Origin of the sequence: Protofrankia coriariae (assembly GCF_001017755.1) — a bacterium.
Taxonomy (GTDB): domain Bacteria; phylum Actinomycetota; class Actinomycetes; order Frankiales; family Frankiaceae; genus Protofrankia; species Protofrankia coriariae.
In genome coordinates, this window is record NZ_JWIO01000014.1 from 65,830 (window position 1) to 117,729 (window position 51,900).

42 protein-coding genes, 3 pseudogenes and 2 CRISPR repeat arrays are annotated in these 51,900 nt (G+C 69.3%); of the genes and pseudogenes, 26 read left to right on the forward strand and 19 right to left on the reverse strand.

What is annotated here, in order from left to right; genetic code table 11:
- Nucleotides 1-79: 79 nt before the first annotated feature.
- Nucleotides 80-610 (reverse strand): DUF3145 domain-containing protein, encoded by a 531-nt coding sequence (locus FrCorBMG51_RS10350; protein ID WP_047222859.1) that lies wholly within the window; start codon nt 608-610, stop codon nt 80-82.
- A gap of 710 nt (nt 611-1,320) precedes the next feature.
- Between FrCorBMG51_RS10350 and glgX the strand changes: the two genes are divergently transcribed.
- The 10 genes from glgX (at nt 1,321) to cas2 (ending at nt 15,154) form a co-directional block, all read left to right on the forward strand.
- Nucleotides 1,321-3,615: a glycogen debranching protein GlgX gene (gene glgX / locus FrCorBMG51_RS10355; protein WP_047222982.1), complete on the forward strand. Its 2,295-nt coding sequence runs from the start codon at nt 1,321-1,323 to the stop codon at nt 3,613-3,615.
- A gap of 142 nt (nt 3,616-3,757) precedes the next feature.
- Nucleotides 3,758-6,160, forward strand: coding sequence for a malto-oligosyltrehalose synthase (gene treY / locus FrCorBMG51_RS10360; protein WP_047222983.1), 2,403 nt, complete (start codon nt 3,758-3,760; stop codon nt 6,158-6,160).
- A 710-nt stretch (nt 6,161-6,870) separates the two neighbouring features.
- Nucleotides 6,871-7,500: a CRISPR-associated endoribonuclease Cas6 gene (gene cas6 / locus FrCorBMG51_RS10365; protein ID WP_235433471.1), complete on the forward strand. Its 630-nt coding sequence runs from the start codon at nt 6,871-6,873 to the stop codon at nt 7,498-7,500.
- Nucleotides 7,497-9,005 carry a hypothetical protein gene (locus FrCorBMG51_RS10370; protein ID WP_157180450.1) on the forward strand — a complete coding sequence of 503 codons (1,509 nt, stop codon included), beginning with the start codon at nt 7,497-7,499 and terminating at the stop codon, nt 9,003-9,005. Before cas6 ends, FrCorBMG51_RS10370 begins: the two co-directional genes overlap by 4 nt.
- On the forward strand, nt 9,002-10,030 hold the full coding sequence (cas7i, locus tag FrCorBMG51_RS10375; RefSeq protein WP_047222861.1) for a type I-B CRISPR-associated protein Cas7/Cst2/DevR: 1,029 nt from the start codon (nt 9,002-9,004) through the stop codon (nt 10,028-10,030). Before FrCorBMG51_RS10370 ends, cas7i begins: the two co-directional genes overlap by 4 nt.
- A complete protein-coding gene (cas5, locus tag FrCorBMG51_RS10380) occupies nt 10,027-10,803 on the forward strand; it encodes a CRISPR-associated protein Cas5 (protein WP_086055369.1) in 777 nt (258 codons plus the stop codon). The genes cas7i and cas5 overlap by 4 nt, the downstream gene beginning before the upstream one ends.
- Entirely contained in the window at nt 10,800-13,409 is a 2,610-nt protein-coding gene (locus FrCorBMG51_RS10385; protein ID WP_047222863.1) for a CRISPR-associated helicase/endonuclease Cas3, read from the forward strand. Before cas5 ends, FrCorBMG51_RS10385 begins: the two co-directional genes overlap by 4 nt.
- Entirely contained in the window at nt 13,409-13,903 is a 495-nt protein-coding gene (locus FrCorBMG51_RS10390; protein ID WP_047222864.1) for a CRISPR-associated protein Cas4, read from the forward strand. Before FrCorBMG51_RS10385 ends, FrCorBMG51_RS10390 begins: the two co-directional genes overlap by 1 nt.
- Before the next feature lie 3 nt (nt 13,904-13,906).
- Nucleotides 13,907-14,887 (forward strand): type I-B CRISPR-associated endonuclease Cas1b, encoded by a 981-nt coding sequence (cas1b, locus tag FrCorBMG51_RS10395; protein ID WP_047222865.1) that lies wholly within the window; start codon nt 13,907-13,909, stop codon nt 14,885-14,887.
- A 3-nt stretch (nt 14,888-14,890) separates the two neighbouring features.
- Entirely contained in the window at nt 14,891-15,154 is a 264-nt protein-coding gene (gene cas2, locus FrCorBMG51_RS10400; protein WP_047222866.1) for a CRISPR-associated endonuclease Cas2, read from the forward strand.
- A 112-nt stretch (nt 15,155-15,266) separates the two neighbouring features.
- Nucleotides 15,267-15,560: direct repeats of the CRISPR family, unit length 30 nt; unit sequence GTCCTCATCGCCCCTACGAGGGATTGAAAC.
- Nucleotides 15,561-15,650: 90 nt separating this feature from the next.
- Nucleotides 15,651-17,127: direct repeats of the CRISPR family, unit length 30 nt; unit sequence GTCCTCATCGCCCCTACGAGGGATTGAAAC.
- 140 nt (nt 17,128-17,267) lie between these two features.
- Here the strand turns inward: cas2 and FrCorBMG51_RS10405 are convergent.
- The 6 genes and pseudogenes from FrCorBMG51_RS10405 to FrCorBMG51_RS34595 form a co-directional block, all read right to left on the reverse strand.
- Nucleotides 17,268-17,573, reverse strand: a pseudogene (locus FrCorBMG51_RS10405) (integrase core domain-containing protein); the annotation flags it as partial.
- A gap of 154 nt (nt 17,574-17,727) precedes the next feature.
- Complete coding sequence (locus tag FrCorBMG51_RS10410; RefSeq protein ID WP_235433472.1) at nt 17,728-19,059, reverse strand: IS4 family transposase; 1,332 nt, start codon at nt 19,057-19,059, stop codon at nt 17,728-17,730.
- 668 nt (nt 19,060-19,727) lie between these two features.
- Nucleotides 19,728-22,103: an arylsulfatase gene (locus FrCorBMG51_RS10415; RefSeq protein ID WP_200902402.1), complete on the reverse strand. Its 2,376-nt coding sequence runs from the start codon at nt 22,101-22,103 to the stop codon at nt 19,728-19,730.
- A gap of 85 nt (nt 22,104-22,188) precedes the next feature.
- Entirely contained in the window at nt 22,189-22,554 is a 366-nt protein-coding gene (locus FrCorBMG51_RS10420) for a 4Fe-4S dicluster domain-containing protein (protein WP_047222867.1), read from the reverse strand.
- Nucleotides 22,551-22,961 (reverse strand): hypothetical protein, encoded by a 411-nt coding sequence (locus FrCorBMG51_RS34590; RefSeq protein WP_235433473.1) that lies wholly within the window; start codon nt 22,959-22,961, stop codon nt 22,551-22,553. The genes FrCorBMG51_RS10420 and FrCorBMG51_RS34590 overlap by 4 nt, the downstream gene beginning before the upstream one ends.
- Before the next feature lie 671 nt (nt 22,962-23,632).
- Nucleotides 23,633-24,283: pseudogene (locus FrCorBMG51_RS34595) on the reverse strand (FAD-dependent oxidoreductase); the annotation flags it as partial.
- Nucleotides 24,284-25,391: 1,108 nt separating this feature from the next.
- Between FrCorBMG51_RS34595 and FrCorBMG51_RS10430 the strand changes: the two are divergent.
- Nucleotides 25,392-26,300, forward strand: a complete 909-nt coding sequence (locus FrCorBMG51_RS10430) for a TauD/TfdA dioxygenase family protein (RefSeq protein WP_047222868.1) — start codon at nt 25,392-25,394, stop codon at nt 26,298-26,300.
- Nucleotides 26,301-26,322: 22 nt separating this feature from the next.
- On the opposite strand, the gene FrCorBMG51_RS10435 is transcribed toward FrCorBMG51_RS10430, so the two are convergent.
- On the reverse strand, nt 26,323-27,132 hold the full coding sequence (locus FrCorBMG51_RS10435; protein ID WP_047222869.1) for an SDR family NAD(P)-dependent oxidoreductase: 810 nt from the start codon (nt 27,130-27,132) through the stop codon (nt 26,323-26,325).
- 655 nt (nt 27,133-27,787) lie between these two features.
- Between FrCorBMG51_RS10435 and FrCorBMG51_RS10440 the strand changes: the two genes are divergently transcribed.
- From FrCorBMG51_RS10440 to FrCorBMG51_RS10475, 8 genes are all read left to right on the forward strand, one after another.
- Nucleotides 27,788-29,311 (forward strand): ABC transporter substrate-binding protein, encoded by a 1,524-nt coding sequence (locus FrCorBMG51_RS10440; protein ID WP_047222870.1) that lies wholly within the window; start codon nt 27,788-27,790, stop codon nt 29,309-29,311.
- 138 nt (nt 29,312-29,449) lie between these two features.
- Entirely contained in the window at nt 29,450-30,016 is a 567-nt protein-coding gene (locus FrCorBMG51_RS34600; protein ID WP_235433474.1) for an ABC transporter permease, read from the forward strand.
- Nucleotides 30,004-30,450: an ABC transporter permease gene (locus tag FrCorBMG51_RS34605; protein WP_235433475.1), complete on the forward strand. Its 447-nt coding sequence runs from the start codon at nt 30,004-30,006 to the stop codon at nt 30,448-30,450. Before FrCorBMG51_RS34600 ends, FrCorBMG51_RS34605 begins: the two co-directional genes overlap by 13 nt.
- On the forward strand, nt 30,447-31,442 hold the full coding sequence (locus FrCorBMG51_RS10450) for an ABC transporter permease (RefSeq protein ID WP_076843885.1): 996 nt from the start codon (nt 30,447-30,449) through the stop codon (nt 31,440-31,442). The genes FrCorBMG51_RS34605 and FrCorBMG51_RS10450 overlap by 4 nt, the downstream gene beginning before the upstream one ends.
- Nucleotides 31,439-32,491, forward strand: a complete 1,053-nt coding sequence (locus tag FrCorBMG51_RS10455; RefSeq protein WP_200902403.1) for an ATP-binding cassette domain-containing protein — start codon at nt 31,439-31,441, stop codon at nt 32,489-32,491. Before FrCorBMG51_RS10450 ends, FrCorBMG51_RS10455 begins: the two co-directional genes overlap by 4 nt.
- A complete protein-coding gene (locus FrCorBMG51_RS10460) occupies nt 32,488-33,399 on the forward strand; it encodes an ATP-binding cassette domain-containing protein (RefSeq protein WP_052914538.1) in 912 nt (303 codons plus the stop codon). Before FrCorBMG51_RS10455 ends, FrCorBMG51_RS10460 begins: the two co-directional genes overlap by 4 nt.
- Nucleotides 33,400-33,613: 214 nt before the next feature.
- Nucleotides 33,614-34,888: an LLM class flavin-dependent oxidoreductase gene (locus FrCorBMG51_RS34610; protein ID WP_083731146.1), complete on the forward strand. Its 1,275-nt coding sequence runs from the start codon at nt 33,614-33,616 to the stop codon at nt 34,886-34,888.
- Between the two features lie 484 nt (nt 34,889-35,372).
- Nucleotides 35,373-36,317: an NADP-dependent oxidoreductase gene (locus FrCorBMG51_RS10475; protein ID WP_235433476.1), complete on the forward strand. Its 945-nt coding sequence runs from the start codon at nt 35,373-35,375 to the stop codon at nt 36,315-36,317.
- Nucleotides 36,318-36,549: 232 nt separating this feature from the next.
- Here FrCorBMG51_RS10475 and FrCorBMG51_RS10480 read toward each other — a convergent pair whose 3' ends face one another.
- A complete protein-coding gene (locus FrCorBMG51_RS10480; RefSeq protein WP_086055371.1) occupies nt 36,550-37,047 on the reverse strand; it encodes a hypothetical protein in 498 nt (165 codons plus the stop codon).
- Between FrCorBMG51_RS10480 and FrCorBMG51_RS10485 the strand changes: the two genes are divergently transcribed.
- Complete coding sequence (locus FrCorBMG51_RS10485; RefSeq protein ID WP_047222871.1) at nt 37,046-37,231, forward strand: hypothetical protein; 186 nt, start codon at nt 37,046-37,048, stop codon at nt 37,229-37,231. The two genes, FrCorBMG51_RS10480 and FrCorBMG51_RS10485, sit on opposite strands and share 2 nt — an antisense overlap.
- Nucleotides 37,232-37,437: 206 nt before the next feature.
- A complete protein-coding gene (locus FrCorBMG51_RS10490; protein ID WP_200902404.1) occupies nt 37,438-37,746 on the forward strand; it encodes an AbrB/MazE/SpoVT family DNA-binding domain-containing protein in 309 nt (102 codons plus the stop codon).
- An 85-nt stretch (nt 37,747-37,831) separates the two neighbouring features.
- On the opposite strand, the gene FrCorBMG51_RS10495 is transcribed toward FrCorBMG51_RS10490, so the two are convergent.
- From FrCorBMG51_RS10495 to FrCorBMG51_RS10510, 4 genes are all read right to left on the reverse strand, one after another.
- Complete coding sequence (locus FrCorBMG51_RS10495) at nt 37,832-38,275, reverse strand: VOC family protein (RefSeq protein ID WP_047222995.1); 444 nt, start codon at nt 38,273-38,275, stop codon at nt 37,832-37,834.
- 156 nt (nt 38,276-38,431) lie between these two features.
- Nucleotides 38,432-39,136 carry a TetR/AcrR family transcriptional regulator gene (locus FrCorBMG51_RS10500; RefSeq protein ID WP_235433477.1) on the reverse strand — a complete coding sequence of 235 codons (705 nt, stop codon included), beginning with the start codon at nt 39,134-39,136 and terminating at the stop codon, nt 38,432-38,434.
- 96 nt (nt 39,137-39,232) lie between these two features.
- Entirely contained in the window at nt 39,233-39,397 is a 165-nt protein-coding gene (locus FrCorBMG51_RS10505) for a hypothetical protein (protein ID WP_235433478.1), read from the reverse strand.
- A 69-nt stretch (nt 39,398-39,466) separates the two neighbouring features.
- On the reverse strand, nt 39,467-39,754 hold the full coding sequence (locus tag FrCorBMG51_RS10510; RefSeq protein ID WP_052914540.1) for a hydrogenase/urease maturation nickel metallochaperone HypA: 288 nt from the start codon (nt 39,752-39,754) through the stop codon (nt 39,467-39,469).
- Between the two features lie 2 nt (nt 39,755-39,756).
- On the opposite strand from FrCorBMG51_RS10510, the gene FrCorBMG51_RS31035 reads away from it, so the two are divergent.
- Nucleotides 39,757-40,338: a hypothetical protein gene (locus FrCorBMG51_RS31035; RefSeq protein ID WP_052914541.1), complete on the forward strand. Its 582-nt coding sequence runs from the start codon at nt 39,757-39,759 to the stop codon at nt 40,336-40,338.
- A 446-nt stretch (nt 40,339-40,784) separates the two neighbouring features.
- Here the strand turns inward: FrCorBMG51_RS31035 and FrCorBMG51_RS31040 are convergent.
- Nucleotides 40,785-40,913 (reverse strand): annotated as a pseudogene (locus FrCorBMG51_RS31040) (hypothetical protein); the annotation flags it as partial.
- Between the two features lie 77 nt (nt 40,914-40,990).
- Nucleotides 40,991-41,680 carry a DUF433 domain-containing protein gene (locus FrCorBMG51_RS10520; RefSeq protein WP_235433479.1) on the reverse strand — a complete coding sequence of 230 codons (690 nt, stop codon included), beginning with the start codon at nt 41,678-41,680 and terminating at the stop codon, nt 40,991-40,993.
- Between the two features lie 273 nt (nt 41,681-41,953).
- On the opposite strand from FrCorBMG51_RS10520, the gene FrCorBMG51_RS33720 reads away from it, so the two are divergent.
- Nucleotides 41,954-42,181, forward strand: coding sequence for a type II toxin-antitoxin system prevent-host-death family antitoxin (locus FrCorBMG51_RS33720; protein WP_086055373.1), 228 nt, complete (start codon nt 41,954-41,956; stop codon nt 42,179-42,181).
- On the opposite strand, the gene FrCorBMG51_RS10525 is transcribed toward FrCorBMG51_RS33720, so the two are convergent.
- From FrCorBMG51_RS10525 to FrCorBMG51_RS10540, 4 genes are all read right to left on the reverse strand, one after another.
- Nucleotides 42,171-43,073, reverse strand: a complete 903-nt coding sequence (locus tag FrCorBMG51_RS10525; RefSeq protein WP_052914542.1) for a septum formation family protein — start codon at nt 43,071-43,073, stop codon at nt 42,171-42,173. The genes FrCorBMG51_RS33720 and FrCorBMG51_RS10525 overlap by 11 nt on opposite strands.
- Nucleotides 43,074-43,608: 535 nt before the next feature.
- Nucleotides 43,609-45,600 (reverse strand): glycosyltransferase family 2 protein, encoded by a 1,992-nt coding sequence (locus FrCorBMG51_RS10530; RefSeq protein ID WP_476742142.1) that lies wholly within the window; start codon nt 45,598-45,600, stop codon nt 43,609-43,611.
- Between the two features lie 445 nt (nt 45,601-46,045).
- Nucleotides 46,046-46,606, reverse strand: coding sequence for a hypothetical protein (locus FrCorBMG51_RS10535; protein ID WP_052914543.1), 561 nt, complete (start codon nt 46,604-46,606; stop codon nt 46,046-46,048).
- Nucleotides 46,607-46,916: 310 nt separating this feature from the next.
- Nucleotides 46,917-48,176: a glutamate-5-semialdehyde dehydrogenase gene (locus FrCorBMG51_RS10540; RefSeq protein ID WP_047223001.1), complete on the reverse strand. Its 1,260-nt coding sequence runs from the start codon at nt 48,174-48,176 to the stop codon at nt 46,917-46,919.
- 464 nt (nt 48,177-48,640) lie between these two features.
- Here FrCorBMG51_RS10540 and FrCorBMG51_RS33115 point away from each other — a divergent pair, with 464 nt between their 5' ends.
- From FrCorBMG51_RS33115 to FrCorBMG51_RS26645, 3 genes are read left to right on the forward strand one after another with little or no spacing between them, the layout of a single operon-like run.
- The gene (locus FrCorBMG51_RS33115) at nt 48,641-49,144 is read left to right on the forward strand and encodes a metallophosphoesterase family protein (protein WP_338052732.1); all 504 of its coding nucleotides are present in this window, start codon (nt 48,641-48,643) and stop codon (nt 49,142-49,144) included.
- 49 nt (nt 49,145-49,193) lie between these two features.
- Nucleotides 49,194-49,949 (forward strand): exonuclease SbcCD subunit D C-terminal domain-containing protein, encoded by a 756-nt coding sequence (locus FrCorBMG51_RS33120; RefSeq protein WP_052914544.1) that lies wholly within the window; start codon nt 49,194-49,196, stop codon nt 49,947-49,949.
- Nucleotides 49,949-50,806, forward strand: coding sequence for an AAA family ATPase (locus tag FrCorBMG51_RS26645; protein WP_086055374.1), 858 nt, complete (start codon nt 49,949-49,951; stop codon nt 50,804-50,806). Before FrCorBMG51_RS33120 ends, FrCorBMG51_RS26645 begins: the two co-directional genes overlap by 1 nt.
- Nucleotides 50,807-51,900: the final 1,094 nt, after the last annotated feature.

Consider the following 51,900-nt stretch of genomic DNA (forward strand, 5'->3'; position numbering starts at 1 on the left):
GCGGCCCGGGCGCGGGAGCGGCAGAGCCCGAGCCGGTCAGGCAGCCGACCCCTCACGCGCCCGGACCCGGAGGCGGGGCCTAGCCGGTCCGGCGCAGCCAGGTCACGGGCGCTCCGTGGGCGCCCTGGCGCAACGGTTCCAGGACGTCGTCCCAGGCGGTGCCGAGCAGACGGTGCAGGCCCCTGGCCAGCGTCTCGCGGCCCTCGCCCCGGTCGATGAGCGCGCGCAGGGCCGCCTCACCGACGACCACGTCCCCGTTCGCGGCGATCGACGCGCGGTGCAGGCCGAGTTCGGGGGTGTGGGAGTAGCGCTCCGAGTCGCACCCCGGTGAGGGCCCCTCGACCACGTCGAAGGAGACCGGGGCGAGACGACGCAGCTGCCCCGCCAGCCGGCCGGCCGTCCCACAGGGGGCGCGCCACTGGAGGGCCGCGTAGAACGACCCCGGGGAGTTGGGCTGCCCGGTCCAGGTCAGGGACACCGGCGAGGAGAGCACGGCGGACACGGCAAACTCCAGGTGCGGACACAGCGGCGGCGGGCAGGCCAGCACGGCGAGCATGCCGGGGACGCCGACGGACACCGAACCCGAAACAAGATCACGTGTTGATGACATTGCAACCACGCAGGACCTCCGTCAACGAGTTACGCCTTCCCCTGCGACCTCGTCTCACGATCGGCCGTGCCGTGCGGTAACGATGGTGCCATGAGCCGCCTGTGGCTGCCATACCTACCCCCGTCTGACAGATCCGATTCATCATTTGATACCTGGACGATTCATGACAGGCAGCAACTGTCCCGCCCGCCACACAGCAGGGCCCGGCGCGGCAGCCACGCCAGAGCGTTCGGAAGGCGTCCGGAGTGCGTCTGGACGGCTCCCGGAGGAGTCTCCAGCCGGGGGCCCGTCGTACCGGGCCCGCACGGGCCCGTGCCGAACTCCGCGCCGGGACGGGTCGGCAGGGCTGTCGGGCCGTGGGGCTGTCGGGCCCGTGGCCGTATCGGGCACGCCGAGCCGGGCCGGCCCGCCTCGGGCCGGCCGACGGGGTTCCGTCGCGGGGGGGACGGAGCGTGCGCGGCCACCCCGCGAACCTCGTCCACGGCGGATACCGTGATCAACGGTTTGTGATCGACAACGCGGGTGACGAGTTGCGCACAGCGCGGCCCGAAGGTGTACTCAAACCGGCCCGGCCGCGCCCGCCACCCCGCCGGCCGAACCGGAATCCACCGGCCCGGAATCCACCGGCCGGGAAGTCGCCCGAGCCGTCGGTGCCCATCCACGCCAGCACCAGTCGTCGGCGGTTCCCCAACCCCGTAGGCTCCGTGCGTATGTTGCAAGTCTGGCCGGGCAGCCCCTATCCGCTCGGTGCCACCTACGATGGCACCGGCACCAATTTCGCGATCTTCTCCGAGGTTGCCGAGAAGGTCGAGCTGTGCCTGTTCGACGAGGACAACACCGAGACCCGGGTCGAACTGAAGGAAGCCGATGCCTTCGTCTACCACGGTTTCCTGCCGAGCATCGGCCCCGGCCAGCGATACGGGTATCGGATCCACGGCCCCCACGAACCCGCCAAGGGGCTGCGGTGTAATCCGTCCAAGCTTCTTCTGGACCCGTACGCGAAGGCGGTCGACGGCGAGATCGACTGGGACCAGTCGGTCTTCGGCTACAACTTCGGCGACCCCGACAGCATGAACACCGAGGATTCCGCGCTCCGGGTGATGAAGTCGGTGGTCATCAGCCCGTTCTTCGACTGGAACGGGGACCGCCCGCCGCGCACCCCGTACAACGAGACGGTCATCTACGAGGCGCACGTACGCGGCCTGACGATCGCCCATCCCGGGCTCCCACCGGAGTACCGCGGCACCTACGCCGGCGTGGCACATCCGACGATGATCGACCATTATCACAAACTCGGTGTGACCGCTGTGGAACTCATGCCCGTCCACCAGTTCGTGCAGGACGAACACCTGGTCCGCCGGGGGCTGCGCAACTACTGGGGGTACAACTCGCTGGCCTTCCTGGCCCCGCACAACGCCTATGCGGCCGACGCCCGCGCGGGCCAGCAGGTCCAGGAGTTCAAACTCATGGTGAAGAACCTTCACGACGCCGGCATCGAGGTGATCCTCGACGTCGTGTACAACCACACGGCCGAGGGCAACCACATGGGCCCGGTGCTGTGTTTCCGCGGCATCGACAACGCCGCCTACTACCGGCTCATCGAGGACGACCCGCGCTACTACATGGACTACACCGGCACCGGCAACAGCATGCGGGTGCGTCACCCACACGTCCTGCAGCTCATCATGGACTCGCTGCGCTACTGGGTGACCGAGATGCACGTCGACGGGTTCCGGTTCGACCTGGCCGCGACCCTGGCCCGGGAGTTCTACGAGGTCGACCGGCTGTCGTCCTTCTTCGACCTCGTCCAGCAGGATCCGGTGGTCTCGCAGGTCAAGCTGATCGCCGAACCGTGGGACCTCGGCGCCGGCGGCTACCAGGTCGGCAACTTCCCCCCGCTGTGGACCGAGTGGAACGGCAAGTACCGTGACACCGTGCGGGATTTCTGGCGCGGCCAGGACCAGGGCATCGCCGAGTTCACCTCCCGGCTGACCGGCTCGAGCGACCTTTACGAGTCCGACGGACGCCGGCCCTCGGCGTCCATCAACTTCGTCACCGCCCACGACGGGTTCACCCTCGACGACCTGGTCTCCTACAACAACAAGCACAACGAGGACAACGGCGAGGACAACCGGGACGGATCCGACGACAACCGGTCGTGGAACTGCGGCGCGGAAGGGCCGACGGACGACCCCGCGGTGCTCGCGCTGCGCGGCAGCCAGGTCAGGAACTTCCTCACCACGCTCTTCCTGTCCCAGGGCGTCCCCATGCTCCTGGCCGGCGACGAGATGGGGCGCACCCAACAGGGCAACAACAACGGGTACTGCCAGGACAACGAGATCTCCTGGCTGGACTGGTCCCTGGCGGAACGCAACGCGGACCTGGTCGAGTTCACCGCGACCGTCTGCGCCCTGCGCCGGGAGCATCCGGTGTTCCGCCGCCGCCGGTTCTTCCGGGGCGACCCGATCCACCGCCTGGACGCCGGGACGGGCAGCGGCCCGGACGGCGCACCCGTCAGCGGCCACGACGGCGGGGAAGCCCTCAAGGACATCGTCTGGCTGCGGCCGGACGGCACCGAGATGTCGGACGCCGACTGGGGGTTCACCCCGGCCCGCTCCTTCGGGGTGTTCCTCAACGGGCACGGCATCCCCGACCCCGACCAGCGCGGTGAGAAGGTCGTCGACCAGTCCTTCCTGCTGTTCTTCAACGCCCACTTCGAGCCGCTGGGCTTCCGCATCCCGCCGGAGAACTTCGGCACCAGCTGGGAGGTCGTCGTCGACACCCGCCCGCCCGCCCCGGCCCAGCCGGCGATCGTCGACGCCACGACGGCCGGAGCCGGCGACGCGTCCGGCACCGGCGCGGCGGCCGGAGCCGGCGCGGTGAGCGGGGGCGGCGGCGGGAGCGCCGCCTCGCTCGGCCCACGCCTGACCGGTCGGGTCGTGAAGGCCGACGACCCGATCGAGGCCGAGGCCCGTTCGACGCTTGTGCTGCGCTGTGCCGACTGATCCGCGGGGCGGTTCCGGCGTCGGCGCCGCCCCTGCCGGTGGTCCGGGTGGGCTCGGTGGGCCTGGTGGGCTCGCTGGGCCTGGTGCCGGCGGCGAGCCCGGCCGGGCCGTCCCCACCGCGACCTACCGGCTGCAGCTGAGCATGGAGTTCTCCTTCACCGACGCGGCCGTCGTCGTGCCGTACCTGGCCACGCTCGGTGTCACCCATCTGTACTGCTCGCCCGTCCTGGAGGCGGTCGACGGCTCGACCCACGGCTACGACGTGGTCGACCACGGCCAGATCAGCCCGGAGCTCGGCGGGCAGGCCGGGTTCCGGCGGCTGGTGACCGCGTGCCGCAAGGCAGGCCTCGGCCTGGTGGTGGACCTGGTGCCCAACCACATGGCGGTGGCCGCGCCCGAGTCGGCCAACACGGCCTGGTGGTCGGTGCTGCGCGAGGGCGCCGAGTCGCCGTACGCGTCCTGGTTCGACATCGACTGGAACTCCCCGGAGAACCCCGGGAAGATCGTGATCCCGGTTCTCGGGGACGCGCTGGGCACCTGCCTCGCCCGCGGCGAGATCCGGCTGGCCACCGACGAGGACGGCGCCTGGGTGGTCGTCTACCACGATCACGTGCTACCCGTCGCGGACGGGACCGTCGACCCTGACGACGTCACCGCCACCCTCGAGCGTCAGCACTACCGGCTGTGCTTCTGGCGGGTCGCCGGCACCGAGCTGAACTACCGGCGCTTCTTCGACATCACCACCCTCGCCGGCCTGCGCCAGGAGGACCCGGACGTCTTCGCCGCCACCCACCGCCTGATCCTCGACCAGATCCGGGCCGGCGCGATCGACGGCCTGCGGATCGACCACCCCGACGGCCTCGCCGACCCCGAGGAGTACCTGCGCCGGCTGTCCGAGGCCACCGGCGGCGCGTGGACGGTCGTCGAGAAGATCCTGGAGCCCGGTGAGGCGCTGCCCGACACCTGGGCGTGCGCCGGCACCACCGGCTACGACGCGCTGAACCGGCTCACCCGGCTGTTCATCGACCCGGCCTCGGCCAGGGCGTTCAGCACCCTCTACACCGAGGTCGCCGACGTCAGGTCCGACTTCGCCACGATCAGCCGCCAGGCCAAGATCGACGTACTCGCGGGCGCCCTGCGCCCCGAACTGGACAGGCTCACCGCCCTCGCGCTGACCGAGGCCCGGCGGCGGCGCGCGGACCTCACCCGCGTCGGCCTGCACGAGGCGCTGGCCGAGGTGCTGGCCGCCTTCCCCGTCTACCGCGCCTACGTCCGCCCGGGCGCGGCGGCGACCCTGGAGGCCCGCGGGCACATCGTGCGGGCCTGCACGCAAGCCCGGGAGTCGCTGCCCCTGCGCGCGGACGAGATCGACCTCGTCGAGGAGCTGGCCCTGGCCGGCCCGCCGGAGTTCGTCGTCCGCTTCCAGCAGACCGCCGGGCCGGTCATGGCCAAGGGCGTCGAGGACACCGCCTTCTACCGGTACGGCCGGATGATCGCGCTGAACGAGGTCGGCGGCTCCCCCGGCGACTTCCCCGGCTTCCCCGCCGGGCACCCGCACAGCGCGGTGCACGAGTTCCACGAGGCCAACACCACCACGCAGCGGGCTTGGCCGCTGACGATGACCACCCTGTCCACGCACGACACCAAACGCTCCGAGGACGTCCGCGCCAGGCTCGCCGTGCTGACCGAGGACCCCGACGGCTGGGGCGAGGTCGTCCGCCGCCTGCTCACCCTCGGTGAACGGCACACCGACATCGAACACGGCTGGCCGGACCGTCCGACGAGCTATCTGCTCGCCCAGACCCTCGTCGGAGCCTGGCCGCTGCCAGCCGACCGGGTCCGGCAGTACATGTTCAAGGCCGTCCGCGAGGCAAAGACCCACACGTCGTGGACCGACCCGAACCCCGGATACGAGTCGGCGCTGACGAACTACGTCGACGCGGTCCTCGACGACCGGGACTACCTCGCGACACTGGAAACCTACGTCGCGTCCCTGGTGGAGCTCGGACGCCAGAACTCCCTGACCCAGAAGCTGCTCCAGCTCGTCTCCCCCGGCGTGCCCGACGTCTACCAGGGCCAGGAGCTGTGGGACGCCTCCCTGGTCGACCCGGACAACCGGCGCCCGGTCGCCTTCGGCGAACGCGCGAAGCTGCTGACCGAGCTCGGCCCCGAATCCGGCAGCCGCAAGCCACCGCCGCTCGACGACACCGGGGCGGCGAAGCTACTCGTCGTCGCCCGCGCGTTACGGCTGCGCCGGGAACACCCGGAGTGGTTCGGCGCCCAGGCCACCTACCGGCCGCTGTGGGCGTCCGGCTCGGCGGCCGACCATGTGGTCGCCTTCAGCCGCTCGGGGTCGGTGGTGGCCGTGGCGCCGCGCCTGGTCCTGGGGCTGCGCCGCGGCGGCGGCTGGCGCGACACCACCCTCCCGCTGCCCGAGGGCCGCTGGACGGACCTGTTCACCGGCCGCCGCCACGACGGCGGCGTCGCCTACGTCCTCCGCCTGCTGCGCGACTTCCCCGTCAGCCTCCTCGTCCGCACCCAGTAGATAGCTCCTTCTCTGTTCTGTCCGTCGTCGGATAAATCCCGGCGACGGACAGAACAGACGCAGATTATTCTATTCGCGACCTGGAGCCTCGAAGGCCTGTGGCTTACTCCAACAAGGCTTCCGCCATGGTACTTTCACATCCACCGTTCCGCAGACGAACATTTAGACAATCAGTAGATAGCCCATGCCAGTCAAAGGGGAATAATATGAGCAGTCCGCACGAAATTTTGATCAAAGTAAAGAGTCGCACCTTCCGGATAGTATTCCGCTTTTCCGGAGCGACGGTGGCAATTATTGGCGTTGTATTTTTTCTGAGCAAGCTGTTCGAATAGCTCCCATTCACCCTTTTTGCGACTTGCTACCGAGGGATTAAAACAAGGCTTGTGGATTACTCGAGCTGACCGCTTCCACTCCTTGTCCTCATCGACCCTTCGAGGGATCTTCCAGCTTGCCCGACCGGGCACTGGCGATCTTCGGCGTCCGAGTTGGCCCGACCCGTCCGTCAGTAATGATTGGGGAGGGTGCAGGATGCCTCCTGAGGGTGACCGATGTGGTGTGGACCACACCGGTTGTCCTGCCAACGAGACGCACTCATACGGGGGAGGTAGATCGTGCGACTGCGGGTGTCGGTTCGAACGACAGCACGCGAGCTTGAGTGGCGGAACGTCCAACTTCCCGGGCGCGGGTTCTGCTACTCATTGTTACAACAGGTGGACTCGAAAATAGCGGAACGTATACACGGCGAGGGGTGGGGCAGCCACCGGATGGCGCCGTTCGGCTTTGGTCCACCTACGTTTCCGCAGGCCAGGCGGGTCAAAGGCCGCTACGCGGTGGGCGGCCACGGCTATCTCGAGCTGGGCAGTCCGCTGCACGTGGTGATCCAGGCATGGGCCAGGATTCTCAGCACGACTCCGATCATCGACTGGGGTGGCGTGGCGCTGCACGTCGAGGGCGTCAACATCGTCGACCCTCCGGCCTTCACCGACGGTACGGCCTTACTACGGACGGTCACTCCAGTCGTGATGAAGGGCTCCGGCCGTGGTCCGGACGGGATCCGCACAACACGGCAGGCGTTCCTCCTGCCATGGGAGCCGGAGTTCGCCGGCTACTTCGCGCAGAGCCTGCAACGCAAGGCCGAGACGATCGGCGTCGACCCGGACATCACCCTCGAACAGATCACCTGGGCCGGGGCGAAACGCAGCTTCGACACCGGAAAAGGGAAAAAGGTCGGGGCACAGGTCGAGGTCCGGTTGCGCGGTGCGCCAGAAACCCTGAGCGCGCTGTGGTCGTGGGGCCTCGGCCAGGCGACATCGGCGGGTTTCGGATGGGTGTCGGCGTGACCGCACCAGCCGGACCGGGGGCAATCGCGAGCATCACAACGGAGGAGATCGAGGCCCAGCGGCGGGTAGTGCTCACCGCACACCCGCTGCAACGGGTCGGCGCGTTCGCTCTCACCGCGCTCGCCGGCTGCCGTGAGCCAGGAGAGATAACGGCCGATGCGTTCGACACCGCAGTTCGGACAATGGCCGACGACGCGGTACGCGCCGCGCACGCCGAGTCGACCAAGGCCGCCGACGGATTCTGGCTCAAGGCCAGCGGTTCTTTCTTCCCAAACTCCAAGATGAACCACCCGTCACGATCGAAACGCGGCCGTGACGAGCTCACGGAGCAGGTACGGGCATGGCGGACGATGCCCGAGGCCCGGACGTGGCCGGGGGTACCGTGCGCGCTGTGCGGCCGGGCGGCGGTCTCCTTCTTCGGCAAAGTCGACGTGCCACTGATGGAGAGCGAGAACCAGCGCAACACCACCGCGCCCGGGCAGGCCGGTCTACCGCTGTGCTGGCCGTGCGTGTCATGCTTTCACGCCCTGCCGTATGGCTGCCGGCTCACCGGTGGAGCGAACACGGCCGTGCACAGTTGGGATGACAGCTTCCTCGCGCAGGCCACCAGGGAAAGGGTGCGCAGAAACAACGAGCACATCGCCCTGGGCGTGCCGGTGCCGTCGAACCAGCCGTCCGCCGACCAGATCGCGTTACGGGGGCTGCGGGAACACGGCCGCCCGCTCGGTGCGGGCGTCGACCTGTTCGTTTTCAACAACGACAACCGCGGCGCGTCCCTCGCCGTCCACGCGATGGACCAGCCGCTGGCGGAATGGCTGCGTCGCACGATGCGCGCGTCGAACCGGGCAGGGTACACGGCGCTGGTGGCAGCGCACCGGACGAAGGAACTCTCCGGCGAGACCCGGCTCGCGCACCATGCCTTCCGTCAGCCCAGCCGTATTCTCCGGACCGCGGCAGCCTATCTCGCCGATCGTCCGCCGCCCGCCGACCCGGTGCGTGACCTGGACCGTGACCTGGCCGCCCTGTGCTTTTCTTTCGCCAAAGAGGTGTTGTACGTGGAACAGCGCGACGTCGATGAAATCCGGGCACTGGCCCGCAATGTCGCGACGGTCGTCGCGGCCAGGAAAACCCAGTCAGAGCTGAAGAAGTTCCAGGTCGCCTACCGCGACCAGAATCCGGCTCGGCTCCGTAAGTGGATCGACGACCACGCGGTGCGGTGGATGCTGCGCAGCGCGGATCTGCCTACTGATGCCACCGGGCCGTTCATCACGGTCCCCCAGACCAGGCTCCTGTTCGATCCGGACCACCAGACCAGGCTGCACCGACAACTGCTGCTCGTCGCCGTCCTGGAACACCTGCACGAGATGGGTTGGCATCCCGAGGCAGCCGAAGGCGCCGACGACGAACTGGACGACGAGACCATCACGTCCACCGCGGACGAAACCGGCGACCTGGACGCCTACGACATCACCGGCATCGGCTCTCTGGAAGGACAGTCAGCATGACGTACCTGGTGGGCAAGGTCGCCCTCGACGTGAACGCCGGCGCCCCGAACAACGGCCTCGGTAGCGACAACGTCGCCCGGGTGAAAAAGCTCTACGCCGGCGGACTGTCCCATCCGTACGTCTCCGCGCAGGCGTTCCGCCGTTGGGTCCGGGATTCGCTGCCCGCCGACGAGCGCCGTTCCCCAGTTTTCCGCAGCGGCAGCGGGAAGAACCAGCAGGCATATTCGTCCGGCCGTCCCGACCGGTATCTGGACGACGATCTGTTCGGCTACATGGTTGCGGTCAGCAAAGGGAGCAGCTGCCAGCGGGACACTGTGCTCGCCACCGGGACCCTGGTGTCGGTGACACCGGAAAAGCCGGCCGAGGACTTCGGGACGATGAGTCGAGGCTTCGACACCGGCGCGAACCCCGTCCTGCACGGTCACGAACACTACACCGCGGATCTCGCCGGTGACGTGCTCCTCGACCTCGCCCGGGTGGGGACGTTCGAGACCGACGGTTCCGGGCTCAAAGTGGCGCTGACCAGCGCTGCCGCGCAGGAGGCCGCGGCCGGTGGAGCGGAGCGGATCGACTTCCGGGGGGCCAGCGCGTTGCGGCTGCCGCTGGCGGAACGTCGCCGACGGGTCGCGGTGCTTCTGCGTACGCTCGCCGCGGTCCGTGGCGGAGCCAAGCAGGCTCTGCACTATGGCGACCGGACCCCCTCGCTGACGCTGCTCGCGCCGATAAAAGGTGGGGTCAACCCGTTCACCCGGGTGCTGCGCGCTCGTGATCGGCGGACTTTCTTCGACGTCCGTGTCTTCACCGAGGAGCTGACCGCGTGGCGGGAGGAGCTGGACGGACCGGTCCATGTGGGCTGGGCTCCGGGTTTTCTCGGCGACCAGCGGGAAGCCGTCCGCGCCGAACTGGCGGATGCGATCGGCAGCGGAAGCATCATCCTTGACCATCCACGGATCGTGCTCAACCGGCTCGCCGACGAGATCGAAGGCGGCCAGCACGACGTCTGGTTCGAGGACACCAGAAAATGACCTTCCCGGGCCTCACCTCTCCCGCCGAAGCTCCCACCGAAGCCGACAGCGCACACCCGGGGACAGGAGCAGAGCCTGCCGAGGCTACCAACGGGAACACCGGCCTCCCGGTGGACGCACTTGAAATCACCGTGTCAGCGCCGGTCGTCTCCTTCCGTGATCCGCTGTATGCGACTGCCCAGGTGTGCCTGCCGTGCCCCCCACCGTCCACGGTCGGTGGGATGCTCGCCGCGGCCGCGGGCGGCTGGGAGACGATAGACACCCAGCTACGATTCGCCATGTCATTCGTCGCGCTGGGTGCTGGTACCGATCTGGAGACCTACCATCCACTCGATGTGGGAAAGCCGGGTGGGCGGGGCGACCCGGTACCGCGAGAACGTCCGTTCCTCGCCGATGTGGAGCTGACCGTCTGGCTCCTGGACGACACGGACACGTGGGCCGAGAGAATGCAGCGGCCCATCTGGCCGCTGCGTCTCGGTCGCAGCCAGGACCTGGTTCGGGTGGTGGCTCGGCTGGTGCGGCTACGACACGGCGTGGGCCGGCAGGGTCACGCGGTCGTGCCAGCCGATGTCACCCGGCACGGCCGGCTGGTGCAGCTCACCACCACCATCAGCCGGGACCGTGCCCGGCGTCGCTGGGAGGCGTACCGCTACCAGCCATCTGGCCTCGGTGGTGATCCGCTCACCGGCGGGCTGGTCACCGAGCACGGTCAGGCCGTGGCTCTGTTGCCGCCGACTCATCCCGTCCACGCGGAACCCCTGGCGTCCCGATGACCGTGGACGCCGCCAGGTTCACCGGGCTGGAGCAGGTATGGGCGAAAAGCCCCAGCGGGCAACGGGATGCCGGGGAGGCGCTAACGTCCCATCTGGACGCCACTGTTATCGCCGCCCGCCAGGTGCAGCGACGGATCGGCCATCTGCCCGGCCTGCCAGCGGAGATCGCCGGAGATGCCTTCTGGACGGTGGTGGCCTGGGCCGCGCTTACCCACGACGCGGGAAAGATCGCCGACGGCTTTCAGCGCATGCTCAGACGGGCGCGTGACAGGTGGCCCCAGCGACATGAGGTTCTGTCTCTGGGCTTCCTGCCGTTCCTTCTTCCGGATACTCCCACGCGGTGGTGGATCGCCCTCGGCGTCGCGACCCACCACCGCGCGCTCGCCGACGCCGACAGCGGTCGGGCGCTGCGCGCTCTCTACCCCGAGGACCTGGTGCCCACCCCGGAGGATCTCGCCGATGAGCTGGGCACGGTCGACAGGGAACGGACCAGGATGCTGCTCGGTTGGCTCACGGAAAGATCCTCGGAGGTGGGACTGACCGCTGCCACCGAGGCAGCCATGCCCGACGCAACCGGCCCGGCCGACGCATCCCACCTCTGCGGACACGCGCTGTCAACACTATGGAGACTGTGGGCGACCTGGTCCGATGCCGATGCCGACCCCGGCCGCGGGCTAGCGGCTGTGCTGGTGCAGGGGGCGGTGACCATGGCCGACCATCTGTCCAGCGCGCACGGCAGCCTGCACACCCGGCAGCCGTTCGACTCCGGCTATCCCGAACGGTTCGCTGGCCGGCTGGCCGAATCCGGCCGGGCGCTGCATGCGCACCAGAAGGAAGCGGCCTCGGTCGACGGACATCTGATCCTGCGGGCGTGGACGGGCAGCGGGAAGACCGAGGCCGGCCTGCTGTGGGCGTCCCGGCAGGTCATCGCGATCAGTACGGCGTGCGGCGGGGTACCCCGGGTCTTCTACACGTTGCCATACCTGGCCTCGATCAACGCGATGACCGCGCGGCTGGCGGAACACGACGTCGGGGACGAAAGCCTGATCGGGGTCAGCCACTCACGGGCCGCATCCTATTATCTGTCCCGGTCGCTGTGTGGGGCGGACGACGACGCCGAGGAGAACCGCTCCGGCCGCAACGGTGTCAGTGCCGACGGCGGTACCGGCACGGATGCTGGCATGGCCGCGGCGAAGGCGCTCGCCCGGGCGGGCGCGACACGGCTGTTCCGCGAGACGGTCCGGGTCGGCACGCCTTACCAGTTGCTGCGCGGCGCGCTCGCCGGCCCGACACACAGCAGCATTCTGCTCGACAGCGCCAACTCGGTGTTCGTCCTGGACGAGCTGCATGCCTACGACGCGCGCAAGCTCGGGTTCATCCTGGCCACCTTCGGTCTGTGGGCGCGGCTCGGCAGCCGCGTCGGGGTGCTGTCGGCGACCCTGCCGGCTCCGCTGATCGAACTGGTCCGGACCAGCCTTGAGAACGCGGGGAACAACGCATCTTCGAGGACGCCCGCATCACCAGTGACCTTGGTGGAGGCGAGCCACGGCACCGCTCCCAACCGGCACCGGATCCGGACGGCCCAAGCGCATCTCACCGATCCGACCACTCAGAAAATGATCATATCCAGGCTGGCGGCGGGGGAATCCGTCCTCGTCGTGGCGAACAACGTGGCTGACGCCCAAAGCCTGTTCGAGGCGTTGTCGCCGTATGCTCCGCCCCTGTCGGACAGCGAGCGGAACAGCCGTCCGGGCGATGATCTGGATGCGGAGGTGGACGGTGAAGCAGCCGGGGCGTGGGCCGCGTGTCTGCTGCACTCCCGGTTCAAGCGCTGTGACCGTAACGCGATCGAAAGAACGATCACCAGCCGTTACCGATCGGGGACCTCGGCGGAGACACGGCGACCCGGGCTGGTCGTCGCCACCCAGGTAGTCGAGGTTTCGTTGGACGTCGACTTCGATGCGATCTTCACTTCGTGCGCTCCGCTGGACGCGCTGATTCAGCGGTTCGGCCGGGTCAACCGGAGCGGCACCCGTCCGCCGGCAGATGTCGTCGTGTGCCAGGCCGAGATGCGCGCCCGACGCGGCGGCACGACCGAGCTGTATGCGGACGGTGTCTACGAGCGCGAGCCGACCGAGGCTGCCTGGCAGGTGCTGACCGCACACGACAGTGAGATCGTGAGCGAAGCGTCGTTGTTGGGCTGGCTGGACGACATCTTCGACTCCGACTGGGGCCAAAGATGGGTGGACGAGGTCACCCGCCACCGGGATGCCTTCACCAGCAGCTTCCTCACCTTCACCCGGCCGTTCAGCGACCGTTCCGAGCTCACCGACGCATTCGACAAGATATTCGACGGTACCGAGGGAATCCTCGCCTCGGATGAGGATGAATACGCCAGCCTGCTGGCCACGGCAGCCACCGGGGCGCAGGGCCGTCTACTCGCCGCGGACCTGCTCATACCGCTGCCTTACTACGCGAAAAAGCTGGCCGGCTGGAACCGGCAGCTCGGTGTCTTCGTCATCGACGGCGACTACGACAAGAAACGAGGCCTGACCGCCGTCCGCGGTCGGGCGGCGGACCGTTACCAGCCCGGTGAGCTGATCTGATGGAGCCGGCTGACATCGGGGGCGTCCACATCAAATATCTGCATCACTGCCACCGGCAGCTATGGCTGTACAGCCGTGGGGTCCGGCCGGAGCATCTCAGCGAGCGGGTCCGTCTCGGGGAGGCGTTGCACGAGGTCTCCTACGACCGGTTCCGGCCCGTCGACCTCGGCGCGGCCAAACTGGACCATCTCGACGGGGACCTGTGGGTGCACGAAGTCAAGTCATCCCGTCGGCCGACCGTGGCCGACGAAGCCCAAGCGCTGCACTACTGCCTCCGGCTGATCGATGTCGGTGTCGAGGCCCGCGGCGCTGTCCTGCACTACCGGCCGACCCGGCGCACCATCCGCATCCCGTTCGATGACGAACGGCGGGCACGCGCCGTGGACGACATCGCGGCCGTGCTCGACATTGTCGAGCGGTCCGATCCGCCGGAGCGACTTGACCGGCCGCGCTGCGTCGGATGCAGCTACCTCGACTACTGCTGGACGGACTGACCCATGCCCGAAGCAGCCCGCACCTACTGGCTGACCTCCCCCTGCCGGATCCGCCGAAAGGACTCGACACTCGTCATCGAACGAGACGATGGGAGCAAGGTCCATATACCCGTCACCGACGTACGCGACATCATCGCCTGCTCCCCAGTAGACATCAACACCGCGGTGATGACGCTACTCAACCAACATCGTATCTCTGTGCATCTGCTCAGTTACTATGGCGACTACGCTGGATCACTGCTTCCGGCCGAGGCACATACATCCGGCCAGACCGTCCTGGCCCAGGCACGCGCCGCCACGACTCCGCGGGCTGCCATGGCCATCGCGCGGTCGCTGGTGTGCGCGACAGCGTTCAATGTCCGCCGTGTCGTCGACCGGTCCGTGCTGAAAAAGCCGTTCGAGACGCTGGAAGCCGGCGCTGCCGCCGCCGACTCGACCGCCCAGCTCATGGCCGCCGAAGGGAACTTCCGCCGGACCGCATGGACTGTGATCGACACCAAGCTACCGGACTGGTTACAGCTTGACGGCCGTAGCCGCCGACCACCCGCCAATGCGGGAAACGCTTTCATCAGCTATGTCAACGGCATCGTCTACGCCCGGCTCCTGACCGCAATCAGGCTCACTCCTCTGCACAGCGGCATCGCCTTCCTGCACAGCTCCATGGAACGTCAGCGCCATTCCCTCGCACTCGACCTGGCTGAAGTTTTCAAACCCCTGTTCGCCGAACGCCTGCTGCTGCGTCTCGCCGGCCGCGGCCAGTTGAATCCCACGCATTTCGACGCCCAGGTCGGAAACACCATGCTCACCGAAAGCGGACGGAAATTTGTCGTTCAAACCGTTCGTGACGAGCTGGCGGTCACCATCAAGCACCGCGCGCTCGGACGATCGGTCGCATACGATGAACTGCTCTACCTCGAAGCGCTGAAACTAACCCGCACCTGTCTCGAGGGCGAGCGCTACCAACCGTTTCGGATCTGGTGGTGACCCATGTACGTGATCGTTGTTTACGACACCGCCGCGGAACGCAACAGTACGGTCCTCGCGACCTGCCGCCAGTACCTCCACCATGTGCAGCGGAGCGTGTTCGAAGGAAACCTCAGCCCCGCGCAGCTCCTCCGCTTCCGGCGCCGGATCGAAGCTGTGATCGACCACTCCCACGATCATGTCCTCGTCTACACTCTCCCTCCTGGTGCAGACATCGTCCGGGAGAGCATAGGCGCCGGCTGGGCTGCCCCCAGCGACATAATTTGATCATGGACGGTGCAGCGGACCCCCGCTTGGTGATGTTCGACCGGCGGCTCGCTGCGATCCGCCCCTTCCCCCAGCCCTCGACACGCCGTCCGACCTGGGCGTTTATAATCGGGTCCTCATCGCCCCTACGAGGGATTGAAACCTCGCCAAAATGCCATCGGACGCCAGCACACCTGGTCCTCATCGCCCCTACGAGGGATTGAAACAAATCAAGCAGTTCCATGAGGGGAGCTCCTTCAGTTGTCCTCATCGCCCCTACGAGGGATTGAAACTGTCACGTAGGGGACTGTACCGGAGTACTGCGGAGTCCTCATCGCCCCTACGAGGGATTGAAACTGGCGCCTACCGGCATCGCATCCGGCGAGGGTTTCGGCTGTCCTCATCGCCCCTACGAGGGATTGAAACGAGGAAGCGCCACGTGCCGGCGGACCAACTGTTTTGGTCCTCATCGCCCCTACGAGAAACGAGGTTGGCGATGGCCGTGATGACGGGCGTGGTCCTCATCGCCCCTACGAGGGATTGAAACGCCATGTTGTGCCCCTTCGTGGCTGCTTGGATGATGGTCCTCATCGCCCCTACGAGGGATTGAAACGCGCATATCCGACCGACATTTTCAGCGGATTCAAGGTCCTCATCGCCCCTACGAGGGATTGAAACTCGATCAGCATCAGGTGCGCACCCCGGCCGGTCAGCGGGTCCTCATCGCCCCTACGAGGGATTGAAACCGGACCGGCTGATGGTGAGACGGGAGGTCGCGGCGGAGGTCCTCATCGCCCCTACGAGGGATTGAAACGCGGACTTCTCAGCGTTGATGAAGTTCGGGTCCTTGTCCTCATCGCCCCTACGAGATGGTGCTACGCCTCCAGCGCGGCGATCAGGTCGCGCGTCCTCATCGCCCCTACGAGGGATTGAAACACGGCACGGTCCGGTGTGACCGCGACATACGAGTGGGTCCTCATCGCCCCTACGAGGGATTGAAACCAGTATGCGGTCGAAGTGGCACGTGAGGGGGGAGAGTCCTCATCGCCCCTACGAGGGATTGAAACTCCGCAAACAAAACGCGGTTACCGTGACGATAGGAAGAGTCCTCATCGCCCCTACGAGGGATTGAAACCGTACGACACGACCCCGGCCGAGATGGTGGAGCTGCTGGTCCTCATCGCCCCTACGAGGGATTGAAACCTATCCCGCTTAAGGATAGTGACGATGGTTCCGCGTCCTCATCGCCCCTACGAGGGATTGAAACGCCATGTTGTGCCCCTTCGTGGCTGCTTGGATGATGGTCCTCATCGCCCCTACGAGGGATTGAAACTATGTCGCGATCAAGCCGGGCCAGACCGTAGAGGAAGTCCTCATCGCCCCTACGAGGGATTGAAACTTCTGCGCGCTCTCCCCCGCGACGATGACCCCGTTGTGTCCTCATCGCCCCTACGAGGGATTGAAACACGCTGATGTAGGAGACGTTTCCGACTCCTTGTGCCCGTCCTCATCGCCCCTACGAGGGATTGAAACGCTGTCTACGGTCACGATGACGCAGTTCATTCCCGTCCTCATCGCCCCTACGAGGGATTGAAACCCGTCAAACCCGTCCCCGACCCACTGGCCGTCGAAGAGTCCTCATCGCCCCTACGAGGGATTGAAACCCCTTCGGGGCCAGGCGGCCCAGCGGGTTGCGCCGGGTCCTCATCGCCCCTACGAGGGATTGAAACCTGGCAACGACGCGGCCAAGGCCGCCGCGGATGCTCGTCCTCATCGCCCCTACGAGGGATTGAAACGCGAGCTGCTGACCGCGGCAAAAATGGACGAGATCGGGTCCTCATCGCCCCTACGAGGGATTGAAACACGGCACGGTCCGGTGTGACCGCGACATACGAGTGGGTCCTCATCGCCCCTACGAGGGATTGAAACCAGTATGCGGTCGAAGTGGCACGTGAGGGGGGAGAGTCCTCATCGCCCCTACGAGGGATTGAAACGCGGCGAGCTGGGCCCGCGCGGCAGCAAAGTCGATGTCCTCATCGCCCCTACGGGATTGAAACTCAGGACCGGATCGTCCTGGAGCGTGCTGCGCAGGACCAGGTCTGAACCGCCCCGGGTTCCATAGAGGACCGGATGCTTACGCTTCGGCGACTATATCAGCTTCGTTCTGGAGATAGAAGAGGGATTCAAACTCGGCCGGTGGCATGTTTCCACAGCCGCTGTGGATCCGCCGGTTGTTGTACCAGTCGACCCACTCGAACGTCGCGAGTTCGAGATCGTCCGCGGTACGCCACGGCCCCTTGCGATGGACAAGCTCTGTCTTGTACAGTCCGTTCACGGACTCGGCGAGCGCGTTATCGTACGAGTCGCCGACGCTCCCGACGGACGGTATCGCTCCGGCCTCGACAAGCCGGTCGGTATAGCGGATAGACGTGTACTGCGAACAATGCCGCTAAGATAAGATCCGCCCGGTGATCATTATCGTTGGAGCGAAACGCACGCCTCCGTCGGATGACTTCTTGGTCGGGAAGTTGTGTCGGTTTCCTTTCTTGCTGACGCGAGGGTAGCGTCGGGGTCTGCGCTCCCGTGTGATTCGTTCAAGGATCTCGGCGATGGCTCTGGTGATCGCCCGCGCGAGTGTCGAGGGGGGAAAAGGCCGCCTGATCGGTGATCTGGCGGCGGACGATGTTCAGGGTTCGTTGGAACGAGAGCCGGTCGGGGTCGATCCCGTCGGTGTCAGCGGCCTCGACCATGAGCGCGCGGATTGCGTAGTGGGCGAGGAGGAGTCCCCAGAACTCCTGACGGACCATCTTCGGGGATTTTGAGCGCAGTCCCGCACCGGGCGCGAGAAGCTGCGTTTCGATTTCTTTGAGGGACAGCTCGTATTCCCAGCGCTGCTGGTAGACAGCGGCGAGTTCAAGAGCCGTGGCGTCGGCCGGGTCGAGGATGGTGGTGACGAGCCGGAACGTTTCCGAGGATGTGCCGTCACCCGTCGCGACGGTGTACTCGATCACCCGGACGGGGATGTGGCTCGCGTCCCTGGGGTCGTCGACCGCGGCCAGCGGGATGCGCCACGAGCTGCCGCGGTTCTTCTTCGACGTGATGGTGGACAGGTAGGAGCCGTCAGCGAGCACGGCTTCAGGGGGTAACTTCATGTGGGCGGAGACTCGCCAGAGGAGCGCGGCGCCGGTCACCATGAAGTCAGCCCACAACTCGAAGCTGAAGAATCCTCGATCGGCCGTGATCAGCATGTCAGGTTCGACCGATCCGAGCAGCCTGCCGGCGAGTTCCCTTTCCCCGTCCCGGATGGTGCCCGTCGTGGCCGCGACGACGGCGTGCGTTCCGCATTCCGCGAGTCCCACCGAACGGATCTGGGGGAAAGGTCGCCGGGTACCTCCCCGCGCTTTCTCGAAAACGGTGAGGTTCTCCGCCGTGTCCGGTACGTCGATGTTGACGCCGTCTATCGCCATGAGCCGCCACGAACGCAACCATGCACCTGGCGTGCTCAGCTTCGCGAGCGGGACCGCGACCCGCTCGAATAGCATTTTGAGTGGCTCCTCTCCCAGACGTTCACGTGCCTGGCTGAGTGCGCTCGTCGACGGCACTGTCCATTCGTCCCGCCACACGCGCATGAGCCGCAGGCCGCCCACAAGGCGGCGCATGACCTCCTCGTAGCCGTCCCGGAACACCGCGAGGGACACCACGAAATAGACGACGACGTGTGCGGGAAGCCGCCGGACTCGCTGCTCTTTTTTACCGGTCTCGACGAGAACCTCGTCCACGACCTCTCGTGAAATCACCCGTGCGAGCACGCCCACAGAAATATGGTCGGTCAGGCGGCCTGCCGCCGAAGACTCGTCTGCCGAATTCACAATCCATTCTATCGTGGTGGTCCGCGCATGGAAGTATGACGCACCGCCCGAGTGCATACGCCAAAAACCGCACTGAAACGATCAAGCAGATATTGATCTTGTCGGCGCCCGTTCTTATCTTAGCGGCATTGATTCGATCCGCGCCGAGAAGGCTTGCTGAAGCCACACCACGCGTCGCCCCACCCTGCCGGGCGCCGCTGCTCCGCGCCCCACCGCGCCCACCGACCGGCCCGAAAAGGTGGGAAATCGTTCTGCCTCGCGAAAGCTTTGGCTGGTCCGCCCGACCACAGCCCTCGGACTGAAAAGCTCACCGGCAGGGCCAGCCTTCAAACCGGCGCAGCCGAAGACTTCAGTGAGCCTTTCCCGGTAACGAACCGTTGTGCTCAGTGATCGATCGTTGTCTGTGACGGTCGGGCGGGAATGTGGGGCCGGTGGACGACCGGTACATGTCAAGTCAAATGTGACAGTTGGTCGTTGCTCGGTTGGCTTGGAACTGGCTGGTTGATCCACACGGTCTTGGGCAGGCGGGGTGGCCGTGGCCGGCGGGCGAACCGCTCGGGGCGCGCGGCGCGGCCCCAGGCCGCGGGCTTGATTTCTAAATCCAGGGATTCGGCAGTCCGCCGGCTCGTTGGTGCAACTCCGTCGCGGTGGGGAGTGCTTCATAGGCTCCGGGACGGCTGATGGTGAGGGCTGCGGCTGCCTGGGCCGGGAGCAGACAAGAGGGGCTACTCGAAGGTGGCGGCGGCTTCGCGGAGGGTGCGGATCAGGGTTTCGGGGTCGTCGGGGGCGGGCGGTCCCGGAATGTAGGTCACCGATTTCAGGCGGCCGGTGTAGCGGAAGCTGCGGTGGCGTTCGTGGACGGGCCAGGAGATCGGGGACCTGCGGTCCACGCCGACGCTGATCCCCTGTAGCGGGGCCATGCCGATGAGCTGGTGCACCTCGGCCAGCAGGCCGGTTTCGGTGCCGTCGACGAGGATCCGCCACTGCCAGCGCAGGCCGGGGATGGCCTGGGCGCGGACGCGGACGGTGTGCCGGCCGGCGGGCAGCGGCCCGGCGTCGGCCTCGTGCAGCACGCCGTACTCGTTGTACGCGAAGCGCAGCCGCCCGTCCTCCACGTACACGCTGTAACCGCCGCCCTGGTCGCCGTGCGAGACCAGGACTCCTTCGTCGCCGACGGCATGCTCATCCAGTTCGATGATGATGTCGAAGGAGCGGAAGGTGATGAGCTTGGCGGAGCGGTAGCGCTCCAGCTCGGGGGTGCCGGCCAGCAGGGTCACCGGCCGCCGCAGCCGCTCCTCCGCGGGGTTGCGGATGACCAGCGCGCCACTGCCGTCGGCGAGCGGGAAGACACCGTTGCGCCAGGCCGCGTTCTCCCAGGCCGCGGCCAGTTCCTTGACCACGTCGGGGTGCGCGGCGGACAGGTCGACGATCTCGGTCGGGTCCCGCGTCACGTTGTAGAGCGCCCATTCGCCGTCGTCGTACGGGGCACCGGGGCGGTGCAGCGTGACCAGCTTCCAGCCGTCCCGGTAGTAGCTACGGTTGCCGATCATCTCGCAGTACTGCTCGTGGTGGGTGCTGGGTGCGTCCGGGTCCGCGAGGACGGCGGCGAAGCTGACTCCGTCGAGCTCCTGGACCGGCTGCCCGTGGCGCCGCGCCGGCCGGGCCACCCCGGCCAGGTCGAGCAGCGTCGGGGTGATGTCGGTGACGTACTGGTACTGCGTCCGAATGCCGGCGTCGCCGGCAGGTGTCCGAATGCCGGCCGGCCAGGACAGGATGAACGGCACCCGCACCCCGCCGGCGTAGGTCTGGCCCTTGTACAGCCGGAACGGCGTGTTGGAGGCCATCCCCCAGCCGCGCGGATAGTGCACCAGGCTGCGCGGGCCGCCGATCAGTTCGGGGTCGCGCTCGACGTCGGGGTCCCAGTCGGCGGGCAGGTTCGTATGCTGGACGAAGCGCTTGAAGTAGCTGCGGGTGCCCTCCGCGCCGCCCTCGCCCGTGCCTCCGTTGTCGGAGGTGAAGATGACGATCGTGTTGTCCAGCTCGCCGAGCGCGGCGAGGGTGTCCAGCAGCCGCCCGAGATTCTGGTCGATGTTGTCGACCATGGCGGCGTAGACCTCCATGTACCGGGCGTACAGCCGCTGCTGTTCCGGCGTGAGCTCCGCCCAGGGGCCCACCTCGTGTCCGGCCTCGAAGTTGCGCCGCGGCAGCCGGGTGTCGGCGGGAAAGAGGCCGGCCGCGCGCTGCCGGCCGAAGCGGGCCTCCCGCAGCGCGTCCCAGCCGCCGTCGTAGCGGCCCCGGTAACGCTGGATGTCCTCAGGCTTGGCCTGCAACGGACCGTGCACGGCGTTGTGCGCGACGTAGAGGAAGAACGGCTTGTCGGCGTCGTGCGCCCGCAGCGACGTCACCATCGAGATCGCCTGGTCGGTGATGTCGTCGGTGTAGTAGTAGCCGTCGGGCAGGTCGTCGATGTCCAGCGGGCTGTTGTCCCGTACCAGCTGGTGCGGGTGAAACAGGCTGGTGAGCCCTTCCAGCACGCCGTAGTACTGGTCGAAGCCCTTCTGCAACGGCCAGTTGCGCCGGTCGTCGGCCGCGCTGGACGCCGAGTCGCGCGCCAGGTGCCACTTGCCGACCGCGTAGGTGGCGTATCCGGCGTCGTGCAGCAGCTCGGCCAGGGTGGGGATGTCGTCGGCGATCTCCATGCCGTAGCCGGGGAATCCGGGGTCGGCGTTGGCCACCATGGCGTATCCGACGCGGTGCGGGTTCAGGCCGGTCAGCAGGGCTGCCCTGGCTGGCGAGCACAGCGGCATGGTGTGGTAGTTGGTCAGCCGCACACCCTGTTCGGCGAGCCGGTCCAGGGCCGGCGTGGCGATCTCGGCGCCGAACGGGCCGATGTCGCTGTACCCCATGTCGTCGACGAGCACCACGACGATGTTGGGTGCGTGCCCGTCCGGGCGGACGCGGGATGGCCACGCCGGCTCTGACTCGCCGAAGGTGCGCCCGATCCGGCCGCCGAAGCCGGCGTACGGGTCGCGCCGCGTGCCGGCGGGAGCGGGACGCGGGACGGGCCGGGGCCCGGTTCCGGGCTCGCGGGACGTCGACATGTGCTTGTTCCCTACCTTGTCACTGCAGCTTGTCACTTTTCGGATCAGGTGTCCTTGTTCGGTCTTCGCGGAGGTCCCGCTTGTCTCACCGGCCGGATGCCTCCGGCGCCGTACGGAAGCGCGCGGTGAAGACGTGGGTGCGGTCCAGCAGGCTGCCGGGCCGACGGCCATGGCCCCAGCCGAGCCAGCGCCGGTACTCCCCGAACCGGTCGTGGGCTTCGAGGAACGCCTCGTCCCGCAGCGGTGACCCGGCCGGCGCCGGGCCCGCCAGCGGCGCCACGAACAGCGCGTCGGCCGGGCAGTAGGCCTCGCACATGAAGCAGGTCTGGCATACGGACTGCCGGGCTATCACCGGATGGCCGCCGTCAACCGCGTCGAAGACGTTGGTGGGGCACACCTCGACACAGATGTTGCAGTCGATGCACCGGCTGTCGTTGACCACCTCGATCACAGGACCGGCACCTCCTCGGGACGGCGAACGCCGGGAACGGCGCCGGGAACAGTGGTAGCGGCGGCGCTCCCGGCGGCGGTGGTCTCGGCGGCCGTCCACACCTGGTCGAGGCCGCCGACGCGGATGCGGTGAGCCAGGGCCGGGTCGGTCCCTGGCCGGTCCAGGCGGACCTGCAGCCCGCGGCTTTCCGGCCGGGACAGCGCGCCGCGGTACATCCACCGCGCGTGCGCGAGCATCGCCGCGGCCTCCCGGGTGGGGGTGATGCTGTGGGCGTCGTCGTCCGGCGCGAGCCCGTCGACGACGGCCGACCACAGCGAGTCGAGAACGGCCAGCGACTCGCGCAGGTCCGCCGCCGTCCTGAACCTGTTGTGCCGCAGCGGCAGCACCCGCTCCTGGACGGCGGCCACCACCTCCTCGTGCCGCAGGTCGCCACGGCCCGTCCGGGCGCGCAGCCCCGCGCCGCCAGCGGGGGTGAGGGGCGCCGACGGCCAGCCGGCCGGGCGCCGTGCGGCGAATCGGGCCGCCGCCGCGCCGGCCCAGCCGCCGGAGGAGATCGCCCAGGAGCCGTTGTGGCTGCCGCCGCCGCNTTGTGGCTGCCGCCGCCGCTGATCGCGCCGGTGACGAGTTCGCGGGATGCGGCGTCGCCGGCCGCGAACAGCCCGGGGACGGTGGTCGCGCATCCGTCGTCGACCACGCGCAGCCCGCCCGTCCCGCGCACGGTGCCCTCCATGACGAAACGGACGGGGAAGCGCTGGGTGAACGGGTCGATGCCCAGTTTGTCGAACGGCAGGAAGAAGTTCGGCTGCGACCAGCGCATCGCCTCCCGAAGGTGCGGCGCCGCCCGCTCGAGCCGGGCGTGCACCTGGGTGCGCAGCGCCGCCCACTGCACGTCGAGCAGCCCGCCGGGGAACGCGGCGGCGGCCAGCTCGGCACCGTCGGCGTCGGTGAACACGGCGAACTGGTACATCAGGCCCTTGGTCTGCGCGCCGAAGGCGGGCGCGGTGCCGTACTGGCAGGAGAACTCCATCCCGGACAGTTCGGCGCCGAGCTCCGCGGCCATCAGCGCGCCGTCACCGGTGTCCACGTTGAGTCCCAGCGCGCCGGACCGGAAGGCGCAGCCTCCGGTCGCCAGGACCACAGCCCCGGCACGCACCCGCCAGGGCTCGCCGGCCCGCTGGCGGTGGACGCCGGCGGCGCCGGTGACGACACCGTCGGGGTCGACCAGCAGCTCAAGGGCGGGCGACTGGTCGAGGATGACGACGCCGGCGCGCCGGACCTGGCGGCGCATCAGCCGCATGTACTCCGGGCCCTGCAGGCTGCCGCGCCGCGGGGTGCCGTCGTCGGCCACCGGGAACGGATAACCCCAGTCCGTCAGCTGCTCGACCGCCCGCCACGTCTGGTCGAGGACGCGTGCCATCCAGCGCCGGTCGGTGAGATGGCCGCCGGCGATCTCACGGGCGGCGATGGCCTCCGACCGGGAGCTCCCGCCCGGTGGCAGATACCACAGGTTGTTACCGGCGGCCGCCGTCGAACCGCTGGTGCCGCAGTAGCCCTTGTCGGCGAGCGTGACCCGCTGGCCGCGGCCTGCCGCCGCCAGCGCCGCCCACGTCCCGGCCGGGCCTCCTCCGAGCACGAGGACGTCGGTCTCGGCGGGGACCTCGACCGGCCGCGGACGGCGTCTTGATACGGCGCTCACCGCGAGCCGCCGACGCCGGCCTGGCCGGCACATGTCGAGGACACGTCGCGGTGTCGGTGTGGCTGGCGGGGCTGGTCACTCATCAGGATCCCTGTTCTCGGTTCTCGGCAGCCGGTCGAATCATGATCAGGACGGGTGGGCCTCCAGGCACCGGCCGGGCCGGGCCGGGCCGGGGGCGTTGGCCGGCAGCGACACTTCTCGGCGTCCCTGCTCCTCGGCGCCCTTCTCGGCATCCCGGGCGTTCGATATCCCGAGCGCACCGGAGCGGATGCTGGAAATTGGCGGAGAAACTGTGGCGACCGAGCTTCCGAGGAACCCGGTGAGGCCGTGCCGAAAATTTTCACGACTTCGCCGGCCATCCGCGAACCGATATCACCGCCGATATCTTTTACGGCCCGAACAATGATTTCTGCCACCACCGTCGGCGACGGACAGAGTCGTGTTCGAGTGACTATTAAATAGTTCCAGACAATACCACGAAAATGCCAGGACGGATCAACCTGGATTCGACCAGAATTGACACAGGTCACTGGCGACACGGACATGATCCACCACTCGCCGGACCGACAGCCTGTTCCCCGACATGTTGGCGACTATGTCGGCAGGAATGGCCGGCTGTCAACCCGTCCACGGGGCGGTCGACACGGCGCGAAGGCTGAGCGATCATGCTTCTTCCGTGTCCGGGGCTCCCCGCCGCCGCCCTGGGCGGAGCGGCATCCGCCCACCCCGGAGGCGGCCCGGACGGGAGATACCGGTACAACCGTCATGACCCGCCGCACCGCCACCCGCGGGTTCCCCATCAGGCACGACGAAAGGCCCGGCCGTCACCCGCGTGGTCCGTGGGTGTGCTACACGCCCCGTCAGAGCATTACTCATCGTGCCCATATCGTCCGCCGATGAGACGGCCGCCGAATTATTTTCGCTGGACCACTAAATATTGACCCGCTCCGCGGCGGACACGAGCATGGCGGCACGGGCCGACGAGGAAACCGTCGGGGCCGGTCGCCGGAACGCTTCTCCCCGCCGGCCGGGAGGAGAACCGGCAGGAAAACCGAAGGACCGAAGACGGCGCGGCCATGCCACTTCCGCGGCTTCTTCCGCGCCGTCGGACACTCACGTTCCCGGACCGCCAAGGAGCGACATGGCCGTCGTCAGCACGGATCTCGACATCCGCAGGGTAACCGGACGGATCGGCGCCGAAATCGTCGGCGTGGACCTTCGTGACGCGCTCGACGACGACACCGTCATCGCGTCGATCCGGGCCGCGCTCGTCGAGCACAAGGCGCTGTTCTTCCGCGGGCAGGAACTCGACGACGCCGGGCAGCAGCGTTTCGCCGCCCGTTTCGGCGCGCTCACCACGGCGCACCCCACCGTCCCGTCCCTGGCCGGCAGCCCGAACGTGCTGCGGGTGGACTCGACCGAGGGCCGGGCCAACAACTGGCACACCGACGTCACGTTCGTCGTGTCCCCGCCGGCCGCGAGCACCCTGCGCGCCGTCGTGATCCCCCCGGCCGGCGGGGACACCCTCATCGCCAACTCCGTGACCGCCTACCAGGACCTCCCGGGCGACCTGCGCGAACTGGCCGACCGGATCTGGGCGGAGCACACCAACGACTACGACTACGTGATCCCGCCGGCTGAGACGGCGCAGACGAAGGCGTACCGCGAGATCTTCGTCTCCCGGAAGTACCGGACCGCTCACCCGGTGGTCCGCGTCCATCCCGAGACGGGTGAGCGGGGTCTGTTCATCGGCGGGTTCGCGCAGCGCATCGTCGGCCTGTCCGTGACCGAGTCGCGTGACCTCCTCCGTCTGCTGCAGACCTACGTCACCCGGCCGGAGAACACCGTCCGGTGGCGGTGGACCCCCGGCGACCTCGTCTTCTTCGACAACCGCAGCACCCAGCACTACGGCGTCGACGACTACGGCGACCTCCCGCGGCTGCTGCACCGGATCACCGTCGCCGGCGACGTGCCGGTCGGGGTGGACGGCCGGCGCAGCTACGCCATCGAGGGGGACGACGCCTCCCACTACACCCCGCTCGCCGCATAGCCAGCCCGGCCGGGCGGGATCATCAGTACTGGCCAGGATCATCAGTAGTAGATCGGCCCGCGGCTCCCGNCCCGCGGCTCCCGCCGCCGCAGGCGATCGTCTCACCGGTGACCGACACGCTCAGCGGGGACGCGAGGAAGGTCACCAGCGTGGCCACCTCCTCGGCGGTGACCACCCGGCCGATCGTCAGCGTCGCGGTGACGGCGTCCAGCCGGGCGGGATCGTCGCCGATCAGGTCGGCGAACCGTTCGGTGACGGTGGGCCCGGGATGGACCGCGACGACGTTGATTCCGTGCGGGCCGAGCTCGTCCGCGAGGTTCTTGGTAAGCGCGGTGACGCTGGCGTTGCGGATGGACGCGGCCGTCCGCCCGGTCGAACGGGCCGCGAGACCGCCGATGTTGATGATGCGACCCCAGCCGGCCCGGATCAGATGCGGGGCGACCGCCTGGGCGGTGCGCAGGTAACCGATGACCTTCACGTCGATGTCGTCGGCGAGATCCGCGGTGGTCAGCGCGGAGAACCCGCCGGGGCCGCCGGCGCCGCCCGGCTGGGCGGCGTTGTTGACCAGGATGTCGACCCCGCCGAGCTCCGCGACCGTCCGCTCGGCCAGCCGCGCCACGGCGTCCCCGTCGCGGGTGTCGGCGGCAACCGGCAGCACGGTACCGCCGGTCTCGGCCGCAAGCTGCCTGGCGGCCACCGCCAGGGCGTCGGCGTCCCGCGCGGCGATCACGACCTTGGCCCCTTCGGCGGCCAGCGATCTGGCGATGGCCCGCCCGATGCCACGGCTGCCACCGGTCACGATCGCGCGCCGCCCGTCCAGCTGTAGATCCATGTCCGGCTCCGTCGGGTCTCGTCCGCAAGGTCCTGATTGAGTCTGATCCCGCGTGAGGTTACATTCAGGCGGTGCGCACAGGGCGTCGGCTGCCAGCGATGATTCTTGATCCGTTCTGGATCTCCCGTCGCGCGCATCATTTCGACCAGATCTGTTACTGGTCCTGAAAGCCTGCTGAGCGCGCCGGTACCGCAGCGGGTATCACACCGGCCATCCGTCGGAACGGTTTTCCGCTGACGGCCGCCGGGCCCGGACCGTCCACGGGTGACGACGTTCACCGGTGACAACCTGTGAACTCGGGCCCGACTGGCACGGCGACGCTCCTCCCGGCTCTCCTCCCGCACCGCGCTTCGTTGTTTTTCGCTGCTTCTTTGTTGCTTTCACGTTGCACATGCCCTGACGACGCAACGACCTTTGCGACAGTTCGTATGCAGATCAATTACTTTAGGTCATGTACGGGAAGGCGGTACGAGCTCCGGCAGCCAGCCCGCACTGACTGCGCCGTGTTCACCAACACCCATTTCGATCATGTTCCGTAACCGCTGACATCCGTGTCCGTCCTGCCAGGCGGCAGCGAGCGCCGCCGGACAGACCCGGCAGCGTCGCTGGTTGCGGCCGTGACCGTGGCCGACGGCTTTCCAGGAGAAGGCAGTTGATGAAGATCAGATTGTTCGCCGGCGCGGCAGCCCTGGCGCTGGCGGTGCTCACAGCCTGCGGTTCGGACGCTTCCGGCGGCGCGGCGGCGGACCCGGCGGCTGGCGCGACCGGCGCGACCAACTCGGACGCCACCGCGACCATCGGTCTCGTGCTCGAGCCGGGCAGCCTCGACATCACCAAGGCCGCCGGGGCCGCCATCGGCCAGATCCTGCTCAACAACGTCTACCAGGGGCTGCTCCAGCGGGACGACTCCGGTGTCATCGCCCCGGCGCTGGCCACGTCCTACAAGATCTCGGAGGACGGGAAGACCTACACCTTCACCCTGCGGGACGGCGTGACCTTCCACGACGGCTCACCGCTGCGTGCCGCCGACGTGGCGGCCTCCCTGAACCGGGCCAGCGCGCCGGGATCGGTCAATCCCAACGCCGCCGATCTGGCCTCGGTGGCCTCGGTGACCGCGCCCGACGAGAAGACCGTCGTGCTCACCCTGAAGGACCGCGACACCAACCTGACCTACCGGCTCACCGGAGCCGCCGGCGTCATCATCCGGGATGGCGCCACCGACCTGGACAGCAGGCCGGTCGGCACCGGCCCGTTCCGGTTCGACAGCTGGCGGCACGGCGACAGCATCACGCTCGTCCGCAACGACCGGTACTGGGGGCCGAAGGCCGGCGTCGCCAGGGTGGTCTTCCGCTACATCACCGACCCGAACGCGCAGAACAACGCGGTGCGGACCGGGCAGGTCGACATCGGCAGCATCACCGACATCGAGCTGGTCAACTCCTACGAGGGCAACCCGAACTTCACCGTCTCCACGGGCACCAGCAGCGACAAGATCACCCTCGGGTTCAACCACTCGCGGCCGGCGCTGTCCGACGCCCGGGTCCGCCACGCGATCCGGCAGGGCATCGACAAGGACGGCCTGATCCGGATACTCGGCGGCGGCACCAGGATCGGCAGTTCCGTCCCGCCGCTGGACCCCTGGTACGAGGACCTCACCGGAATCGACAGATACGACCCGGCGAACGCCCGCAAGCTGCTCGCCGACGCCGGCTACGCGGGTGGGCTGACCCTCGGGCTCACGGTCCCGAACATCTACCCGCCGGCCATCGCCGAGTACGTGCGCTCCCAGCTCCAGGACATCGGGATCACGGTGCGGACGGCCAGCGTCGAGTTCCCCACCTGGCTCACCCAGGTGCACCGGAACGCCGACTACGACCTGAGCATCGTCGACCACGCCGAACCACGGGACCTGGGCAACTACGCGAAGCCGGGCTACTACTGGCGTTATGACAGCCCGGCGGTCCAGCAGGCCTATCAGGCCGCGGTGACGGCGGCCTCAGACGCCGAGCGTGACCAGAACCTGCGCAGGCTCGCCCGGCAGATCTCCGAGGACGCGGCCAGCGACTGGCTGCTGCTCGGCCCGGCTCGGCAGATTGTCCGGGCCGGCGTCACCGGCTACCCGACCAACAACCTGTCGTCCCTCTACGACGTCTCGAAGATCCAGATCAGGAGGTCCTGACCCGGCCGGCCGCCGTCGTGTTCGACGCCATCCCCTGCCCCGGAGGGCGACAATCATGATACAGAGAGTCGTGATTCACGAGATCATGATTCGGAGGGTCGTGGTACGGAGGATGTGGGGAGTGCGAAGGGCGGGCCCATGGCGGTGATCCTGCTGCGGCGCCTCGTCCTGCTGGCCCTGTCGCTGGTCGCCGCGAGCCTGCTCGTCTTCCTGCTGCTGCGGCTGCTGCCCGGTGACGTGGCCGACGTGATCGCGGGGACCACGGCCACCCCGGAGCAGGTCGCCAGGATCCGCCATCAGCTCGGCGTCGACCGGCCGCTGATCACCCAGTACGCCAGCTGGGTCGGCGGTGTCCTCACCGGTGACTTCGGCGCCTCGGCGGTGAACGGGGTGTCCGTGTCGGCGCAGCTCGGCGAGAAGCTGACGGTGACCGTCCCACTGGTGGCCGGCGCGACCGTCCTGGCCGTCGCGGTCGCGCTGCCGCTCGGGATCATCTCGGCGGCCCGGCACCGGCGGGCCGACGGGCTGGCCCTGTCCACACTCAGCCAGCTCGGCATCGCGGTGCCCAGCTTCTGGGTGGGGCTGATGCTCATCACCCTGTTCGCGGTCGAGTGGGGGGTGCTGCCCGCCGGCGGGTTCCCGACAGACGGCTGGGACGACCCGGCGGCGGCCGNNNNGACCCGGCGGCGGCCGTGCGCAGCCTGACGCTGCCCGTGGTCACCCTGGCGCTGGTGGAGGGCGCGGTGCTGATGCGGTTCACCCGCTCGGCAACGCTGGAGGTGCTGCACGTGGACTTCATCCGCACCGCCCGGGCGAAGGGGCTGACCCGCGGCCGGGCGCTGCTGCGGCACGGGGTCCGCAACGCGGCCGGGTCGGTCCTGTCCGTGCTGGGCCTGGAGTTCGCCACCCTGCTCGCCGGCACGGTCGTGATCGAGAACGTGTTCGCGCTGCCGGGCGTCGGGCAGATGCTGATCGTCGACATCGGCAACCGCGATCTGGTCAAGGTCCAGGGCACGGTGCTGCTGATCACCGTGGTCGTGCTGGTCGTCGGCTTCCTCGTCGACGTCGGCCATCGGCTGCTGGATCCGAGACTGCTGGATCCGAGGCTGCCGGCCGCCGGGACACGGGGCCCGCGATGACGGCTCCGCCGCGCGGGACGGCCCGGCCGCCGAGGACCGCCCGGCCGCCGAGGACCGCCCCGCCGCTGCTGACGGCCCTGCTGCGCAGCCGTTCGGGCCGGCTGGGTGTGCTGCTGTCCTCGCTCGTCGTGGCCGCCGCCGCGGTATCCCTGCTCTGGACGCCGTACGACCCGACCCGGGTGGACGCGGGCGCGCCCTGGCTGCCGATCAGCGGGCAGCACTGGTTCGGCACCGACAAGCTCGGCCGGGACCTGTTCAGCCAGATCCTGGTCGGCGCCCGGATCACGGTGTTCGCCGCGGTGACGGCCACCGCCGTCGCCGCGGTACTGGGAGTGGGGCTGGCGCTGCTCGCCACCGTCACCCCGCGTCTGGTCGGCGAGTCCACCGCCCATCTGGTCGACGTCCTGATCGCCTTTCCGACCCTGCTGCTCGCGATGGTGCTCGCCGCCGTGTTCGGCGGTTCGACCTGGACCGCCGTCGTCGCGACAGGCGTCGGCAGCGGCGTCCAGGTCGGCCGGGTGACGCGGGGGGAGATCGTCCGGGTGCTGGCGTCCGACTACGTCCTGGCCGCGCACGCGGCCGGCGCCGGCACCAGGCGGATCGTCCGGCGGCACGTCCTGCCGAACATCGCGCCGACGCTGTACGTCCAGCTCTCCCTCGCGCTCGGGATCGCCGTGCTCGCCGAGGCCGCGCTGTCCTACCTGGGCCTGGGCACCCCGCCGCCGACCCCGTCGTGGGGCCGGATGCTCCAGGAGCTGCAGCCGTACATCACCCTGCGGCCGCTGGTGCTGCTCTGGCCGGGCCTTGCCGTGGTGCTGACGGTGCTCGGGTTCAACCTGCTCGGCGACGGCATCCGCGAGGCCACGGACCCGCGGCTGCGGGACGCCCAGCCGGCGGCGATACCGAACGGCGATCCGGACAGCACACCGTCCGCCACCGGAGAGCCACGCATAGGACAGTCACGCTCCGATACCACAGAGGCGTCACGGTGAGCGAACAGAGACCGCCGACGCCGATACCGACATCCTCGCCGGCAGCACCAGCACCAGCACCAGCGGCAGCGGCAGCAGCGTCGGCGGCAGCGGCAGCAGCGGCAGCGCCCGGACCGTCGGCGGCGCTGGCGGGGCGGGAACGGGGCGGGACGTCGTCCGGGCTCCTCGAGGTCACCGATCTCACCGTCCACTTCGGCGACACCGTGGTCGTCGACCGGATCGGCTTCGGCCTGGACGTCGGTGGGCGGCTCGGGCTCATCGGCGAGTCCGGATCCGGGAAATCGATCACTGCGCTGGCCGTCCTCGGGCTGCTGCCCGACGGCGCTGCCGCGACCGGAAGCATCCGCTTCGACGGGCAGGAGCTGCTCGGCCGGTCCGACCGGGAGCTCTCCCGCATCCGCGGCGACCGGATCGCCATGGTCTTCCAGGAACCGCTCACCGCGCTGAACCCGCTGTGGCGGGTGGGCCGCCAGATCGGCGAGCCGCTGCGCCTGCACCGTGGGCTGTCCCGGCGGGCGGCGGCCGCGGCCGCGGTCGAACTCGCCGCGAAAGTCGGGCTGCCCGACCCGGAACGGCTCGTCCGCGCGTACCCGCACCAGCTCTCCGGCGGGCAGCGCCAGCGGGTCGGCATCGCCATCGCGCTCGCCTGCCGACCCGCGCTGCTCATCGCGGACGAGCCGACCACCGCCCTCGACGTCAGCGTCCAGGCGGACGTCCTCGCCCTGCTCACACGCCTCGTCGACGAGGCCGGCACCGCCCTGCTGTACATCACCCACGACCTCGCGGTGGTGGCCTCGGTCGCCCGGGAGCTCGCGGTCATGCGCGGCGGGCGGCTGGTGGAGACCGGCCCGACCGAGACCGTCCTGCGGTCCGCGCGGCATCCCTACACCCAGCGGCTGCTGGCGGCGGCGCGCCGCACGAGCTGGACCGGCCCCGCCGGCGGCCCGGCTCCCGAGCTCGCGGGCAGGCCGGTTGCCGAACCCGCCGGCGACCTGGCCGCCAGGCCTGTGGACGGCCGGCCGGAGCGGACGTCGAAGGCGGGCACATGACACTGTTCGAGGCCAGTGGGCTGACCCGCGGCTACCGACTGCCGCGCACCTCGCTGTTCGGCCCGGCCGGCGTCCGGCACGCCGTCCACAACGTCGATCTCTCGCTGCCGGACGGTCACAGCCTCGGCATCGTCGGCGAGTCCGGGTCGGGCAAGTCGACCCTGGTCCGGCTGCTGCTCGGGCTGGAGCGCCCGGACGCCGGGACGGTGCGCTACCGGGGCCGGCAGGTCCGGCCCGGGCGCCCCCGCGACCTGCGCTGGCTGCGCCGCGAGGTGCAGGTCGTCCTACAGGACCCGCTCAGCTCGCTGAACCCCCGGATGCCCGTCGGCGCGATCGTCGCCGAACCGCTGGAATGCCTCGGCACCGACGGAAACGACGGAAACGACAACAGCGGCAGTGGCGATCGCGGTGGCGGTGGCGGTGGCGGTGGCGACGGCGACGGCGACGGCGACGACAGCCATAGCGGCGGTGGCGACGGTAGGCACGCGCGCGCCGGCCGGCACGCCCGCGTCGACGAGGTGCTGCGCGCGGTCGGCCTCGACCCGGACGTCCGCACGCGTTACCCGCACGAGTTCTCCGGTGGGCAGCGGCAGCGCATCGCCATCGCCCGGGCGCTCGCGCCCCGCCCGCGGGTGCTCGTCGGTGACGAACCGGTGAGCGCCCTGGACGTGTCGGTACGCGCGCAGATCCTGGACCTGCTGGCGGCGCTCGCCGCGAGCTACCGGCTCAGCCTGGTCGTCGTCTCCCACGACATCGGCGTGGTCGCCCGGCTGTGCGACCAGGTGATCGTCATGCACCGCGGCGAGGTGGTGGAACGCGGCGTCACCGAGACGGTGCTGTCCGCACCGACCCATACCTACACCCGGACGCTGATGGCGGCGGTGCCCCGGCTGCCGGGGGCGGGATGAGCCGTGAGCCCCGGCGCACCGGGCCTGGCACACCGGGTCGCGGCATGCCGCGGGACGCGGAAGATGCGACAGGCGGCTCTGTGTCGGGTGAGCGGACGGATCCCGGCCGTACCCGGCGGGGCCTGGCACACCAGCGGACCCGGCGGGCAGGGCGCGCCGGAACAACCGGCGGGCAGGACATGCCGGGAAACCGGCGGGGAGGATGAGGACACGGATGACGACAGCCCCGGACAACGGTCACCCGGCCGGCGGCAACCGTCCGTCCCGAGACGATCTCCAGTTCCGGAATGATCGCCCACTTTCGAACGATCTTCTGAGCGGCGAGGATCGCCTGGCCGGAAGCGATCATCCGGTCGGGGACGGCCGTCCGTTCAAGCTGGGCTTCCTGACCCACGTGTTCGGCCGGGAGGAGCCGGCGGAGCTGCTGCGCCGGCTCGTGGAGCTGTTCGTCGCCGCCGAGGAGCTCGGGTTCGACGGCGGCTGGATCGCCCAGCACCACTTCTCCCCTCAGTACGGCCGGCTGCCCTCGCCGCTGGTGCTGCTCGCCGCGGCCGCGCAGGCGACCCGGCGGATCGAGCTCGGCACCGCGGTGGTGGTGCTGCCGCTGGAGAACCCGATCAGGGTCGTCGAGGACGCGGCCGTCGTCGACGCGCTCAGCGGCGGGCGGCTACAGCTCGGGCTGGGCACGGGCGCGGCCAACTCGCCGGCGTTCGCCGCCTTCGGCCGGGACGCCGGCGCGCGCCGGGAGCTGTTCACGCAGGCCGTCGGCCTGCTGCGGGACCTGCTGCGCGGCGGCGACGTCCCGGGCACCGACGGGCTGCGGCTGCAGCCGCCGGCGCCGACGCTGGCCGGGCGGCTGTGGGACTCCGCCTCCAGCGCCGAGGGTGCGACGGCCGCGGCGCGGGCGGGGGACGGGCTGCTGCTCGGCGTCGGGCCCGCGGGGTCGGCACAGCGTCCGCTGGCCGAAACGTACCTGCGCGCATACACCGCGGCCCGTTCAGGCGCGACCGCCAGGCCGAACGGGACGGCTTTCCCGGCCGGGACGGCTCACCCCGCCGACGGACCGGGCGGGGACGGCCGATCCGTCGGGACGGTCCGCTCGGGCGCGGCTGCCCGCTCTGCCACGGACGGCCCTTCGGTCACGGATGGCCCTTCGGCTGCGGGTTGGCCCTTCGGCTGCGGTTGGCCGCTTGAGGGCGGCAGCCCGGTCGCTGTGCCCGGACGGCTACCCGCAGGCCCGGCTCGCCGTCGCGCACGGTGTGTTCCCCGGGCCCGATCGCCTGGCCGCCCAGCGGGACCTGGCCGCCGACATCGCCCGCTACCGTCCGTACCTGTCCCATTTGGGGCTGCCCGACACCGCCGACGACGCCGCCGCGCTCGACGCCATGAACGTCCACCACGGCCCGGTCGACGTGATCGTCGAGAGCCTCGCGACGAACCCGGTGGGGCCGGGGTTCACGTCCTACTTCATCGCCGCCGTCCAGGGTGAGGCCGGCGGGGCGGCGAGCTTCGACGCGACACTGCGCCGCCTGGAGATCATCAGCACCGAGATCGCCCCGGCGCTGGGTTGGCGGCCGGCGACCGCCGCCCCCGGNNNGCCGGCGACCGCCGCCCCCGGCACTGCCCCCGCCCCCCGCCCCGGTCGGCACAGACGCCCAGCCGAACACCCCTGATCCACCGACGACACCGGTGATCCACTGACGATCTCCGCGTCGACAGTCGTTGAATCGCGCAGGTGCGGGAACGGACGGTCGTGGCAGCAGCCGTTTCCACCCTCACTTTCGTGACTGAACCCCTGCGGTGGGACGGGTGGCTGTGGCTGTCTGGCCACCATCGCGGCCGGCCCGTCCCCGGACCCGGGTGTGGGCCCGGACCTGGGTGCGGGCACAGGCAGCCGTCCTGGCCTGTTGGGACCGGCCAGAACGGGGAGAGAACCAAGAAGAAAACGGTGCGAGAACGCGACGAAGACAACGATGACGGACACGACGAAGGAGCTGGCGATGCCGCGAGCTGTCCGGTTCGACGGGTACGGCGGGACAGAGAAACTGCGGGTGGTGGACGTGCCGCGGCCGGCGCCCGGGGCGGGTGAGGTACTCGTCCGGGTGAAGGCCGCCGGGATCAATCCCGGCGAGGCGAAGATCCGCGAGGGGCTGCTGCACGGCCGGTGGCCGGTGACGTTCCCCTCGGGGCAGGGCAGCGATCTGGCCGGAGTCATTGAGGAGACCGGCCCTCGGGTGACCGGCTTCTCTGTCGGGGACGAGGTCCTCGGGTTCACCAACCGCCGCGCCAGCCACGCCGAGTACGTGGTGGTGGAGGCGGACAACCTCACGGCGAAGCCGGAGAAGGTCTCCTGGGAGGTCGCCGGATCACTGTTCGTGGCCGGGACGACAGCGTACGCCGCGGTGCGCGCGGTCTCGCCGCGTCACGGTGACACGGTGGTCGTCTCCGGCGCCGCGGGCGGGGTGGGGTCGATCGCCGTGCAGCTCGCCAGGCTCGCCGGCGGGCGCGTGGTCGGGATCGCCGGGCCGGCCAACCATGCCTGGCTCGCCGACCACGGGGTGAGCCCGGTCGCCTACGGGGACGGCGTCGCCGACCGCGTCCGGCAGGTGGCGGACCATGTCGACGCCTTCATCGACACGTTCGGCCAAGGCTACGTGGACCTGGCACTCGAGCTCGGGGTGGCCCCCGACCGGATCGACACCATCGCCGACTTCGACGCGGTCAGCCGGCACGGGGTGAAGGCGGACGGCAGCGCGGCGGCGGCCAACACCGGCGTCCTCGCCGAGCTGGCGCAGCTGGTGGCCGACGGCCGCCTGGAGGTCCCGATCGCCGGCGCCTACCCGCTGGCCGACGTCCAGGACGCCTTCCGCGAACTCGAACGCGGCCACGTCCGAGGCAAGATCGTACTCATCCCCTGACAACTCGTTTCCCGACAACCGGCCAAGGTGCCCATGCCAGTCACCGACCGGGCAGCGTGATGCCAACGATCTACCGATCGATATACCTATCGCCAGGAAAGTACTTGCGTCGGTGTCGGCGTGATGCTGTCGGGCCTCAGAGCCGGATGTGCTGCGGCGCGGTGTCAGCCCGCATGACTTCACCGAAGGTCGCGGTTACGGGGAACACGATGCCGCCGTACTCGATGCCGCCCTACTCGATGCCGCCGTAGGTGTCGCTGCCTGCCTCGCTGGCGATAGTGGTTGTCCAGATCAGCTCGTCGGCGACGGGGAGAGCAACGGTGATGACGTCCCCGTCAGCATCCATCTGGCGGGTCAGCCAGCCGACGATGTCCGCTGGGAGCACCGTGGCATAGACAACATCCCCGAGAGGGTTGGCTGGCGCGGACCGCATTGCCCGGCCCTGCTCCTCAACGCCGAGCGCGGCCGCGATGCGTTCGGCGAGCAGATGCCGTTCCCAGCGAAGCTGGTCCTGCGCGACACGCACCACGACGCCATGCAGCTCGTTCTCGAGATGGACCTCGGTCCCGATGGCCTCACGGTCGTCGAAGTAGTCGGCAAGCACACCCGGCTGGGCATCCCGCAGATCTGCCGCTGTCGGCTGGACCACGGCGAGCCCTGGGCACTGCGGCGACCACGCCGCCCGCGAGTCACCGTCACGCCGGACGATCACAGCGATGGTTCCAGCCATGGCGGATCACCTCCAGTGCCTCGTCGACCGACAGCCCAACGTCCTTCACGAGTATCTGTCGAACCATCTGGTGGAGGTGACAAGGGCTCACACCGACGAGACCTGGCTCGCGCTCCTCGACCCACTGGTCGGCCATGGCGCGACGGCGACCGACGTCCCGTCCGCCGCCGTCGCGCACCCCTGATCCGCGACAACACCGGACAGGCATGATCCTGCCAACGGGCGAACCACCACCCCGCCAACCGTCTGGGCCGAAGCCCCGGACGCCCCTTCGGCCACCGTGAGAGCCGACGCCGTGGTCCGAATTTCCCACTGTCGGATTTTCGGAGGTATGACATGATGATCTTCATGGCAACGTGCACCCGGCCGGCACCCAAGAAAGGGGCATAAGTGGACGAAGCACAGTCGCGTCACTCGGGCACAGTGGTGGAATGCGCCCAGTTGCGCAGGAAGAACCAGCTCACCCTGCCGCCACAGGTGCGCGACGCGCTGCACCTGTCCGAAGGGGACGAGGTCCAGTTCACGATCCATCCGGACAGATCTGTCACGCTGCGTGGCATGACGGCCATCCCAGCTGATCAACGATGGTTCTGGACCCAGGAGTGGCAGGCCAGCGAACGGGAGGCCAGCGCCCAGATCGCCGCCGGCGATCTACATGTGTACGACGACATGGCCACGCTGTTCGCCGAGCTCGCCTGAGAGGCGTGGCCACGTTCGCGCGCACTCCTCGGTTCAGCCACGGCTTCACCGGAAAACGCGTTCGCGTCGGCGGCCGGCCGGCCGGTCAGGCGCAGAACTCGTTTCCCTCCGGATCGCGCATCACCACCCAGTAGACACCGAGCTCCTCCACGGCCCGGACCCTGGTCGCGCCAAGCTTTTCCAACCGTGCCACGGCCTGTTCTGTCCGGGCGCGTCGGACGTCGAGGGAGACATCGAGAGCACCACCGGACTGAAGATCCAGATGTACGCGGTTCTTTGCCGTCTTCGGCTCCGGGACGCGCTGGAAGAACACCCGCGGCCCCACACCGGACGGATCGACGATCGCCGCCGCCGAGTTCCACCGCTCCGCCGGCACGCCCCGCGCCGCGAGGAACGCCGGCCAACTGTCGAGACCCGGCGGTGGCGGCTGCGCCNGCGGTGGCGGCTGCGCCTCGTAGCCGAGCGCGTCAGCCCAGAAAGCCGACAACGCCGCGGGATCCGCGCAGTCGAACGTCACCTGGAACGTCATCCGGGAATCTCCTTCCGTCACCGATCCGACGGCCACAGCATGTTCCCGTCCCACGCCGGACGCCCGCGGGCAGCCAACCCGACCGCGGCGCGGGCCGTCATGCCGCCGGTGCGTTCCGGGCGACGGCGTCCGCGCGGATGACCGGACAGGTACCGGTCACGACGGACGGGGGGCGAAGGCGCGCAGGAAGGTGGCCACGCCGGCGGCGGCGGTCTGGTCGCGGTGGGTGGAGGTCACGGTGTCCGGGGCGAAGACCGTCAGCAGCGGCAGGTCCCCCAGGACGAGGCCGACGAACTGGGTGGCGGCCGTCGCGGGGTCGGCGATCTCCAGGTAGCCGGCGTGCGCGAGCCTGGCCATCCGGCCGGCCAGCGTCTCGATCACCTCTTCGCCGGAGGCCCACATCGTCCGGAACAGATCGGGGAAACGACCGGACTCCATGTACATCAGACGGCGGGCGGCCACCGACTGCTCGTCGCAGACGCACGCCGCCAGCCCGTCGGCGACGGCACCCAGCTCACCGACAAGGTCGGCTGGGTCGGTCGGGAAGTTCCTGAGCACGGCGAGGGTGCGGGCGTTCGCCCGGACCGCCGCGTCGACCATCACCAGCCGGAACAGCTTCTCCTTGCTCCCGAGATGGTTGTAGAGGGTCGGCTTGGCCACCCCGGCCTCGCTCGCGATGAGATCGACGCTCGCGCCCTCGTACCCCTTACGGGCGAACACCTCGAACGCGGCGGCGAGGATCGCCTCCCGCTTGTCCACCCGGCCGCGGCCGGTCACCGTGCCACCGGCCAGAGCGGGCGCATCCATCATCCGAGCATATCCGTCACGGAGGTCACCGGCTTCCGCCTCCACCGCCTCCACCGCCGCGTCGCCCTCGCCGGGCGCCGCCGTGCGGGTCTGACGAGGATGCCGTGCCGCGGGATCGGCGGGGTCAGCTCACCGCCGATCCCGCGCGGGCTACAAGCCACGGTTGGCGGCGACCGCACGGTCGTTCTCGTCGAAGATCCGCTCGAGTACGTCGACGCGTTCGGCTCCGGTGCGGTAACCGGAGTGGTCGCCGGCCTCGTGGTCGCGCCCGCCGTGCTCGTGCCCGCCGTGCGCGCCCATCGTGCGCGCGCCCATCGTGATCATGAATTTCGTGTCCACGGTCGTGCGCGGTGCCGTCGTCGTGGCGGTGGAAACGTCCCGCGCCTATCCCGCCTCCGCAAGCTCGAGCGAAGTGATCAGGAACTCCTCGCCAGCGACGATCTCGAGGTCGGTGTCCGCGTAGTGGCCGCGGACGAATTCGGGGACGCCACCCAGCTCGGTCGTGTCGCCGCAGGCCGGGCAGGCCCGGCAGGCCCGGCAGACCCGGCAGACCCGGCAGACCAGCTTCGCCGGCACGCTCTCGACCGCGATGCGTGAGCCGTCGAGCGCGGTGTCGGCGGCGACGAGCGACCAGCAGCGCACGAGGGTGGCGGCCGGAGTGCGGATCGTCACCGGTGACACGAAGATGGTCGACGCCGGGCACGGCGGCCGGCGCCCGCGTCGACCTGCGGGCCGGGCAGATCGTCGGTACCTCGGCGCTCATCGCGATCCGGGCGCGGATGGCGCTCGGCGTCGCCGGGCCGACCCCGTTCGCCGGTGAGCTCTCCGATCCGGGCGTCGGCGTCCTCGGGGGCCACAGCCGCTTCCAGCAGATCGACCCGGCCGAGCCCTGGCGCGGCGGTCGCTGGGTACTGGAGGCCGAGGACGGGTGGCACTACCCACTCACCCTGTCCATGTTGCTGTTCGACAGCTCCGGCGTGCTCAGGGACCCCGCCCTCGACGAGCACCGCGCCGCACTACGAGCACTCACCGAGGCGGTGGACGCCGCCGATGCCGACCCGTTCGTCTCCGCCGGCGCCCTGGACTGGCTTCTCTACGACTGGCTCATGGCCCACCGCGAATCCCCCACCAGCGGCGCCATCGAAGTCCGCAAACTCCCCGACGCCCAAATGATCGTCTCCGCGGCCGCCGCTGTGGCCACCACCCGCTCCCACTTCGAACACGCCCTCCTCAACATCCCCACCACCATCCCCTGACCCCACCCGGCAACAGCCGCCAGCAAACACCCCCGCGGCAACACGCAGACCATAATCGTCGAAATTTTGTCATTGTGTACGCTGATGCGGCCAAAAAGCGTACACAACGACAAAATTGCGCCGATCTCCCCCAATGACCGACGCCCATCGATGACGCAGGCCATCGCTGACCGGCTCCCGCGGTACCGCCCACCTCCGCCAGACCGGCGCAGACAGTGTCCGTCGCACCGAGGCGCTGACCGCCAGTCGGACAGCTTGAGATCGTTGATGCCGACACGGGTGAGGGACTTCGCCCACGGCCCCTGGACCTCAGCCAACGCTTCGATCTGGCCCCAGTACCGCATGACCATCTTCAGGATCTCCCACATGTTCATGTGTCCCGCCTGGGTCAGAAACAGACCCTTGACCGAGTGGGCATGCAACAGACGCTTCTCGATCAGCCGATAGCGGATGCGCCGGTCGCGGGTGATCAGGAGAAGGCCGGCCGCCCCGACAACCGGGAGCCACATATCATCAAGATCACCCTGTTGGACACGGGTATGACGGTGACCGGGAAACACGACATCGCCGCGCACGGCGGCAAGCGCCTTCCCGAGCGGCAAGGTGTTCTCGTCGACGAAGAACCGTGCTGTGACCAAGGTGTTCCGGCCGCTCAGGCTGCGTTCTCCTGTCCTTTGATGCGGCTTTCATAGCGGATCGCCGCCTCGACGTCGGATACCGCGATGTTGTAGCCGTCCGCGATTTCGGCAACCGAATCCCCCGCCGCGAACAGGTCATAGAGATTCTCGGTGCGTATCCCATGAACGGCCGGCGCACCGAAGCTACGCAGCGGGTCGACGACGACCGGGCTGGACCTGTCATCCGGATGGATGCGGAGGACCTCCCCGTCACCGGGAGCGAACTCGACTTTCTCCACGAACGCGGCCGCGCCGGGTGCGAGTACGAGCTGGCCGTTACGAATGACGACCATCGCGAGATCCCGGTCGATACCGGTCTCGTCCTGAACCTCGAGAACGAGCTCACGGTTCGCGACATATGGTCTGGCGTGCGCGAGCGGATAGGGGACACCGAGACGCTCCCGCAGAAGCTGCACGACCGGACGGAGACGTTGCAGAGAGACCCTGTGACGTATCCGGTACTCGCGAAGATAACCGGCCTCGACGAACTCTCCCCAGGTGACGGCCTCTTCGCCGGTCCGTTCGGGCCGGATGACCGGCTCGTAAACCGATCCGCCACGGGAGTAGCCGTCGATCCATCCACGCAGCCGCGCCGGTCGCACACCGAGGACACGCGCCGCCTCGCCCATCGAGTAGACCTCGCGGTCCAGGACGGTGATCCCCATGCCCGCATCATGCCGCATCAGCGCCGTGGCATGACGCACGCACACAGCTTCAGACCGGAACAGCCCACATAAGACACTGATACGACGAGCGGTCGGCCGCCTACCGGACGGGGCGGAAGAGACCGAGGCCGAAGTGAGAGAGAGCGCCGAGGGTGATGGGGCCGATGGCATGCCAACCGGCGGGGTCCTTCGAGTACAGGGCAGGCAGCCAACGATGATCACAAAGCTCCGCACTGGCCGCTACGTAGCCAGCGCGGACGCTCACGCTTCCCCATCCACGACCGGAGCAGGCGAGGGCATGCTGGGAGCACGCGTAGTGAGCCGCTTGAGACAGCGCGGGACCGTCTGGACCAGTTGGCGGACGAGGCCGAACGGACCGGGCCGATCACGTTGACCCGGTCTGGCCGCCCCAACGTGGTAATCGCCGCTCTGGAGGACTGGCAGCGCCTGGCAGACCTCGCGTCAGAGGAGGGTCCGGACGTCTTCAGGTTCAGGCCATGACGCCTTCGCCGGTATGGGACAGGGCGCCGGTGACCGCGGCGAATCCACCGCGCCCGTCCACAAAGATGATCATACAAGTGATGGTGCGGGTGCCGGCGCGCCAGCTCTCGGCGGCAAGATGGAGCGCGCTGACCTGCATGGTCTCGGTATCCCGGAACGGCCGCCCCAGAAAGCGGGTGGCCACCGCCTGGCAGCGGGAGCGGGCCAGTTCCTCGAAGGCCGCCTCGGACGGGGGCTGGCCGTCCGAGGTGTTGGGCAGGGTGGCTGTTCCGGTGACCTCCGCCTGGTGGGGGGCACCGCAGGGAATCTCACCTTTGGTTTCGGTCGTCGTCAGCTCCAGGCACGTTCCAGGGGGATAGACCCGTGCCTGGTCGGCGCCCTCGACCACACCGGTGAAGGGGACGAGTCGGTTCGGGGTGGCGGCGTTGCCGGCGGCGATCAGCCCACACACCAACGCCCGGTCACCCGATTCCCAGCCGAACCGGCTGGGACGAATGATTCCGCTCGCGAAACGACCGTGCGGGTCGAACGGATAGCCGAGGAAATCACGCGCGACCGGTTCACAGTAACGGTCGTTGATCTCACGCCACCGCGTCTCGGTCGGATAAGCGCTGTCAGTGGGGTAGTCGGAGGCGATATCCAGCTTCCTGACGGCCTCGAACAGGTGTGGTGACGCACAGGGCACTTCGTCCGCGTCCGATATGCGATCATCCTGATTCCAGATGTAGCAGCGCCCACGGTCGAACGACCACCTGTTGAGTTCGGGCTGGCCAGGGCTCGCGCTCGCGGAGGGTGACGGCCCGCCGGCGGCGGTGGTGTCGGTCGATGCGGCACCGTCGCCCATGCGGACGACCGCGTAACCGGCCACGAGCAGGATTCCGACGCCGGCCACGGCCAGGGCCGCGACCAGCCCACGACTGCGGAACCGACGTGGCCGGCGGGACCCGAGCGGCCCACCCGATGAACGTGGCCGCCCCGGATCGGTCGTGCCCTTCGAGCCGCGCGGCAGGGTACTTTCCGACGTCGGGAACGTGGCCGCCCCGGATCGGTCGTGCCCCCGAAGCGGGCGACGGCGGCCCGGGTCCGCGCCGGCGCTTCGTAGGCCGTCGCCCCGGCGACGAAGTCGTTGTCAAGGATCAGGCCGCGAACGGGTCGCCGTCCCCGGCCTTCCCGCCTCCGGGACCCGCCTTCTCCCCGGCATCCCCGGCATCCCCGGTTTCCCCGGTTTCCCCGGCTTCCTCGATTTCCCGGGAATCCCTGCCCTTCCCGGAGCCTTCTCCCCTGGATCGTCCGCTGGCTTCTTCGGACACCGCTGACCCGCCTTCCGCACCATGCACCATGCACCGAATCACGGCCACGCCGGGCGCCGTTCCGGATCATGGTCGGATCACGGCGGGGAGATGCCACCCGCGCCGGCAGCCGGCCCATCAACTNGTGGGCGCCGACAGCGCCGGCACGGCTGTCGTCTGGGTGACCTCCTCGTGCCACCCGCCGGACGCGGGCGCCGACAGCGCGGCCGGCCGCGTGAGCACCTTCGTGGCCTCCTCGACATACCCCGAGGAGGCGGCGGCTGGCGCGATCGCGGGCGCGGATCTCCCTGGAGTCGCTTTTTTCGGTCTTCCCGGCGCCGCTTTTTCCGGCGCTGACTTTTCTGGCGTCGTGGACGGTGCTTTTTCCGCCGTGGCGGACGACGATGCCGCCGTGGCGATGACCACCGTGGTCTCGGGCACCGCTGTTCTGGTTGCCGCGGAGGCGCTCACCGGGGCTTCGGATGCCGTCGCCTGGTGGGGTACGCCCGACTGCTCGGACGCCACTGCCGGTAGCAGGCCGGGCTCGCCGGCGGAACGCAGCCGGCCGGCGATCAGGGACCCCCACCACATGAAGATGGGGAGCAGACAGATGATCAACGATAACGCCGCCCAGACCATGTTCGCCGGATACACATGGCCGAAGCCGACCGCGGCGGCGACGGAGAGCCCGGATATCGTCGCCCAGAAGATGTGCTTACGGAAGGTCAGGAGCCGGTCGGGGCTTGCGCTCTGCCCCTTGGGCGTGACCACGAAACCAAGCGGACGCCGTAACAGCGCGCCGACGAAGGCGGTCGAGTAGAACGGCGTGCACAGCATGGAGACGAAGATTCCGGAGATGCCGGCAGTGCCCTTCTCCTCATGCGGGCTGATGTTGAACCGTCGCAGCCAGATGTAGAGCAGCAGCCTGGTCACGGCCACGTCGATGTAGAGCGCCATCCAGGACGATATCTGCACGGTCACCCCGGTTGACCCCAGGGCCATGTAGCTGACCGTGAGCATCATTCCCATCAGCCAGGTGAGGGCGACGGTCGGATAGTGCAACATCAGGGTGGAGTAGTGCAGGCGGTGTCCCCACGGCAGCTTCCGCAGCCGGCGTACCGACTCGGTGACCATGACCTCGTTGGAGCCACGAGCCCACCGCAACTGCTGACTGAAGAAGTCGGTCCAGGTAGCCGGCCCCTCGCCAACCGCTACGACGTCCGGCGTGTACACCGACTTCCAGTGCCGTCCGGAGGTAGGCTGATGCTCTCCGTGTACAGCAAAAGAGGTGGCCAAATCCTCGGTGATCGAATCCTGGAACCCACCGATCTGTCGCCATGCCGACACCCGGTAGGCGTGGTTCGTGCCGACGAACATCCCGCAGTCGAACCGGTTCGCGGCCCGCTGGATGACCGAGTGGAACATGTAGTTCTGCGCTTCCGCGCCCCGGGTCAGGAAGCTGTGGAAGTTCCCGTAGACCTGTGGCCCCACGACAAAGGCGACATCGGGGTCGCGAAAGTAACCGAGCATGCGCGAGGCGAAGTTCGGCAGCGGAATGTGGTCGGGGTCGACCGACAGCACGACGTCATAGGAGGCGCCGTGGGCGTCCAGCCAGGAGTTGTGGTTGCCGTGCTTCGTCTTGGCCCGGAACCTCCCTTTCGGCTGGTTCCACCTTTCGATCCCTTTGCGGCTGAAATGGTTGACCCCGAGGTCCTTGCACATCTGGCGGACCGTCGGGTCGTTCCCCTCGTCGAGCAGCCAGATGTCGATGGGTGTGCCGTAACGGATCTGCCGGGCCGCGATCAGGGTGTCGCGTACGACGTCCAGCGGCTCCTTCGACGGGACGATGGTGGTCGTGAACGCGATCCGCAGGCCTGCCGGCGGCCGGACCGGCACCGGGTTGCGCATGATGTAGGCGGCCCAGCAAAGAGTGATCGAATTAAGTAACCGGATGCCCTCGGAGACGACGATCGTCCAGAACATGACCAGGTTGCCGATGCGCACCGGCGTCGGCAGGTACCTGCTCTTGGGGAAGTGGCCCGGCTGCACCAGCCAGACGAAGAACAGCGACGACAACCCGACGGTGGCTATCAACAGCGGCAGCACCATCCAGAGCTCCCGCCCTACCATCACCTTACGGTAGGCAACGCGATACTCTGTGTCAGCAGGCGGAAGGGTAAGCGGACCCGCGAGCTTCGAGAAGGAGGTGTAGTCGTAGGCCAATTCTCTTCCAAGGACTCGTGCCACCCGCGGGTTGCGGTCAGCGCCACGACATACGTCGCATGCAGATCACACGTCGCATGCAGATCGGTGAACCGGTCCACGTCGGGACAGGGATGGGTGCCAGGTATTCATCCGTCGTCGGCACGTTCACGGCCAGCGGTCCGCAGACCCGGGCGGGGCCGGGCGTCAACCGCGTGCCGCTGGCGCCATGCCCGGATCGATCCGTGCTGGTTGCGATCTACCAAGGACGTCATGCCGTCAAGGTGCTATGGAGGCCGCGGAACACCGCTCCCGGAGTCGGGCCGGCGGGCGCGCCGGACCAACGCACGACGGGCGTAACAGGCGCCGGGCGTCACCGGGCTATACCACCGGACACGTCACCGGATATGCCGCCGGAGGGCCGCCTGGAAGCGCCGGTCGCCCGCCACGCGGACCGGCCGAGAAAAAGCCCACCGAGGACAAGCGCGACACCGGCTACGAGACTGAGCCACAGGCCCAGGCCCACCTCGGCGGTGACCACGGGATTGTCCGTCTGGAACGTGCCGATCCGCAGCCGCAGAAGCTTGGCGGCTATCGCGTCCCCTGCATTGATCTTGACAGCGCTGAGGACGGCGATAGCGCCACCCACGACGGGCAGCGCCAGCCCGAACGGGCGGGCACGGGGGATCTCGGACAGCAGCACGCTGATGACGACGCCGAGAATGCCCAGTCCGAGCACCACCTTGCCGTGCCAGGACAGCTCCAGTCCCGATCTGTTGCTGTGCAGCAGATCGGCACCCCGGTCGGCGAGGGTCGCACCCGCCCACGGCAGGAACGTCCCCAGCACGGCAATCAGCCCCGCCACACCGCACGCATAAACAATCATGTCCGCCGTGCGCGACCTGGCACCCGTCGGCACGTCCTCATCCGACACGGCGTTCCCTCCGTCGTTCGCACAGTCACACCATGGAATTTCGACATCCGACGCCCCCCGAAACGCTCGAACGAGCAGACCGTCTCTCGTCTGATCCTGGTTCGGACCAGGAGACAAGTAACGGAATGTCCAGAGCTATCCCCCTACCGAGTCAGAAGCGTACCTGGCAGCACGGCCCGGCCGTCGGCGTCCCCCTGTTCGGCCAGGTCACCGACCAGATGCCCACCCGCGGGCAGCCCCGGCCGCCCGGCGTCCAAGGACACGGACCACCGGCTCCGCAAAAGCATGATCGCGCCGCTGGCGCCCCGCTCTAAACCACCAGATGGCCGTCGCCGACGCCCACCCAGGTGGTGGATGTCAGCTCGGTCAGGCCCATCGGCCCACGGGCGTGCAGCTTCTGGGTGGAGATTCCGATCTCGGCGCCGAAACCGAACCTTTCACCGTCGGTGAAGCGGGTCGAAGCGTTGACCATGACCGCCGCGCTGTCGCAGGTCGCGATGAACCGGCGGGAGGCAGCCAGCGAACGGGTCACGATCGCCTCCGTGTGCCCGCTGCCCCACCGGCGGATGTGCGCGACGGCGTCGTCGAGGGAGTCCACCACCCGCACCGCCAGGTCCAGCGACAGGTACTCGGCGGCCCAGTCCTCCTCCGTCGCGGACAGCGCCGACGGGTCCTGGGAACGGACCGCGTCGTCGCCATGGATCGTCACCCCCGCCTGCCGCAGCGCCGCGAGCACCCGCGGCAGGAAGACGTCCGCGACACCGGCGTGCACCAGCAGCGTCTCCGCCGTGTTGCACACCGACACCCGCTGGGTCTTCGCGTTGAGGACGATCGCCAGCGCCTGGTCGAGGTCCGCGTCGACGTCGACGTAGACGTGGCAGTTACCGACCCCGGTCTCGATCACCGGCACGGTGGACTCCTCCACCACGGTCCGGATCAGCCCGGCGCCGCCGCGCGGGATCAGCACGTCGACGAGACCGCGCAGGCGCATGAGCTGCTTGACCGACTCGTGGTCGGCGCCGGGCACGAGCGCGATCGCGTCCGCGGGCAGCCCGGCCCCGGCCGCGGCCTCCCGCAGCGCCGCGACCAGCGCCGCGTTGGTGCGCAGGGCCGAGGCGCTGCCGCGCAGCAGCACGGCGTTGCCGCTCTTGAGGCACAGGCCCGCGGCGTCGACCGTCACGTTCGGGCGGGCCTCGTAGATGATCCCGACCACGCCGAGCGGCACCCGGACCTGGCGCAGCTCGATCCCGTTGGGGAGCACCCGGCCACGCACCACCGTGCCCACCGGATCCTCGAGCAGCGCGACCTGGCGCAGGCCGTCCGCGATCGCGGCGAGCCGGTCAGGTGTGAGGGTGAGTCGGTCGATCATGGCCTCGCCGGTGCCCGCGGCCCGCGCGGCGGCCACGTCCGCGCCGTTGGCCGCCAGGATCGGCCCGGCGCCGGCGAGCAGCGCGTCCGCCATCGCGTGCAGCGCGCGGTCCTTGTCCGCGCGGGACAGCGGTGCGAGCACGGCCGCGGCGTCACGCGCCCGGACCGCGGTCTCGCGGACATCCTCCGCAAGGCTGTTCATGACCAGTTCCTCCCGACCTGACGCTCGTCCGACACGCCACGCCCAGCGGGCCGGAAACGACACGATCATGTTCCCGGACCACCGGAGGACCGCGTGTGCAGGGCGGCGGACCGACGGCGGCACGATCATGATCGTGCCGCCGGGGCCCGCGTTCCTCAGGCCGCGCAGGGCCGGGGCGGCACGACGATGTTCCCGCGCCCGGGGTCCCCACCGGATCCGGGGCTCCCACCGGTTCGGCGACGCCGGCCCGGGAGCCCGGAAGCCGGCCCGGGGCGTCCGGACGGCCCACATTTCCGTGGCACTACGAGGTTACCGGCGTGTCAGGGCAGCCACGAGGATTCCCCACGGTCCGCCGGCGGCCCGGTCACGATTTCCGTGGCGGCACGGGTTCCGTGGCGGCACGGGCACGCACACAAACCGTACCCGCGTGCGGAAGCATCGGCGGCGCGTCCTACCGTGCAGACATGCTCGTGCTGCATACATCCGACTGGCACTTCGGGCGTACTCTGCACCGATTCGACCTGTTGGCGGCGCAGGCCGCCTTCGTCGACCATCTTGTCGAGGTCGTCCGGGCCGAACGCGTCGACCTCGTCGTGGTCAGCGGGGACGTCCACGACCGGGCTATCCCGCCGGTCGCGGCGATGCGGCTGTTCGACGAGGCGCTGTCCCGGGTGCGGGACGCCGGCGCGCACGTGGTGGTGATCAGCGGCAACCACGACGCCGGCGCCCGCCTCGGCGACAAGGCCGGGCTGCTCGACCCCCGGGTGCGCATCAGGACGGACGTGTCCGCCATCGCCACCCCCGTCACCGTCGAGGACGCGCACGGACCCATCCACGTCTACGCGCTCCCCTACCTGGAACCGGCGGCGGTGGCCGACGCCCTGCNTGGCCGACGCCCTGCCGGCGGTTCCCACCCCGGACCCCGACGACGCGGCCCACCCTGGCGACACGGCTACGACGACAGATAGCAGCAGAGAAGATACGAATAGCAACAAATCGACGACGATCAGCGATACCGTGAACACGAACAGCAATGAAAAGGCCCCGATCGGTGCTGGTAGAGCGCTGTCGCACGCCGCGACGCTGGGCCGGGCCATGCGTGCCGTGCACGCCGACCGGGCCCGGCGCGGTGGCCGCAGCATCGTCTGCGCCCACGCCTGGGTCAGCGGCGGCCAGGCCAGCGAAAGCGAACGCGACATCAGCGTCGGCGGGCTCGCGGCCGTCCCGGCGAAGCTCTTCGACGGAGTCACCTACACCGCGCTCGGGCACCTGCACCGGCCACAGGCGCTGGACGAGGGCCTGCGCTACAGCGGCTCGCCCCTGCCCTACTCGTTCTCCGAGGCGGGCGACGTCAAGTCGTCACTGCTGGTGGAAATCGACGCGGACGGCCTGTGCGGGCTGGAGGAGATCCCGGTCCCCGTGTACCGCGGCCTCGCCCGGCTGCGCGGCCGGCTGGCGGAGCTGATGACGGCCATCGACCACGAACGGCACACCGCCGACTTCGTCTCGGTGGTGCTCACCGACCCGGTCCGCCCGCTGGACGCGATGGCAACCCTGCAGCGCCGCTTCCCCTTCGCGCTCACCCTCAGCCACGAGCCCGCCCTCGACGCCACCGGCGACGAGCTCACCTACGGCCGGCGCGTCCACGGGCGTTCCGATCTCGCGGTGGCCGAGGCGTTCGTCACACATGTGCGGTCCGAGCCGAGCGAGCGCGAACGTGCCCTGTTACAGGCTGCGTTGGACGACGCCCGCCGGGCCGAGGACGCGGCCTGATGCGCCCGCACCGGCTGGAACTCGCAGCCTTCGGAGCCTTCCCGGACAAGGTCGAGCTGGATTTCGACCGGCTCGGAGCCGGTGGCCTGGTCCTGCTGTGCGGCGAGACCGGCGGCGGGAAGACCACACTGCTCGACGCGCTCGGCTTCGCCCTCTACGGAGTCGTTCCGGGGCTGCGGGCCCGCGCGAAGGACCTGCGCTCCCACCATGCCGGCGCGGACGCTCAGCCGCGTGTGCAACTGGAGTTCAGCGTGTCCGGGCAGCGTTACCAGATCGCCCGGACGGCATCCTGGGACAGGCCCAGGCGCGGCGGCGGGGGCAGCTCCCGAGTGAACCCGACCGCCCTGCTCAGGCGCCGGACCGACACCGGCTGGGAGGCCGTCGCCCAGCGCAACGAGGATGTCGGGCTCGAGATCGGCCGGCTGCTCGGGATGACCGCCGAGCAGTTCTTCCAGGTGATCATGCTACCGCAGGGGCGTTTCGCCGACTTCCTGCAGGCCGACCACGACGCGCGGGAACGGCTGCTCAAGCGGCTGTTCGCCGTCAGCCGGTTCGAGCACGCCGAACAGTGGCTCGCCGACCAGGCCAAGATCGCGGGCGAGCGGCTGGCCGCCGCCNGCCGCCGCCCGCGGCGACCTCGTCCGGGTGGCGACCCGGGCCACCGAGGCCGCCGCGGTCACCGAACCGGACGATCTCGAGACCGACGCCGACTGGGTCGCCGGCCTTGCCGCGGCCGCGGACGCCGCCGCCCGCACGGCCACGCAGCATGCCGGAGCAGCCGCCGAGACCCGCCGGCAGGCCGAGGAGTCGCTCGACCTCACCCGCGGACTCGCCGAACGCCAACAGCAGCGGCGTGAGCTCGACGCCAGGCTGGCGACACTCGAAGCGCAGCTCCCAGCAATCGAGGTCATGGCCGCCGAGCTGGCCGCCGCCCGCCGTGCCGCCACCGTCCGCCGTGCCCTGGACCAGGTACGGGAGCGGGCGGACGACCTGACCCGGGCACGGCTGGCCGAGGACACCGGCCGCCACCGCCTGGAACTGCTCGGCGCCCGGCACGACGTCGACGTCGACGAGCTGGCCCGGCTGGCCCGGGTCGCCCACACCGACATGGGACGCCTCGAGCAGTTCGCGAACATCCTGACCGCCGCCGACGCGGACGACGCCGCCGCCACGGCGGCCGACATCGACGCCGACACGCACGCGGCCGCCGTCGCCACCCTCACCGAATACCTGCGCGCCGAACTGCCCGAACAGCGCCGTACCCTCGAGGCCAGGCACAGCCGCGCCAGGGCCGCCGCAACCGCCCTGCCAGGCGCACGCGAGCAGGCACGGACGGCCGCCGAGCTGGCCGCCGCCGTACGCCGACGGGGGCAGGCCCTCACCCATGCGCACGACGCGGAGCAGTCCGCACGGCTGGCCCGCGAGCAGGCCGGTGACATCCGTCAGCAGCGCTTCGACGCGATCACCGCGGAGCTCAGCGCCGCCCTGGTCGACGGTTCGCCCTGCCCGGTCTGCGGATCCCTCACGCATCCCGACCCGGCCGAGGCCCGCGCGGACCACGTCAGCAAGGACGACGAGCTCGCGGCCGAAGCCATCGCCAACCGGCTCGCGACGCAGGCCACCGACGCCCGCCGCGACGCCGACCGGCTCGACGAACGGATCCGCACGCTGACGCGCGCGCTGGCCAACCAGGTGGATCCCGCCACCGCCGTCCCCGGGCCCGCCGGCCCGGCCGCCCCGGGGCAGACCGCACCCGCGGCCGACCTTGGCCCGGCCGGCGACAGGACTGGCGCGATCGGCACAGCGGGCACGGTGGGCGTATCGACCACGGCGAACACCCCGCCAACAGCTCCGGCGCCAGCGAACCCGGCGAACCCGGCGAACAACACGATGTCCGCGAACACGACAATGGCCGGCGCGACAACAGCGGACACCCCGCTGGCAGGCGCCG

Excerpts from the sequence above, each read along its gene's own strand:
- cas1b (WP_047222865.1), top strand. The coding sequence starts at position 13,907 with ATGCCCGAAGCAGCCCGCACCTACTGGCTGACCTCCCCCTGCCGGATC.
- glgX (WP_047222982.1), top strand. The coding sequence starts at position 1,321 with ATGTTGCAAGTCTGGCCGGGCAGCCCCTATCCGCTCGGTGCCACCTAC.
- FrCorBMG51_RS10475 (WP_235433476.1), top strand. The coding sequence starts at position 35,373 with ATGACGGACACGACGAAGGAGCTGGCGATGCCGCGAGCTGTCCGGTTC.
- cas7i (WP_047222861.1), top strand. The coding sequence starts at position 9,002 with ATGACGTACCTGGTGGGCAAGGTCGCCCTCGACGTGAACGCCGGCGCC.
- FrCorBMG51_RS10430 (WP_047222868.1), top strand. The coding sequence starts at position 25,392 with ATGGCCGTCGTCAGCACGGATCTCGACATCCGCAGGGTAACCGGACGG.
- cas5 (WP_086055369.1), top strand. The coding sequence starts at position 10,027 with ATGACCTTCCCGGGCCTCACCTCTCCCGCCGAAGCTCCCACCGAAGCC.
- FrCorBMG51_RS10385 (WP_047222863.1), top strand. The coding sequence starts at position 10,800 with ATGACCGTGGACGCCGCCAGGTTCACCGGGCTGGAGCAGGTATGGGCG.
- FrCorBMG51_RS10410 (WP_235433472.1), bottom strand. The coding sequence starts at position 19,059 with ATGCACTCGGGCGGTGCGTCATACTTCCATGCGCGGACCACCACGATA.
- FrCorBMG51_RS34610 (WP_083731146.1), top strand. The coding sequence starts at position 33,614 with ATGACGACAGCCCCGGACAACGGTCACCCGGCCGGCGGCAACCGTCCG.
- FrCorBMG51_RS10520 (WP_235433479.1), bottom strand. The coding sequence starts at position 41,680 with ATGGGGATCACCGTCCTGGACCGCGAGGTCTACTCGATGGGCGAGGCG.
- FrCorBMG51_RS10390 (WP_047222864.1), top strand. The coding sequence starts at position 13,409 with ATGGAGCCGGCTGACATCGGGGGCGTCCACATCAAATATCTGCATCAC.
- FrCorBMG51_RS10540 (WP_047223001.1), bottom strand. The coding sequence starts at position 48,176 with ATGAACAGCCTTGCGGAGGATGTCCGCGAGACCGCGGTCCGGGCGCGT.
- FrCorBMG51_RS10460 (WP_052914538.1), top strand. The coding sequence starts at position 32,488 with ATGACACTGTTCGAGGCCAGTGGGCTGACCCGCGGCTACCGACTGCCG.
- FrCorBMG51_RS10505 (WP_235433478.1), bottom strand. The coding sequence starts at position 39,397 with ATGGGCGCGCGCACGATGGGCGCGCACGGCGGGCACGAGCACGGCGGG.
- treY (WP_047222983.1), top strand. The coding sequence starts at position 3,758 with ATGGAGTTCTCCTTCACCGACGCGGCCGTCGTCGTGCCGTACCTGGCC.
- FrCorBMG51_RS10415 (WP_200902402.1), bottom strand. The coding sequence starts at position 22,103 with ATGTCGACGTCCCGCGAGCCCGGAACCGGGCCCCGGCCCGTCCCGCGT.
- FrCorBMG51_RS10480 (WP_086055371.1), bottom strand. The coding sequence starts at position 37,047 with ATGGCTGGAACCATCGCTGTGATCGTCCGGCGTGACGGTGACTCGCGG.
- FrCorBMG51_RS10440 (WP_047222870.1), top strand. The coding sequence starts at position 27,788 with ATGAAGATCAGATTGTTCGCCGGCGCGGCAGCCCTGGCGCTGGCGGTG.
- FrCorBMG51_RS10350 (WP_047222859.1), bottom strand. The coding sequence starts at position 610 with ATGTCATCAACACGTGATCTTGTTTCGGGTTCGGTGTCCGTCGGCGTC.
- cas2 (WP_047222866.1), top strand. The coding sequence starts at position 14,891 with ATGTACGTGATCGTTGTTTACGACACCGCCGCGGAACGCAACAGTACG.
- FrCorBMG51_RS10450 (WP_076843885.1), top strand. The coding sequence starts at position 30,447 with ATGACGGCTCCGCCGCGCGGGACGGCCCGGCCGCCGAGGACCGCCCGG.
- FrCorBMG51_RS10485 (WP_047222871.1), top strand. The coding sequence starts at position 37,046 with ATGGCGGATCACCTCCAGTGCCTCGTCGACCGACAGCCCAACGTCCTT.